Genomic DNA, 57332 nt, shown 5'->3' on the forward strand with positions numbered 1-57332 from the left:
ACGTGCACGGGTGCGATACCATTGGTGCAACGCGGTCTTTGCCAGGGTCGGCACTGTGTATCATCGTGCGCGAGATGGTCTACCGGCGAATTGCAGGATCTGCTGAAGAGCACGGCGTCGCCGTCACCCAGGTCCTGATCGACACATCGGGTTTCCAGGCAAGAGCCGGCGCGTGCGCCGACCGGTTTTCAGTTCCGGCCGCCCCCGCCGCCACTCCTGTTTCCTACCGGAAAGGGCCGGTTAGGCCTCCGTATCGAAGTCGGGTGTCCGTTACACGCCGCCAGCATAGCGGCCGAAAATGCGAGCGATCCAAGGGTGAACAACTGCAATAAACGGCGACGTTTGACGATGCGGCTACCCATCATGCACCTGTTGAAAAGCGACGGTCGCCTGTGCATGTGGGTGTTGAGAAGCGCGGCCGCAACCCAAAGTCCGTGCCACTCGCCGCGACGCGGTCTTTCGCGGACCGGAATGGACGGGCCTACATCCCCCACCCATAGCTCGCCATGCCGAGGCTGCCGAGGGTGAAGCTGCCGTGCAGCTTGGTCGCGCCGCCGTCTTTGTGGCTGGCGCCGAGCGCGACGTAGAGCGGCATCAAATGATCCTCGGTCGGCTGCGCCATCGCGGCGACGTCGAGGCTGCGATAGTTGGCAAGCGCGGCGAGATCGTTCGCGGCTAGGGACTTGTCGAGCCAGTCCTGGAACTCAGATGCCCAGCGTGGCGTGCGGCCGCCATCCCACGAGACCTGCCGCAGGTTATGGACCGAGCCGCCGGATCCCAGGATCAGCACGCCTTCATCACGCAGCGGCGCGATGGCTTCGCCGAGCGCGATATGCTCGCGCGTGGACTTGCCGCGCAGCAGCGACATCTGGATCAGCGGGATCTCGCCGGCTGGCCACGCCAGCATCGTCGGCACCCAAACGCCATGATCGCGGCCGCGCTCCGTATCAAGGCGTGGATCATAACCCGCGGCACGCAGGAGTTCGGCCGCACGCTGCGCCACGTCCGGCGCGCCTGGCGCGTCATAGCTCAGCTCATAGAGCGCCTTCGGGAAGCCGGAGAAGTCGTGGATCGTGCCGAGCTGCGGCGCTGCGGTCAGGCTCGGCACCGGTGCTTCCCAATGCGCGGACACGCAGAGGATCGCTTTCGGCCGCGGCACCTTGCGCGCAAGTTCGATCAGGAAACGCCGCGCCGGCACATCGTCGAACGGCAAAGTCGGCGCGCCGTGCGAGACGAACAAAACTGGCATGCGTTCGGACATGATCATTCCAGGTGGTTCAATCGAAGGCGGTCAGCATAGGAGATAGCGCCATCTTTCGCTATGGGCTTAGCCTCGGCTCTTGAAGGTCTTGGTCGGTCCGCAGGGATCAGAAGCTAAGCTCATCGAGAAATTGGCGGAGCCTAAAAATGACGGCCGCAGGGTTCTCAAAAGGCGCGACATGACCCGCGTCAGGAACTATCTCGAACCTTGCGCCGGGTATCTGGTCGGCCATCGCCTGCATCGAGGCGCGAGGCGTCCGCGCGTCACATTCCCCGATGAGAAGCAGTGTCGGCACACTCGCGAGCGTCCGCAGTACCGGCGCGCTGTCGGGCCGGTCGCGCATGGCCTCCAGCGCTCCAACGATCCCGTTTCGGGGCGTGCGCTCCATCATCTCTCGAAGCTGCTTCCTCACCTCATCCGGCGCGCTTTCGGCCAGGAACTTTGCCGCGAGTTCGTCCGCAAGCGCATTTGAACCGCCGTCCAGCGCGCGAGCGATCATGACGTTGCGCCTCGCCCGTCGCTCCGGAGAGTCCCGCCTCCGCACGCGCATCCATGATGACAAGTCCCGCCACGCGCTCACGATGCCGACGGAGGAACTCGAAGGCGATGTAGCCACCCATGCTCAGCGCACAGACTACCGTCCGCCCGACACCCAAAGCGTCGAGCAAGGCCGCGAGGTCGTCAGCGTAGGTCGCCATGCTGTAGCCGCGCTCAGGTGCTGTGCTCAGGCCTGCGCCGCGAAGGTCAGGCGCGATCCGTCGCCAGCCTTCGAGCGCCGCGACGTGGCTGCGCCACAGCGCGCGGTCGAGCATGAATCCATGGATGAACACTATCGCCGGGCCTTCGCCCACGTCGTCGTAGGCGAGGCGGACGCCGTTCACTTCGCGGTACCGGAGATCGGGCACGGCGGCGACGCTACGGTCGGAGCACATGACCGCTAGCGTGATCGGACGAATCCGCGGGGGAGACTCCCGTTTGTTCGCTTTCACGTTGGGTATGCCTGATGAAATCGAGCATGAGCGACACGGCCGCGCCCGCGTGCGTCTCGAGCAGGAGGTGGCCGGCGTCAAAAACGTGGGCTTCCATCCTGGGCAGAGCCCGCATCCACGACAGGATCTCGGCGAGATCGAAGAATGCATCGTGCCTTCCCCAGAGCATCAGGGAAGGCGGCTGCCAGCGCGCGAGATATTCGGCGATGGCATCGAACCGGGCAACGTAGTTCGCATAGTCCGCGATGAGCGTACGCTGCGTGTCGATCCGGCCCGGCAAGCACATCACCCGCCAGTCCTCCTCCCAGCTTTCGGCCGGGATCCGCGCGGCCACGTCCGGCGGGACACCGGCGAGATACTGGTCGCGCGTGCCCTCGAATGTCAGATGCGCAGTCGCCGCCGCCTCGTTTTCCGGGTTCGGCTGCCACCAGTAGGCCAGCGTCCCGGCCCATTGCGGCCCGAACCCCGTTGGATGAGCGTTGGCGTTCTGGACGATCAGGCCCAAAACGCGCTCTGGCGCCTGCATGGCGATATGGAAACCCACTGGAGCCCCGAAGTCATGAAGGTAGATATAGCGCGGGCCGATCGCGAGCTGGTCCAGCAGCTCCGAGATCGCCTGACCGAAGGCAGGGAACGAGACCTCCGGCAGGACGTCCGACTCGCCAAAGCCAGGCAGATCGGGCGCAATCACGTACGCGGCCTGCGACAGCTCGGGCACGACCTTCCGAAACGTTCGCGCGGAGCTCGGAAATCCATGCACGAGCAGCACGGCGGGTTTGGACGCCTCACCTGCCGTGATGAAGGACAACTCCGTGCCGCCAGACAGGCGAAGTCGTTGCCGGGTCGCCGGGCGCATGTCCGGACTCCTCTCCTCGATCGTCTGATCGCTCGCAAGCGGCGCGACGGGAGCCGCGCGTGCTACACCTCCCGGTCGTCGCGATGATCGGCGAGCTCGCTCGTCACGCGCCGGGTGACCTCGTTCATGTCCATGTCCACGCCGCTGCCGGCTTGGCGCTCCAGGCCGTAGACTTCTTCGGCGAAGTTCATCCTAGCGAGGATCACGTCGATGTCCTCGTGCTTGTCGGGCGGGAACAGCTGGGCGGGATCGCCGACCGCCACCCATTTGATCGGGACAAGCGAGTTCGGCGGCAGGACGCTGCGCACGTGGACCACGCCATCGATGCGGACCTCTGTGCGCCGCCCAATGACCGCGCCTTGATAGATCTTAACTCCCGTCGCCAGGAAGCACTCGTCCTCGACGATGCAGCCCTTGAGCGAAGATTGCGGCCCGATCAGGACATGGTCGCCGATCTCGACGGCGTTCCGGCTTGTGCTGCGGATGTTGAGGTTCTCGCGGACGACGCACTGGGCGCCGATCCGCACCGGCGCGCCGTGCGCCTCGATCACCGCTCCGAATGAGACGTGCGTGCGTGGCCCGATCGTCACATCGCCGCAGATCACCGCCGTCGAGGCCACATGGGCGGTGGGATCGATGTTCGGCCGCTTGCCCTGATGCTCGATAAGCATTGGTGGACATGAAGGATATTGACTGAACGGTTCAACAGGCGAGACCGGTGCGCGTTCCGCCGCGCTGAGGTGAATTGACCACGCGATTGGTCGGAACGGCGCAGTCAAGGCTAGCGCGAACGGGGCCTACTTCCAGCCATCGATCACGCGCAGCGAGCGCAGGGAGCAATGGCCTTTGCGCCCGATGATGATGTGGTCGTGCAGGGCGACGCCGACGGCATCGAGTGCCTTGCGCACCTCGCGGGTCAACGCGATGTCGTCGCGCGAGGGCGAAGGGTCGCCGGTCGGGTGGTTGTGCGGCAGACTACTCATGCTTCCATCTAATTGATAATATTGGAATTTTTGACCACTTGGTTCTGATGGGGCCGGAGATTGGAGGCGGTAAACCTTGACGCTTCGTGATCATTCCGCTGCTTCACGCTCGTTCCCATTCAGAGTTTTTACAGCACGACGGGTCATGAGATTTTCTTCGATCCAAGCATCCAACTCCGGCCGCACGTCCGACCTCAAGGATGATGGACCGATTTTCACCGTATGCCAAACGTACCCCTGGCGAAACAGTCCTCGATCGCGATCGTAAACCTCTTCGAGAGTAACGAAACACCTGACGGCAAGCATGCGGAATAGGACGCGACTTGAGAGATCGTCAAGCGCACGAGACAGCCATCTCGGTCGCATGCCAGGGTGCGCGCACGACAGGCGTATCGATCATCTGCACACTTCCGCGTCATGAGCGGCGGTCAGCGCAATCCATGAGGGCTGCCCGCCGCCAGCCGACGAGGCGGTTGTAGCAAGCCGTCGGATCCTGCGGCAGATCGCGCCAAGGTGCGCCTGACCGGAGGCTCCAGAAGATGCCGCTAAGGATGCGCCGATCCATATGGGGCACACCGCATGGTTTGCGGAGCGTCGGATTGTGTGCCGAGCTTGAATCACGGCCAGCCCTTTGGCGGTGGCAGATCTCGCGCAAGCCGACCTCTTAGCCGAACTCTTCAAACGGCAACGGCAATATCGTTCGACTATCCCGATATCACAGGTATGAGGAGGTGTGACGAATACTCGCCACCGCGGAAGATGGTTTGTGTTGGCTTGATCGATGGCCCAGGTGATCCCCCGCGATTTCGATTGCGCTGAAACTTGGGAAAGTCGGCGGAGGAAATATCCAGGCGGAGGCGGTGGCCGGCGGCAAACCGGTTGGCTGTCGCCCACATATCCACCTCAAAGCGATAGACGACGCCAGGGCGCAGCGCCGCCGGCTCGGCGCCACGATAGCGTGTCCGCAGCACGCCGCTCTGGAGCTGGATTGCCCGTCCATCCGGAAAGACATCGCTGATGCGCCCATAGAAGTCGGTTTCGACCGCGGATGAGCTCGCGTAGAGAATGAGTCTGATCGGACCCACGACGTCCAGATCATCGATCAGGACAGCGGTCGTGTAGCTCAGGACGTCCGAACGCCGCTGGACCGCGGCAATGTCGACGCTGCCGGCTCGGTGCACGTGAGACAGAATGCTCCCGCCCATCGTCGGGGTTGGATCGTCTGGGTCATAGATGTAGCTATCTGACGCCCTCGGCCCTGCGGCAGGGCTCCACGCAAGGGTTCCGGCCGACCCAAGATAGAGCTGTCGCACTTGGGATTGCTGTGGCGGCCAGGTCGAAGAGGTGCGCCATTCGTTCGCGCCCATCAGGTAATAGGTCACGGGCGGAATCTCACCGACAGTTCCTCCCTGCACGGCACTGTACCAGAAATGAAGCAAGTCGAGGTTCTCGGCCGTTCGGTGGGTCCGCTGAAGGGCAGGGACGTCTCTTTCCCCTTCATGGTACCCAGGCGCATTGTGGGCGCTCGGCGTGATTAGCAGCCGGCTTTGCGTGCGCACGCCAGCGGTACCGTTCTGACAAAGCTGCTCCCAGCTGAACAGTGTGTCGCCCAGGCACCAGTCGTACCATCCCGTGATAAACATGGCCGGCGCCCGGAGAGCACTGCAGAGTTGCTGCGCGCTGGATCTCGGATAGAGCAACGCATCCGGGTCGACGTCGTGGCCGAACAGGGCATTGAGCCTAGTCGTGCTATCGAACGTGATGCTGTCCTCGCCCAGGGCGGTCTTGAGCAGTTCGGCGCGTTTCTTCGGCTCGAGACTATTGTAGTACTTCCATAACCAGCTCTTTCGTTCCTGGGCGGGTACGTCGATCAGAGCGGGACAATACTCAAGCAGGACTGCAGGCAGCGGCACGTCCATTGGCTCATTGAAGTAGCCCGTCGCCAGCGTCTCCTCTTTCATCCGAGCTTCCATCTCGGCATAGGAGATCGGGACCTTGTCCTTGCCTTTCCCGATTGTGCGCGAATAGGCGTTGAGAAACATGTGGAACCGCACACCGTGGCTGGGCGCCAACCCGAGGCCGGCCACCTCTGGCGCAATGGCCGTCATCTTCGGATGGGCTGCCATGCAGAACTGGGTGCCACCGTCATATGAGCCGCCCATCGAACCGATGAACCCGTTGCACCAGGATTGATGGGTTATCCACTCAACGAAATCGAAGCTGTCCTCCCACTCGTAGACATAGAAGTCCCAGGTATCAGGTTCGCTGTCGCCGGTACCTCGCACATCCTGACAGATCACCACATAGCCGCGCTGACACAGCGCAGTCGAGATCGCCTCATACCGACTGCGGCCATAGGGGCTGCGAACGGCAACGCAGGGTGCAGGGGTGCTTGGCGGCAGATGCAAATACGTTGCAAGGCGGACGCCGTCGCGCATTGCCACCCATTGCGTTGCACGCTTGATCGCCGATTCCGGGTAGATGGGCGGTGTTTCCACCTCGCCGGCCAGCACCGCGGCAAAGCCAGGCGCGGCGATCTTCAGCTGGAGCTGCGGAGAGTCAGCCCTCTGCTCCGGAAGCTGCTGTTTGTGCATGGCGTCCTGTCCTGCTACCGATGCTAGGCACCCCAGATCTCTGCAAACACGCGCAAGAAATTTTCCCCCAGCACGTTCGTGACATCGCTTGCCGAGAAGCCGCGTGCCCTGAGAGCGGAGGCGACGTTTCCGGCCTCCGCGTGGCTGGAAATGCCGATCGGGAACTGCCAGGGCGGCATGGGGACATAGCGTTCGTCGTAGCCATAATAGATGTAGTCGTCGGCATCCTCCTCCGCGAAGTCGAAGCCAAGGCCGACATGAGCGATGCCGACAAGGTCGGCCACGTAGGCGGCATGATCGATAAGCATCTCGAGCGTCGGCTGACCCACCCTGGTGAGGAAGAACGGTACGGCGCAGATGCCGATGACCCCGCCTGAGGCGGCGACCGCCTTGATGAGATCGTCCGGGACGTTCCTCGGCGTGTCCATAAGGGCGCGTGCGTTGGCGTGTGTGACGACCACAGGTCTGGTCGCAACCTCGGTTGTTTCTAGCGCGGTGCGATTGCCTGCATGCGCGAGGTCGACCGCCACACGAAGCGCTTCCATGCGACGGATGACTTGCTTTCCGAACTTGCTTAGGCCGGCATCGGTCGGCTCGAAGCACCCGTCACCCAATCGGTTGCGAGCATTGTATGTCAGTTGCATAACCCGCAGACCTGCGGCGTGAAACACATTGATGAAATCCAGCTCGTCCTCGATCGGGTCAGCGCCCTGGAAGTGGAGCACCATTGCAGTCTCGCCCGCGCGCTTCGCGGCGCGTATGTCGGAGACTGACCGCGCAATCCGGATCTTCTGGCTGCCGCTTCTTTCGATCTCGAGCCACTTCCCGATCACTTCCATTGTGGTCCGAAAGTCCTCAATGGCGCCCGCGGACGTAAGGAGCGCATCGATGCCGCCGGCCTGGACTGCCGGCAGTCGTCGACTGAGCTCCCTGGGCTGCAGCAGTGGCGCGGTGGCATCGAGGTAGATCGCGTGACTTGGATGGGACTGGGAGGTGACTGACATGCTCCGTGACTCTCCTTTTACATTACCCTGCTGCGCCTTCAGCATGAGGGTTTGCCCTCGTCCGCGAGCCAGCAGCGCGCCGACCGGCCGGGTCCGACCGAGAAGGCCGGGGGGCGCTCCGTCCGGCAGGTCTCGATGCGATCCTGGCATCGATCGAAGAAGGCGCAGCCGGCAGGCAGGCGCGCAAGATCCGGCGGTCGGCCGCCGATCGTAGTCAGCCCCTGGGGCAGTTTCCTGTCGATGCGCGGCAGTGCGCTGAGCAGTGCGCGCGTGTAGGGATGCTTTGGCTGGTGGAAGAGTTCGGCTGTGGGACCTTCTTCCACGATGCGGCCGGCATACATGACGAGAACCCGCGAGCAAAACCGGGAGACGAGCGCAATATTGTGCGAAATCAGAAGAATGGCAGTACCGGTTTCGGCATTCATGCTGCGCAGCAGATCCATGATTTGTGCCTGAACCGTCACGTCGAGAGCAGTGGTGGGCTCATCTGCAATCAAGAGCTTCGGACGGTTTGCCATGCCGATTGCGATCATCACCCTTTGCCGCATCCCGCCTGAGTATTGGTGCGGGTAGTCGCGGACACGTCGTTGCGGATCGGGAATGCTGACGGAGCGCAACATGTCGACCGACTGCTGCCAGGAATCGGCGGCCGGGTGATGCGCCTCGATCGTCTCCGCCACTTGGCGGCCGACGCGTAAGACGGGATTCAGCGAAGTCGACGGATCCTGGAAGATCATGCCGACCTCGTTTCCCCGCACTTGGCGCATCTCCCGTTCCGACAGCTGAAGAAGATCGCGTCCAGCTAGGGAAATCCGGCCACTTGCGATGCGACCCGGCCGGGGAACGAGCTGCATGATCGAGAGCGCCAGCATCGATTTGCCGGAGCCAGACTCTCCCACAATCCCGACCGCTTCACCGGCACGAACGGAGAGTGTCACGCTATCCACCGCTTTGACCATGCCGCGCGCCGTTGGGATCTCAACGTGAAGATCCGCGATGTCGAGCAGTTGGGACTGGATCTTGGTCATTGTCGGTTCGCCCGCCATTGCGTCTTCATCCGCTGGTGACACTAGAATTGGCGCAGTGGTCGTTCGTGCCGCTGGCGCGAAGTTCCGCGGAAAAATGACAGGCGGCCCGTTGCTGTGGACCTCCAGCCAGCACGGGCTCCTCCGTCGTGCAGATTGCGGGGTCGCCGAGCTTCCGGCGCAACCAGCACCTGGTATGGAAGCGGCACCCGCTTGGCACATTGGCCGGGGAAGGCGGATCGCCTGCGAGCAACACTGGTTGTTCGACCGCGGCGCCAGCCTCGGCCAAGGTCGGGACAGCTGAAAGCAGTGCGACGGTGTAGGGGTGGCCTGGCGAGCGGAACAAGGTATCCGTTTCAGCCAATTCCACGATCCTGCCGAGATACATCACCGCGACACGCGTTGCGATCTGTCGCACCACCGCAAGGTCATGCGAAATGAAGACGTAGGTCAGCAGGAGCTCCGCCTGAAGGTTCAGTAGGAGATTCACGATCTGCGCCTGGATCGAGACGTCGAGCGAGCTCAAGGGCTCGTCACAGATCACCAGGCGAGGATCAGCCGCGAGGGCGCGGGCAATTCCGATACGCTGTCGCTGGCCGCCGCTGAATTCTCTTGGCAGCCTCGCGGCCATTTCGCCACTGAGCCCGACCATCTCCAGGAGTTCGGCGACTCGCCGTCTGCGAGCGGCGGCATTCACACCGGCTATGCGCATGGGCTCGCCTACGATCTCGCCGACACGCTGGCGTGGATCCAGGCTGGCATAGGGATCCTGGAAGATCATCTGCAGATGCCGCCGAGCGACGCGCAGCCTGCGTTGGCTAAGCCGCGTGAGATCGGTGCCGGCGAACACCACCCTTCCTTTGGTTGGTCGCTGCAGGAGAGTGATGGCGCGCCCAAGCGTCGTCTTGCCGCATCCGCTTTCTCCCACAACGGCAAGCGTCTCACCCGCGACCACGTCGAGATCGACCCCATCGACCGCCCGCACGCCATTGTCAAAGTGGACGTGCAGATCAAGGACCTGGAGCAATGGCCCGATTTGCGCCATGGTCGCTTGGCTTCCCTGCGCCAGCGGCGCGCGTTTCAGCACCATCGTCATGCCTTCTGTGCTCCGGCTAGTGCCGGATCGAATATGTCGCGAAGCGCGTCGCCTATGACATTGAGCGAAAGCAGGGTCAGCCCAATAGCGAGTGCGGGACAGATAAGGAGATGCGGGTAAGACTGGATGGACTGTGCTCCGGTGGCAATCATGGTTCCCCAGCTGGGCGTCGGGGGATCGACGCCGATGCCGATGAAGCTGAGACCGGCCTCCAGCAGAATTGCATTGGGCACCACGAGCGTGACCGCGACCAGGATGACTGGGATGGTGTTGGGCAGCAAGTGCGTGCGGATGATGAACCAGTCCGACGCACCGGAGAGCCGGCACGCCAATACGTACTCGGCGTGCTTGAGCGACAGGACTTGGGAACGGACAAGGCGCGAGGTCGTGAGCCAACCGGTGAGGCCCAAGGTCAGGAGAACGCCGAGCATGCCTCCGGACAGACGATATGCCTCGACCAGCGGTGCCAGAAATCCGTTTGCCTCGCCGCTCAGCTGCCCCTTCACCAGGGCCGCCATGAGAATGGCGAAGAGCGTTTCGGGAAAGGCGTACATGCTGTCCACAAAACGCATCACGATGCTGTCGGTCACCCCGCCGAGATAGGCGGAGATCGTCCCGACCATCACGCCGATTGCGATGGCAATGAGTGTCGTGGCGACAGCAACGACCAGCGACACGCGCGCCCCAACCGCGATGCGTGCGAGCACGTCGCGACCGAGCTCGTCCGTTCCGAGCCAGTGCTGCAGCGTGGGCAACTCATTCCGATGCAGCACGTCCTGCCGGTAGGCGTCGTAGGGGAGAAGCGGTGCAAGAATGGCCAGCCCGACTATAAGGACGAGGAAGGCGAGGCTGGCCGTCAAACCCGGGTTGTGAACGATCTGCCGTCCCAAGTGCCAGGCGTGCCGGGTGGCACCGCCGCCGTTCCGGTAGTCGGCATCGAGCGTGCTCATCGCGCATGCTCCGTGCGGACCCTCGGATCGAGCAGGTAATAGCTCAGGTCGACGATCAAGTTGATGACAATGACGAACAGCGCGTAGATGAGGGTCGTGCCGATGATGACGGGATAATCGCGGGCGGCGACGGCAAGCACGAAATACCGCCCGAAGCCCGGTATGCCGGCAATGGATTCCACGAAGAACGACCCCACCAGGATGTAAGAGGTATACGCGCCGACCACCGTGACGGCCGGGATCAGGGCGTTGCGTCCCATGTGGTGGACGATGATGGTCATCGGCCGCAGGCCTTTCGCACGTGCAGTCCTGATGAAGTCCAGGTTCATGACTTCGAGCATGCTGGTGCGGAAGCACCGGATCACTGCCGCGAGAGGGGCGAGCGCCAGCGAGAATACCGGGACCAGCGACGAGGCCGAGAACAGGCCCTTCCAACCGAAGGTCGGCACCCAGCCGAGGCCGACCCCAAACGCGACGATCAGGATCGAGGTGACGACATAGGTGGGCATCGAGATCCCGAGTGTACTGATGACCCGGATCGCTCCATCGACCGCGGGATGCCGGCTCAGCGCCGCCAGTGCCCCGAATGGCAGGCCAAGCAGCACGGCCAGCAACATCGCGGCGCCGCCGAGCTTCAGCGATACGGGAAGGAACTGTGCGACGATATCGGCGACACTCTTCGTCCGGTCCCGGAACGACGGGCCGAAGTCGCCGCGCAGCGCGCCAGCTAGGTAGTCGACGTACTGGACGTACAGCGGATCATCGAGATGGTACTTGGCGTCCAGTCTTGCCTTCACGGCGGGCTCGAGCGGCCGGTTTGAGCTCGAATCCCAGGGTGACCCTGGCGTCGCATGCGCGATGAAGAACACGAGCGTAAAGGAGATCAGCAGGGTCGGAATGCCAGCCAGCAGGCGCTTACAGAAGTATGAGAGCATGTGGCATTCCGTCCCGCTGTTCCCCCGGTGAGGTCCCCGTTACTGAAGGCTGGCCTCCTCGATATGATACATGTTGAGCACACCCTCGTGCTTCAGGCCAAGGACATGGGGCTTCACCATCCACAGATCGGTCGGATTCTGGATTGCGCTCATCGGTTGCTCTTCCTCGAGGATCTTGTTTGCGGCCCGGAAGAATTCGAGCCGCTTAGCCGGATCCGGCTCGGTATTGCCCTTCTCGACCAGCGCGGCGAACTCGGCATTCGAAAAGTGGTTCTGCCGATAGTCGGATAGCACCAGGTCGCCGTACCAGTTGGCCGGATCCGCGTAGTCCGACCACCAGCCCTGGATGGCAGTGTCATACTTCTCGGTTTTGCGGCTCTGCACCCAGGCGCGAAAGGCGTTCTCCTCGAGGACATTGATCGTGGATTGGATCCCGAGATTTTCCGACCACATCTGCTGAAGCAGCTGCGCTATCAGCGGTCTGCCACGATTGGCCGTGGTCGCGATCGTGAATTGCGGGAAGCCCTTGCCGTCCGGATAACCGGCATCTGCCAGCAGTTTTCGCGCGTCCTCGATGGATCCCTGGATTGCGTCGCCGGAACTTCCGCCTGGAATCGATTCTGGTACGACGGTCACTGCCGGACGCGCGGTGCCGTTGCTGACCGCCGTAACGATTGCATTGCGGTCAATCGCAAGGCCCAGCGCATGCCTAATCCGCTTGTCGGCCCAGAGGGGATTTGTCATGTCGTACTGGACCCATTCGCTCGCCGCGAGTGGAAATGGGTCGAGCTGCTTACTGAGCTCCGGATCCTTCTGTATGCGGGCGATGTCCTGCGAGGGCAGGCAGGTTACGAAGTCGATCTCGTCCGCTTCGTAGGCGCGCAGCTGCGCCGTGCACAAATCGCCGGACGCAATCGTCATCTCGATCCGAGAGATGGCCGGCTTCTTGCCGCCGTAGTGGGGGTTTGCCTCCATCACAATCGACTGGTCGTTGACCCTGCTGACCAGCTTGTAGGGCCCGTTGGTGAGCATGTGCTCCGGCGCGACCCAGCCATCGCCGAACTGCTCAACCACCGCCTTGGGCACCGGCGTAAGGTAGGGCAGCGCGAGCTTGGCGCGGAACTGCGGCGCGACCTTCCCCGTTACGACCTGGAGCGTGTAGTCACCGGTCGCCTTGATACCAACCTGGCTGGCATCAGTGATCGTGCCCTTGTTGTAGGCTTCGGCATTTTCGATATCACTCAGGAAGACCGCGACTTCGCTCGCGACCTTGGGATTGAGAATGCGCTTCCAGGAATACTCCCAGTCAGCGGCAGTGATCGGCTCGCCATTGGACCATTTGTAGTCCGGATTGAGCGTGATGGTCCAAGTTCGACCGTCCGCGCCAAGATCTATGCTCTTGGCCTGGAGCATTTCGAGCTGGCCGTCGCCGCCGATGCGGGCCAGCGGTTGGAACAGCTGCGCATTGACGTAGATCGAGAAGTCGGAAGCGAGGTTGGGATCCATGTATCGCGGCTCGCCGACGATCATCCGGAACACGCCCTGAAAGTCAGCGACGGCAGATTGCGTTGATCCAACCCATAGTGCGATGGCGGAAGCCATCAGTGCATGAGAGAGTCGCATTTGCCTTCCCCGTTGCTTTGTGCTTGCAGTCGACGAGACCAGCGCCGACGATGGGAACGATAGCGACAGGTTAATTGCCGGGCCAATACCGATTTGGGACGAATTGAGGCCTGTTGGGCATCAGTGGGGCCTATCGGACAGTCAGCCGGGCCCTGCTTGCCGTCTTTTCCGGCGCGACATTCGCAGCTCTGCGGTGTGGCCGTGAAGATGCGGCCACCACGGTGCGCGTTACACCGACGAAGTTTTCCACGATCTTGGATTTGAGATCTGGATGCCAGGCCGCCAGGCTGGCGATCAGCGGTGGCCGCTCGACGAAGGGGAGCATCACGACATCGCGGCGCGCTCGGACCCAGCGCGCATCGATGTAAATTGAAATGCCGACGCCGGCCGCAACTAGGTTCACGATACCATCGCTATGTGCGGCTTCCTGGACGATGCGCGGCCGGAAGCCGGCCGACATGCAATAGGCGTTGACGACGTCGTGGAAGATTCCCCATGTCGCTGCCGCTCCCATTACGAACGGCTCTTGTGCGAGCTGGGACAGGGAAACCGCTGAGCCGCTGGTCAGTGGATGATTGCGTGGTACCAGGCAAACCAGCCAGTCCCGTCGAAGGACGAGATTGGGCAGATCGCCGACCAGGTGCGCGCCGGTCAGGAACCCGATGTCGAGGCGCCGCTTTCGGATCGCCTCGGCCATCTCGGGGGACGTCATCGACCTGAGATCGATGTTGACATTGGGAAAGCGCGTGCGGAAGCGCATGACAATCGGCGGCAGGGCATCGTTGATCGCGAAGTCATTGAAGCCGACTGTGAGCGAGCCCATCTCGCCACTTTCAAATCGCTGGGCGTTGCGCACCGCGGCCGAAAGATGGTCCAGAATTTCTCGCGCTTCCGTCAGGAAGGACATGGCCGCCGGCGTCAGGCGCACCACCCGTGTCGACCGCTCGAACAATGTGACGCCCATGAGATCCTCGAGATCCCGAATGGTGCGGCTTAAGGCGGGCTGCGCGACATGGAGACGTTCCGAGGCGCGCCGAAAATTCAGCTCTTCAGCGACCGCCACGAAAGCCCGCAGATGGCGAAGCTCAATCGACATGATGACCCTCTGCCGCACAAATCTGGATCGATGCACATCAGGTATCAATAATACAGGATCGTGCGTCCGTATGCAGTAGTGAAGCGACGGGAAAGCGAGTTGACGGCCTGCCTGCTGTCATCAGATCAAGACGTAAAGCATTCGCGGCAGCGACGGCAATCCGCAACCGCGGGCATTTCGACTATTGATGGATGATCGAGCCCGAGGCCTAGGATCGGACCGGCCCCCATATGTACCAGGCCACGTCGGCATCTACTGACAATGTCCATAGTGGAATTCGCCCATCATTCTATTGACAGTTTCCATAGTAGAAACTTACCATCATTCTATCACCGGATGGCTCAGACAGTGGTGAGCCGCAGAGTTTCATCTGCCGGCACAAGCGCGCCGGCAGGCAAGAAGAATTGTCTCCGTTTGGAAGCAGAACTTCGGAACGCGCCGCGTGAAGATACAAGACGCACCGATCGAGCCATCTCTCTGGCATGCGACGGCGGCACCAGCGCCGGAGACCCGGCCGCTCGAAGGCCGCATCAGCGCGCATGTCTGCGTCATCGGCGGCGGTTATACCGGGCTCTCTTCGGCGCTGCATCTGGCGGAGAAAGGGATCGACGTCGTCCTGCTCGAAGCCAAGGAGATCGGCAACGGCGGGTCCGGGCGCAATGCCGGCCATTGCACGCCGACCTTCCATTTCTATGAGATCCCGGCGATCCGGAAGATGCCGGTCGCTGGCGGGTCGACACGCTGCGGGGTTCAGTCACCGCCGACAAGGTGATCTGCGGCACCGGCGCCTATACGACCGGCTTCTGGCCCGGGCTTGAAAAGACCTTCAGCACGCTGGGCGTTGCGGTGATGGCGACACAGCCGATTGGCGACAACCCGCGCAGGGTCATCGCGCCGAGCAACACGACGGTGGTCGACAGCCGCGCCGACGCGATGATCTACAAATACAACAAGGAAGGGCGGCTGGTGACCTCCGCCTTCATCGAGGGGCGGCGCGGCGGCGACATCGCATTCACCAAGGCGATGATGCGCGACAAGTTGACGTGGGTGTTGCCACAGCTCACCGAGGTGGACTGGCAATATTACTGGGTCGGTGCGCTCGACATGCAGCCCCGGACCATTCCTCGGCTGTTCGACCTGGCGCCCGGCGTAATCGCCTCGCTCGGCTATTCGGGCCGCGGCGTTCCGACCGGCACGATGATGGGCACCGTCCTCGCGGAATGGGCCATGGGCACCCGGCCGGAGGACCTCGCCGTGCCGCTGGAGCCGCTGCGCGCGGCGCCGCTCTACATGAGTTTCGCGCCCCGGCTCTTTCTGGCCTGGTCGCGCATCCGTGATCAACGGCTGGCGCGGGCCGGCGGAGCCAATCCGCCGCCTTTCTAGCCGGTATTGCCTAAGTGAAACGCAAGGGATTGCAGATTCGATGACCATCTGCCATCACGACTTGGGGAGATTAACGGCGAAAGGGGGGCACCGCGGCTATGAGTCCGAGCGATATGGCACGACGCGATATGGCGCGGCGACGCAGCGAGGCGCAGCGGCGCAATCCCGGCAAGACGCCGAGGACGATCGACTACCAAAACATCGATTTCGATATCTTCTCGGCGCTGCTCAGCTTCTATGTCAGGAGCGTCAATCTCCTGGTGAGCCAGGACCTCGATCATCACACCGAAAGCCTCGGTCTCGCCGGCGGAACCGGCAAGATATCAACCATCCTGCTCACCGATTCAAATCCCGGCCTTCGGCCCTCGGTGATCGCGCATTACATCCGCAAGGACCGGTCGGCCATGGCCAAGCTGCTCTGGCAGATGGAGCATGCCGGCTTTCTCGAACAGCGCATATCGCCGGCCGAGCGCCGCGCACGGGAGCTTTACCTGACGAAGAAAGGCGAGGCGGTGGCCAAGCGCTTGCGGCAGGTCGTCAAAGCCCAGGACGACGACTTCTTCGCCATGTTGACCAAATCGGAACGCGAGACGCTGCTCGGCCTTCTGCGCAAAGTCTACGAAAGCTACATCGAGACGGACTCCGTCAGCGAAGACTGACGCCTCCGTCCAGCTCTCATCCCGAGGCCTGCGATGGCTGAGCGGGTGGCGATGATCTCGGGGGCCAACCGCGGCATCGGCGCCGCCATCGCCGCGCATCTCGGCGGGCGCGGCTGGAGCCTGAGCCTTGGCGTGCGCCGACCTGAACTTTGTGCGCCATCTTGCGGCAGTTTCACCGTCGCCCACCGCTATGACGCAACGGACACCGCGAGCGAAAGTGCCTGGGTGCAGGCTACGGCCGAACGCTTCGGCCGGATCGACGCGGTCATCGCAAATGCCGGGATCATGATTCCCAAGACCGTCATCGAAGCGGACGACAAGGATCTCGATCTCCTGCTCCAGGTCAACGTTCGCTCGCCGCTGCGGCTGGTGCGCGCTGCCTGGCCGTGGCTAACGCAGTCGGGGCAGGGGCGGGTGGTAACCTTGGTCTCGCTATCAGGCAAGCGCGTGAAGTCCGCCAGGTCCGGCCTCTATGCCACCAGTAAATTCGCCGCGCTCGCCACGACCCATGCAATCCGCCAGGCCGGTTGGGAGCTCGGCGTGCGCGCGACCGCGATCTGTCCCGGCTTCGTCGCCACCGACATGGCGGTCGGGCTGACCGATCGCGCACCACAAGACATGACGCAGCCGGCCGATGTCGCGCGCCTGGTTAGTATGGTTCTGGACTTGCCGAACACCGCGAGCGTCGCGGAGATCCCGATCAACTCAACCCTGGAAGAGATGGTGTGATGACGACTGATTGCGCGACGGGAGCACATTGAGATGGGTCCTACCGTCGATCCGGTTCCCGCGGAAGATCGTGTGCCTGAACGCGCCGACGTCGTGATCGTAGGCGGCGGAATCGTCGGCACCAGCGCCGCGCTCTATCTCGCCCGCAAAGGCATCGCTGTGGCGCTTTGCGAGAAGGGGCATATCGCCGGCGAGCAATCGAGCCGCAACTGGGGCTGGGTGAGGAAGGCGCGCCGCGATCCGCGGGAGATTCCTCTTATCGTCGAAAGCCTCCGCCTCTGGGAAGGTATGAACGAGCAGGTACAGGGGGAGACCGGATTCCGCCGCGCCGGAATCGTCTTCGCTGCGGAGAGCGACGAGGATGTCAACCGCTATGAGACCTGGCTCAGCTATGCGCAGCCCTATCAGATCGATGCCCGCCTGATCTCCGGTTCCGAACTGGATCGCGTGATGCCGGGCGGCGGCAAGCGCTGGAAAGCGGCGCTCTATTGTGCCAGCGACGGTCGGGCGGAGCCGCAGAAGGCGGCGCCTGCGATCGCGGCGGCGGCGCGTCGCGCAGGCGCTGCAGTACTCACCAGCTGCGCCGTGCGCGGCGTTGAGCACGCCGGTGGCAGGATCTCGGCCGTCGTCACCGAGCATGGGCGCATTTCCTGCGGCACAGTGGTGGTGGCGGCGGGCGGGTGGTCACGGCGCTTCCTCAAAGATCTCGGCCTCACCCTGCCACAGTTGAAGGTGCGCGCCAGCGTGATGCGCACGGCGCCCATCCACGGACCACCGGAATCCGCGCTTTGGTGCAGCGATTTCGCGTTCCGGAAGAGACTCGATGGCGGCTACAACATTGCGAACGGACATGTGAACGTCGTACCGATCGTTCCCGACAGCTTCCGCTTCTTCGGCAAGTTCCTGCCGGCCTTCATGATGGACACTAAGAGCCTGAAGTTGCGTTTCGATGGGCGTTTCGCCCAGGAACTGCAAGAGGCAAAGCCCGTACCCCTCGACCACGTTTCACCCTACGAGAAGACCCGCGTGCTCGATCCCGTGCCGGACAGCCGGTATCTGCGCGAAGCTCTGGACGGGCTGGCGAAGATGTACCCGGCCTTCGGATCGGCCAAGGTCGTGCAGGAATGGGCCGGGCTGATCGACGTCACGCCCGATGCCATTCCAGTCATCTCAGCGGTGGACGATGTGCCTGGCCTCATCATTGCGACCGGATTCTCAGGCCACGGCTTCGGTATCGGCCCAGGCGCCGGTCGCCTGATCGCTGATCTCGTGATGGGCGTGGAGCCGATCGTCGACCCAAAGGAGTTCCGCTACTCGCGTTTCAGCGACGGCACGCGCGTGCGGCCGATCGCCGGTATTTGAAGGAGGTGCATAGCCCGATCCGTGGCGGGCCAGTTCTGAAGCCGCGGTCATCGAAGTTCGACAACAGGGAGAATGGACATGAACAAATATCGGAAGAATGAGATCACGTCGAACGCTCAGTCGCTGCTCACCACGAGCCGGCGTCGCCTGCTGGCGCTCGGCGCATCGGCTGGCGCCCTGGCCTGGGCCGGACCGAAGGCGGGCTGGATCGCGTCCGCCGAGGCTGCGACGCCGCCGTCCAAGCCAACCGGCCAGGCCGTCATCGGGTTGTCGCAGGAGCCGACCGTGTTCCTGCCGCTGCTCGCCCATATCGAGGTGGACGAGGGCGTCTATTTCAATCTCTTCAGCGCGCTCTGGCGGGTCGATGAGCAGGGCAACTTTCAGCCCGACCTGGTCGCCGAGGTGCCGACGGTGGAGAATGGCGGCATCTCCGCGGACGGATTGCAGTGGCATCTGAAGCTCAACCCGAAGGCCAAGTGGCATGACGGCACGCCGTTCAATGCCGACGACGTGAAGTTCAACATCGAGCTCATCCAGAACCCGAAATTCCTGGCCGGCCGCCGCGCCGGCATTGACCTCATCGAGGACGTCAAGGTCGTCAGTCCGACCGAGGTGACCTTCAAGCTGAAGAAGCCTTATGCGCCGCTGCCCTCGATCCTGTCGTGGACCTTCCTGGTGCCGAAGCATCTGCTGGAGAAGGCGAGCGACATCAACAAACCACAAGATTTCCTCGCGCATCCGGTAGGCACCGGAGCGTTCAAGTGGGTCGAGCGCGTGCCAGGAGATCACATCACGCTCACGGCCGCGGACTCCTATCACGGAACCGGCCCCTATCTCGAGAAGCTGATCTTCAAGTACGTGCCTGAGCTGACGGTGCTCTATACCCAATTCCAGACCGGCGACGTCGACTATGTCGGCATTCAGGGCATCACGCCGGATCACTACGAGGAAGCGAAGACGCTGCCGGATCGGCACGTGACGCCGGTGCCGCAGCCCTTCATCGAGAATATCGCCTTCAATCTCGGGAAGCCGGTGTTCCAGGATCCGGCCGTGCGCGAGGCGCTCTATCTCGCCATGGACAAGCAGAGCATCATCGAGCAAATCTATTACGGCCTGCCCAGCCAGACGGAATCCTTCCTGCCGAAGCAGTCCTGGGCTTTCAACGCCGATCTGCCGAAGCACGCCTATGATCCGGAGAAGGCGAAGAAACTGCTCGACGATGCCGGCTGGAAGCCGGGCGGCGACGGCATACGCGAAAAAAACGGCGTGCGGCTCGAGTTCATCAACTCGACGACCGCCGGCAACCACGTCCGCGAGCAGGCGCAGCAGCTGCTGCAGCAGAACTGGGCCGATATCGGTGCCAAGATGTCGATCCAGAACTTCCCGCCCGCGGTGATGTGGGGCGACAACTGGACCAACTCCAAGTTCGATTCGGCCATGGTCGGCATCGACTTCATGATCGGGCCGGATCCAGATTCGACCCAGTATTTTGCCAGCACGGGCATCCCGGCCAAGGGCGGCGGCGGCGACAACACCACGCAATATGCCAATGCGGAGGTGGACAAGTTACTGGCGGAGGGCGCTTCGACCGTGGACGTCGCCAAGCGCAAGGCCGCCTATCTGAAGATGCAGGAGCTGACACGGAAGGACTTGCCCTACCTGCCGATCTTCCAGTACGCGATGGTGCAGGGCGTGAAGGGCAAGCTGGAAGGCTTTACCCCGAACGTCAACGTCCAGGAGAATTGCTGGAACGCCTACACTTGGTACTGGGCGAGCTGACGGCATAGCGTTGCGAGGGCGTTCGACAGGTCTCCAGCGAGACGGTCGGGCGCCCATCGACCTCTTTTGGAGAACGCAATGGCGAATTTCCTGTTCGGCCGCCTGCTGCAGAGCCTCGTGCTCCTGCTCATCGTCTCGGTGATCGGCTTCGCCGTGTTGCATCTGGCACCCGGCGGACCGCTGGCGCAGTTCGCGCTCGTCCCCGGCCTCTCCAAGGAGGATCTCGCGCGTATGGCGCATGAGATGGGCCTCGATCGCCCGCTGCCAGTGCAGTATTGGGAATGGCTGACCCGCCTGCTCGGCGGCGACTGGGGCCATTCCTACCGCGACAACCGGCCGGTCCTCGATGTGATCGCCGGGCGCCTGCCGGCGACGTTGGAGCTGATGGGGGCGGCCATCCTGATCTCCGTCCTGGTCGGCGCCTGGATCGGCGTGATGGGCGCCATCCGGCGTTATTCGACCTTCGACATGCTGGCGACAATCGGGGCCATGGTTGCGCTCTCAATTCCGACGTTCTGGTTCGGCCTGATCGTCATCTACGTCTTCTCGGTCCACCTCGGCTGGCTGCCGCCCGGCAATCGCACGACGGTCGGCGGCGATGGATCCTTCCTCGACTACCTGCATCATCTGATCGCGCCGGCGGCCGTGCTGGCGCTGGTCGAAGTGGCGATCTGGAGCCGCTACATGCGGGCCTCCATGCTGGATGTGGTCAACCAGGACTTCATTCGCACCGCGCGTGCCAAGGGGTTGCCGGAACGGACCGTGCTTTGGCATCACGCCTTGCGCAACGCCTTGCTGCCGATGATCGCGCTCGCCGGCGTAGAGATCCCGACCTTGCTCGGCGGTGCGCTGGTCGCCGAGACGGTTTTCACCTGGCCCGGCATGGGCCGGCTGCTGCTCGACTCTCTCGGCTATCGCGACTATCCGGTGGTGATGGGTATTCTGATGTTCTCGGCGGTGCTGGCCCTGCTCGGCAATCTGCTGGCAGATATCTTCGCCGCGGTCGCCGATCCACGCATCCGAATGGCATGAGGCCGACGATGACAGCCTCACTCGCCCAATCCAGTCCCGCGGTTAAGACCGGGAGCCGTGCCTGGCGCCGCTTCTGCCGGCACCGTCTTGCGCTCTTCGGCATCGCAGCCATCGTGCTGCTGGTGCTAGCGAGCGTTGTCGGTCCGTCGCTGATTCCCTTCGACTCACTGAAGATCGATATCCGCCACCGCTTCGCCCCACCGCCATTTGAGGGGCATCTGTTCGGCACCGATCAGCTCGGCCGCGATCTGCTGGTCCGCCTGCTGATGGCGGGTCGCATCTCGCTCTCCATCGGATTTGCGGCGATGATCGTCAGCACGGCTTTCGGCACGCTGATCGGCGTCGCCGCCGGCTATTACGGCGGCGCGGTCCGCGTCGCGCTGATGCGTTTCGTCGATGCCATGCTGTGCTTTCCGCAGATTTTCCTGCTGCTGGTGCTGGCTGCCTTCATCCAGCCGAACGTCGTCACGCTCACGCTTGTCATCGCCGCCAGCAGCTGGATGGAAGTGGCACGGGTTGTCGAAGGCCAGGTCCGCTCGCTGCGCGAGCGCGATTTCATCCTGGCGGCCGAGATGCTCGGTGCCTCCGGCCGCTACGTCATGTTCCGGGAGCTGCTGCCGAATGCCATCGGCCCGATCATCGTGGCGGCGACCCTGACCGTGGCCCGTGCCATCCTGCTGGAAGCCTATGTGAGCTTCCTGGGCTATGGCATCCAGCCGCCGATGGCGAGCTGGGGCAACATGCTGAACAATGCGCAGCAATATCTCGGTTCGGCACCGTGGCTCGCAATATTCCCCGGCCTCATGATCACGCTGGCGGTTTCAAGCTTCAACTTCGTCGGCGATGGGCTGCGCGATGCGCTCGACGCCCGTTTCGATCTGAACTGAGGGGCGCGATGCAAGGCACGCTCAGCCCCGCCCGCGTTGCAATGCCCGCCGCCCGGACTGCGGCGGAGGCCGTGCTCAATGTGCGGGACCTATCGGTGACTTTTGCCACCGAGAAGGGACCGCTCGTCGCCGTGCGGGAGGTCTCCTTCGATCTCCGGGCCGGTGAGACGCTGGCACTGGTCGGCGAGTCCGGGTCCGGCAAGAGCGTCACCAGCCTCGCCATCATGCGCCTCACGCCGTCGGCACCGCGGGTGAAGCTCGGCGGCAGTGTGCAATTCACCGATGGCAAGGGGCGTACTCGCGACCTATTGACGCTCGAGGCCGATGCCATGCGGGGGATCCGCGGCAATGAGATCTCCATGATCTTTCAGGAGCCGATGACCTCGCTCAATCCGGTTCATAGGATCGGCGACCAGATCGCCGAGGCGATCACCTTCCATGAGAAAACAGGCACGCGCGCGGCGCTGGAGCGCGCCGCGCAATTGCTCGACCAGGTTGGAATCCCGGATGCGCGGCGGCGGCTCTCCGCCTATCCGCATCAGCTTTCCGGCGGCATGCGCCAGCGGGTGATGATCGCGATGGCGCTGGCCTGCAATCCGCGGGTACTGATCGCCGACGAGCCGACGACGGCGCTCGACGTGACGGTGCAGGCGCAGATTCTGGAACTCTTGAAGGAGCTTCAGTCGGCGACCGGCATGGCGGTGATCTTCGTGACACACAATCTCGGCGTCGTCGCGGAGGTCGCTGACCGGGTCATGGTGATGTATGCCGGGGCGATCGTCGAGCGCGGCGACGTGGTGCCGGTGATGACGCGGCCACTCATGCCCTATACCCAGGGCCTTCTGCATTCGGTGCCGCGGCTCGATCCCGAAGCGCTGGGCCGCGAACCCCTGGAGGCAATTCCGGGCAACGTGCCCGATCCGTTACGGCAGCCCCCGGGCTGCGCCTTTGCGCCGCGCTGCCGGCATGTGGAGCCGGCCTGCGAAGCGGCCATGCCGGCGCTCGAGGAGGCTGATGGCGGGCGTCAGGTGCGCTGCCGCCGTTGGCGCGCGATCGACGAGGCGCAGCGATGACCGAAGCGACCATGGCCATCGCCGGTGACGGAGTGTCGCTGGTCGAGGCCCGGGCGCTTCGGCAGTGGTTTCCGGTCGGCGGATCGCTGTTGCAGCGCCGGCGCGATGTGGTGCGCGCGGTTGACGACGTCTCCTTCACCATTACGCGCGGTGAGGTTCTGGGACTGGTGGGTGAATCCGGTTCGGGCAAGAGCACGCTTGGACGCGCGCTGCTGCGCATGACCGAACCGACCGAGGGACAGATTCTGTTCGAGGGGCGCGATATCACTCGACTCGGGCGAAGTGCGCTTCGACCGATCCGACCGCGCATGCAATTCGTCTTCCAGGATCCGTTCGCTTCGCTCAATCCGCGGATGACGGTGCGTCAGATCGTCGGCGCGCCGCTCGTCATCCAGCGGCCGGAGCTCGACACGGCGGCATGCAGCGCGCGGATCGCCGAAGCGCTGCAGACCGTCGGACTTTCGACGCAATACGCCGACCGCTATCCCCACGAATTCTCTGGCGGCCAGCGTCAACGCATCGGCATTGCTCGTGCCCTGATCCTGCATCCGAGCTTCCTGGTCGCTGATGAGCCTGTCTCCGCCCTCGATGTCTCAATCCAGGCGCAAATCGTCAATCTGCTGATTGAGGTGCGAAAGCGGCTCGGCGTGGCGATGCTGTTCATCAGCCACGACCTCGCCGTGGTGGGTCATCTCTGCGACCGGGTCGCCGTCATGTACCTCGGGCGCATCGTCGAGATCGCGCCGACTCGCACGCTGTTTCGGCAACCGCGCCATCCTTATACCGAGGCGTTGTTCTCCGCAGTGCCAGTGCCAGACCCGACCATGCGACGCGAACGAATTATCCTGCGCGGTGACATGCCGAGCCCGCTAGCACCGCCTTCCGGTTGCGCCTTCCGTGGCCGCTGCCGCTATGCGCTACCCGAATGCGCGAGCGCCGTGCCGCCCCTCCGAGCGGTTGATGGCGACCACTGGACACGATGCATCCGCGACGATCTGGCACTCGGCTGTGCGAAAACTTCGGGCCGAGTGCAGCCATCTTTCTGAGGTCGAACTGGGTCGGCGGGTGTGCTGGGCCCGCGTAGCCGCGCGATGTGCCAGTCGGGCTACCAACCGTCCTCGGGTTCAAATGACCGAGCACAGTCGAGCTGTTTGTGCGTATCCTCGTCGAACGGGACTCGGTTTACGCCCATGCCGCTCAGCGGTACAGGGGGATCGCGGAATCCGAGACACTCTTGGGCGAATGGGCCGTAATCCTTGGGATCGCACCGGCCAAAAAGGTCCGACCCTTGTGGCATGCAAGCCTAAGCCGGATTAGTCATTGGGTTGCCATGTCCGCTAGTGCCACCTTCAGGAGAAGCCGGCATCGGCAGGCGAGGTCAGCTATCGTATCTGAACTGGACTCATGGGAGCAGAGAGAATTCAGAACGAAGCGTGACACCTTGTGACCAAAAATGCCCGTGGGGTAACGAGCGGGATCCTTGTGCGGCAAGCTACTCAGGCCACTATCGTATTGACAATATTGACGTTAATTGAATCATTGATTCGGCTGGGGTCGGAGATTGGAGGCGGTAAATCGTGACACTTTGTGATCATTCCGCTGCTTCACGCTCGTTCCCATGCAGTATTCTTACAGCACGACAGATCATGCGATTTCTTTGTTCCCCACGCATCCAGCTCCGCAGCCGCACGTCCGGCGTTCAAGGATGATGGACTGATTTTCACCGTATGCCAATTGCGCAACGTGCCCTGGCTGATCCCTCCTCGATAGCGATCGTAAACCTCTTCGGGAGTGAAGAGCCGATAACGGGATGCATGTTGAAAAGGACGTGACTTGAGAGATCGTCAGGCGCACGGGACTACCGATGGAGTGGCTGCGCGGCCATTATCAGCTTAGTAGGAGCCGAAGAAGATGGGCACTTAGCAGACATCATGCATGTCGCTCCCACGGCCATTTTTTAAATGGCGCAGGAGATCGCAATTATAGGTTACCCCGGCTTGTCACAGCCGGCACTCAGTTTATTGCCCGTTGGATCGCGCACAAAGGCGGCATAATAGTTCGGGACAAAACCATCTTCGACACTGCGAATGCCTGGTTTGCCCTCATCGTAGCCGCCGTTGTCGAGTGCCGCAGCGTGGAACTCGTCGACTGCCTTTCGGCTCGGCGCATCGAAGCAAATCATCGTGCCGTTGCCGTAGGTAGCCGGCAGGCGGTTGACCGGACTCAAGACCCAGATGCGTGGTCTGTCCCCTTTGGGACCATACCCGATCTCGGTGGCAAGCTCCTTCAGCCGCACATAACCGAGTGGCTTCAGTACTGCGTCGTAAAATTTGTAGCTGGTTTTCAGATCATGCGCACCGACGGTAGTGTACAACAGCATGTGGCGCTCCTACGAAGATGTATTTACACTCGAGCTACCGGATACTCACCGGAACCTAGTTTCACCAGAACCTCGCCGCCCTTTTCAGCCGCTGCCGCATGACCGCGTCGCTAAGCCCGACATAGGACAGGTCGAAGTCATTCATGGTTGCGTGATTAATCAGCCACTTCCGCTGATATTCAGTCACATCCGTCGCCTCGGCGATGCTTCGCAACGTGGGCCTCATATTCGTGCAGGATCAGGTGGCGGCCGATGGTCTTGGCCGCGATCCCGGACGAACCATCGCGGCCCCACCGGTGACCAGATAGCACGGCTGGAAACACCTGGTCGACAGATCGTGCCTACCGGACCGCAAGTCCGCCAACAGCATAAGTCACTCTAGGCGTCGGCAAGAGGAACTCATTGCTGCTCTTGTTGCGCGGCCCTCTGTTCACCGCCGGCGCTCATCCCGCTACTCCCAAGCGCGATTTCAGCGTCGCCACCGGCCAAGAGCGGCGACCGCACGGTCGAATGGGTTGCTATTCGAAGTTGACGTTTCCAATGTCGATCGAGACCAAGAGAACATCCTCGATGGGTTGACGATCGGGGGCGCGCGCATAAGCGCGGCGCTTTGTCGGCAGCCGGATGCCGCCAGCCTCCGTGTAATCCGAGGTGAGTTGAGCCGCCGCGAAGCCACCAGCGATGGTTAAGGCGTAGTCGTGCCGGCGCAGCAGGAAGTCAGCCCCGAAGAAAAAATCCTGAACAAGACAGTGCGTCTCAATCGACCCGGGGAAATATGCGCGCAGCACACTCCAGGTCTCGGTCCCTTCACGCCAGGGCTCCATTTCCTCGACGCGCACGCCGTTGATGGCCAGAAGGAAGGGCGTCGTGAGATAGGTCCAGAGCGCCGCACCGTTGAAATATGCACGGTGGAGCGCATCCCAGGGGGTGTTCATCTGATGGCCCGCGAAGGAATCACGCGGAGCGTGTCGCTCCGCCACCAACGCACCATCAAGCTTCTCAATCGCGATTCGGTCTGGCGTGAACATCGTGCGCTGGTCCGGCGCGCCGAACGGCCGGACAGAGGCGCGTTGCTCGTGCAGCCAGACCGTCATGCGGCGCGGCTCCGAATCCTGGGGTAGACCTTTGAGCGCGAACAGGCCGCCGCCGCTCACGATGCTTGCCTCGACCTTAGTGTAGTGCTCCCAGCGTTCAATACCGCCGTGTGCGTCGATAACCTTGCTCAATAAGGCGTTCATGGAGTTCCTTGGACTAAGCGATGGTGAGGGCCCAGGGTGTGGAGCATGGGTCTATTGCCCAGTCATGATCACCATGCGGAAACGAGCCGCACCGCTCATCATCTTCTCATAGGCTTCGGACGCTCGCTCGAGGGGCATCGTTTCGATCATAGGCCTAATGCTGGCGAGAGCGCTGAAAGCCAACGTATCTTCAGAATCCTGCGAGGTCCCGGAAGGCCAGCCCTGGATCGCCCGTCGGCCGCCGATGAGCAGAAATGGCGAGACCTCGATGGGATCAGGCGAAGCTCCAACGACGATCATCTTGCCATCCACGGACAATCCGCCGAGCACCGTGCTCATCGCCTGCGAACTGGTGACGGTGGACAAGATGACACGCGCGCCACCCAGCTTGTTGAGTTCAGCGGCGACATCCTGGTTCGTGCTATCCAAATAATGATGAGCGCCAAGCTTGCGGGCCAGCGGCCCCTTGTCGGTGCCGCGCGCGATGGCGACGGTGCGGCACCCCATGTTTGCGGCGAACTGCACACCGAGATGACCGAGGCCGCCGATGCCAAGCACCGCCACTGTGTCGCCCGGGCGGAGCCCGCTGTTCCGCAATGCGTTGTAAGTTGTGATGCCGGCGCAAAGCAGTGGTGCAGCTTCGGCCGCCTGCAGTCCGTCCGGAATAGCAGCGAGGGCTTCGAACGGGGCGAGCATGTAATCGGCATAGCCGCCATCGTAGGTGATCCCAGGAATCTGCCCATTCGCACAGGTGATGAAGTCGCCGCGACGGCAGGAGGGGCAATGGCCACAATGGCCACCGTGCCAGCCGACGCCCACCCGCTGCCCAGGTTTCCAGCCGACCACACGCTTGCCGACCTGTTCGATGACACCAACAACTTCGTGCCCTGGCACACGCGGATAGCTGATGCCTGGGAATGCTCCCAACTTGGTGAATGCATCGCTGTGGCATACCCCACAGGCCTGGACCTTGATCAGGATCTGACCCGCCGCTGGGGTGGGTATTTCGCGCTCTACAAGCTCGAACGGTCCATTGGCGTTCCTTACTTGAACGGCACGCATGCGTGGCATGGAAGCCTCCCAGGGGTTAGGGTGGTTCGTGCAGAAGCAAGTATCGCATTTCGGTGCGTTAAGGCTCTCGTGCGCTGCTTAGAGTTCAGTGCTGGCCTTCACGTAGTTTGCCGTCATTCCTTCGAGGTCGCGCTAGTCGTCGAGATCGAACCGCGCAGGCATTGGGCTGTCCACGTCATTCTATCCCACAAAACCTGGACGTCCATTGCCGGGATTCATCCCGCATATACGCTGATTTCACACGATCTCGACCGTCCTCTCTGGGGCGCTCCCCGTCCGCCATACCTCCGCCTGTGGGTTCGCAGTGCGTTCGTGGACGTGCGCGGCAGGCGTTCGATCGATCAGCAGGCTGAGCAGTTCGGGACGGCTGTAGTGACCGCGCGAATCCATCAGCCTCTTGCGTGCGTCGATCTGGGCGAAGTCGAGATCAGCGATCACGTCGCCTTCACCCGCCTTGAGGGGCTCGGCCGATGATCCGGCCGTCTGGACCCACGATGGCGGTGAAGCATCCACCGGAAATCGGCCCGATCGCGCAACCGGTGTCCTTCATGATTTGGGCCTGCTGCTCGGGGTCGAGCCACGCCGTGGCGCAGACGACGAAGCAGGCGGATTCGAGGGCATGCTGGCGGACGTTGACCTCCGTCTGGTCGCTGAACGGCGGGCCGAAAATGGATCCAGGATACATAGCAGAGTGGATCTGCTCGCCATCCGCAATCAGGGCATAGCGCGCCAGAGGCATGTAGTGTTCCCAGCAAGCGAGCTGGCCAATGCGCCCGGCGCCGCTATCGACAGCATGCAGTCCGGATGCATCTCCTTGCCCCCAAACCATGCGCTCGTGATAGGTGGGGATAAGCTTGCGGCGCCGCTGGATGAGCGTGCCGTCCACATCGAAGAGAAGCTGCGTGTTGTAGAGCGTGCCGCCATCACGCTCATTGACACCGATGGAAACGACCATGTTCGCCCGCTTCGCGGCCTTACCGATCGCATGCGTCTCGGCAGAGGGCACGGTGACCGACTCCTCGAGCAGGCGCTGATGTTCCTTGGCCATCTGGAACGGCGGCTGCACGAACGAGAAGTAGGGGTAGTAGGGCACAACCGTCTCAGGGAAGGTTGCGAACCGGACACCCCGTTCACCTAGTTCACCGATCTTCTTTATCACTTTCTCGACAGTGCCCTGCCGGCTGTACAGCATGGGGCTAATCTGCACGGCGGCGGCTTTAATGATGGTGCTCACGACAATTTCCTTTCGCGTTGATGTTTGGAACGGTCACCTGCGGACCCGCGTTACTGCGCATTCCCATTGTGCTGACCAGAGAGGTTCGGCTCGCTGCTCCTGACCGGAGCAGGGAGGGCGAGCACGATCTGCTTGGATCGAGCTCCCGCACGCCGCAACCGGCCGAGCCGGGCACCGATAAAGCGGACCACGACGTAGAACGTCGGAGTGAACAAAAGCCCGAAGATCGTCACACCGAGCATGCCGGCGAACACCGCGGTGCCCAGCGACTGGCGCATCTCGGCGCCGGCACCCTCGGCGATCACCAGGGGGATGACGCCGAATATGAACGCGAAGGAGGTCATGAGGATAGGCCGTAACCGGGTCCGCGCCGCAGAGATGGCAGCTTGGACCGGCGTCTCCCCGGCATCCTCGGCCTGCTTGGCGAATTCCACGATCAGAATGGCGTTCTTCGCCGCCAACCCAACGAGAACGATGAGGCCGATATCCGCCAGGATGTTGCGGTCCAAGTCCCGATAGGAGACGCCGATCATCGCGGCCAGAATACACATCGGCACGATGAGGATGACAGCAACCGGCAGCAACCAGCTTTCATACAGCGCGGCCAGCAGCAGGAAGACAAACAGGACAGCAAGACCAAACGCGATGAGCGCTGTATTGCCGGCAAGCTTCTCCTGAAGCGCGATTTCGGTCCATTCGAAGCCGAAGCCGTGCGGCAGCTTTGCCTCTGTTGCCGCTTCGACCGCAGCGATGCCCTGGCCCGACGAGAAGCCACGGGCAAGACTGACCTGCAGCTCGGCGGCAGGGAAGAGATTAAAACGGGTCACGCGAGACGGGCCGGTCGAATCCTTGAGTGTGGCGACGGAGCCGATCGGCACCATTTCCCCGAACTTGTTTCGCGTCTTCAGGTTGGCAAGGTCGCGGGCGGACAGGCGGAATTCATTGTCCGCCTGGGCATTCACCTGATAGGTGCGCCCAAGGAAGTTGAAGTCGTTGATGTAAGCCGATCCCATGTAGACGGACAGTGCTTCGAACACCCCGGAAATCGGAACACCCAGCAACTCGGCCTTCGTGCGGTCGACATCGGCATAGATCTGCGGGGTCCGGGTATTGAACAGCGTGAACGCCTGGGTAAACCCAGGATTGCTCCCCACCTCGCCGACCACATCCCATGTGGCATTCTCGAGGGCCGGCAGGCCGCGGCCGGACCGATCCTGGACGTAGCCCTTGAGGCCGCCCCCGGTTCCGATGCCAGGCACCGACGGCGGCTCAAGCACGAAGACGAAGGCATCCCCGAGGACAGTGAGCTGCTCGCGCACGTCGGCCAATATCTTGGCAGCGGTTAGACCTTCCTTGACCCGCTCCTTGAAGGGTTTGAGAACGATGAAGATCACACCGGTGTTGGTCTGGTTGGTGAAGGTTGCTCCATCGAATCCAACGAACGGATCAACGGTCTGGACGCCCTTGCGCGGGAGAATGATGTCGGCCGCTTGGCGCAACACCTTGTCGGTGCGGTCGAGGGACGCGCCCGGCGGCAGCTGGAAGGCGGCGATCAGATACCCGCGGTCAAGCTGCGGAATGAGGCCGGTCGGTGTCTTGCCCAGTATATCAAAGGTAAAGTAAATCAAGCCGGCATAGACGATGAGCAGGACGGCCCCGATCTTGATCAGCCGCCCCGTGAGGCGACCGTACCCGGTGCTGAGCTTGTCGAACGCCCAGTTGAACCCAGTGAAGAACCAGCGCACGGGAGCCGTGATGCGGTGAATGAGCCCGCGCCGTGCTTGATGCGGCTGGTGGGGCTTCAAAAGGATCGCCGCCATCGCAGGAGACAGGGTCAATGAGACGAAGGCGGAGATCAGTGTCGCTCCGGCAATCGTGATTGCAAACTGCTTGTAGAAGGCACCCTGCAGCCCGCTGATATACGCCGCCGGGATGAAAACAGCGCACAGAACCAGGGCGATCGCTACCAAGGCTCCACCGACCTCGTCCATGGTCTTATGGGCAGCCTCCTTCGCGCTCATGCCCTGCGCCAGGTAACGCTCGACGTTCTCGACCACCACGATCGCATCATCGACCACGATGCCGATCGCCAGAACAATCCCGAACAACGACAGCGTGTTGAAGGTCAATCCCGTGCCGCTCATGATCAGGAAGCAGCCGATCAAGGAGACCGGAATGGCGATGACCGGGATGATGGCGGCACGCCAGGTCTGAAGAAAGATGACGACGACGAGGACCACCAGGACGACAGCCTCGAGCAGCGTCGCCACCACCGCATCGACGGACTCCTGTATGAACTCCGTCGGATTGTAGACGATCTTGTAGTCAAGCCCCGGAGGGAAGTCGGCCTCAACTTCCGCCATAACAGCTTTGACGCCCTCCGCCGTGGCAAGCGCATTGGAGCCCGGCCGCTGGTAGATCAGCAGAGCCGTGGCGGGATCCCGGTCGAGATAGGTGTTGATGGTATAGTCCTGAGCGCCGAGCTCGACGCGGGCCACGTCGCGGACGCGGACATAGCCGTCTTCATCGGCCCGGATCACGATCTCGCCGAATTGCTCCGGGGTCTTGAGGCGCCCCAACGTCTGAACCGACAGCTGGAACGCGCCCTCGGGTTCCGCAGGCGGCTGATTGATGGCGCCTGCGGCCACCTGGAGGTTAGCGGCCTGGAGCGCCGCTACGACTTCGCCGGCCGTGAGGCCTCGGGCGGCCACTTTGCCCGGATCGAGCCACACGCGCATGGAATAGTCCCGGGCGCCGAGAATCTGGACATTGCCGACGCCATCGACACGCGACAGCCGGTCCTTCACATACAGGGTCGCATAGTTCGAGATGTAGTTGTGATCGCGCGAGTTATCCGGCGAGATCATATGGACGACCATCATCAGGTCGGGGGACGCCTTCTCTACCGTGACGCCCTGTCGGATCACGTCCTGCGGCAGGCGCGGGGTCGCGACTGCGACCCGGTTCTGCACCAGAACCTGGGCTTTGTCGACATCAGTGCCCGGCTTGAAGACGACATCGATCGAGAGCTTGCCGTCGCCCGTGGACTGGGAGGTCATGTAGAGCATGTCGTCGACGCCATTGACCTTCTGCTCGAGAGGTGTGGCTACGGTTTCCGCGATGACCTCGGCGGATGCGCCCGGATAGTAGGTCGAGATGTTGACCGTCGGCGGCGCAATGTCCGGATACTCCGCCACCGGCAAGGACCGCTGCGCGATGGCGCCGGCGATGATCAGCAAGACCGAAAGCACCGCGGCAAAGACCGGCCGCTCGATGAAGAAGTGGGAGATGCGCATGGCTTTGCTCCTCGAGCCTGGGCTAGTTGGCAGCGGTATTCAAAGGAGAGGCGATCGTCACCTGCTCCATCTGGACCTTCACACCGGGACGGACGAACGGATTTGCGACGCCTTCGATCACGACCAGGTCGTTGCTGGTCAGGCCGTCGAGCACCACGCGCAAGTCCTGGTAAATTGGACCCAGCGTCACGGTTCTTTGCACGATCGTGTTGTTCTCATCGACGACGAAGACGATCTTCTTGTCCTGATCCGAGAGGATGGTTTTGTCGGGAATGAGCAACGCATCCATGTTGCCCCCGAAGAGGCGAAGACGTCCGAATGTGCCCGGAATCAGGAACAGATCCTTGTTCTGGATGAGTGCCCGGCCGCGGATGCTGCCGCCACGGGCATTGAGCTGGTTGTCGACGAAGTTCATGGTGCCGGAGCGTCCAAGGCTCCAGTCCGGCTCATCCGCGAGCCGGACCATGACCGGGTGGCCGACATCCCTCGACAGCTCGCGCTTTCCATCGGCTGACAAGCGGGCATACCGGATATAATCGGCCTCGGAAGCGTCGAACACGAAGTGGATCGGGTTGAGAGACACAACGGTGGTCAACAGCGTGGCGTCAGCCTGTCCGCCTTTCACGAGGTTGCCGATGTCGACGCGATGGTCGGAGACCCGGCCGGAGATCGGCGCCCGAACGTGCGACCATTCCAGATTCAGTTCGGCGTTGCGCAAGGCTGCCTCGGCCCTGAGCTGTTCCGCCTGGGCCACGCTGAGATCCGCATCGCGATGCTCGGCCTCACTCTGTGAAATGACCTTGCTCTTGACCAGTTGCTGGGCGCGCTTGACGTCGTAAGCGGCAACCTTCACCTGAGCCTTGGCCCTCGCCACATCCGCCTTCGCACTGTCGACCGCGATCTGAAAGGGCCTGGGATCGATCACGAACAGGAGGTCGCCCTGTTTCACGAGCTGGCCGTCGGCGAAGTGGATCGAATCGACAGCGCCAGAGACGCGTGGCCGGATCTCCACCTGCTGAATGGCTTCGAAACGGCCGGTGTATTCGTCCCAAGCCGGGACGGTCTGAGCAATCGGTTTGGCGGCGGTGACCTTTGGTCCCGATGACTCATCGGCCTTCACAGACGGCACACCTCCGATGAGCATTGCGCCGACTAAGGCGATGAAGACTAGGTTCGCATGCGATTGCTGAATGAGTGCGCCTGCCGTGCGGGCTGCAACCATTGTCATGACACGTTCCTTTCCTGCTGCCTGGTCGCCAGGCTCACTGGATGAGCGACATTCCAAATGCCAAAGCGGCGACTATGACGGCGGTGGCGATCCAGGTACGTCCGATATCCTCGACAGCCGACAGCCGTTCGGACAAGAATTCGGGGTAGTGCGATATCCTGTACATCATGATCTCAATTCCTCATGTCGGATGCGGATGCGTTCGCAACGAATAGAGGCGCCTGGATGACGGCGTGCTCTTCAGCGGTCTCGATCGGCGATATCAGGAACAACGCGATCGAGAACAACAGCAGACCGTGGGGTTCCGACGTTGTGTGTGCTCGCTGAACGTGCTTCATCGGGCGCCTCTTATTGTGCAGGAGAAGTGATGTAGTCGGCGTCGCCAAAGGACAAGCGATCGTGCTGCGCGCGCTTTTCGAAGTGCTCGGCGACTGCAGTGCCGAGGGTCATGGCTGCAACAACGAGAATGGACAGAACGGTGATCGGCTTTCTCATCTTCGTCGGCTCCGTGTTGGCAGGTGAAGTCTCCGCCAACGCCACGCCGCAGTCGCGTTAAGGGTTGCGAATATCCGCAGGACCGCTGATGCGAAATGTTGCGTCTGCGCCGGCAGGGAGGTTCGTGCTGGAGAACGAGAAGGGCAGTTGAGCGCCAGAATGGGAGTGATTCTTCGCCCCTCCATCACGCTCGTATAACGGAATTTAACGGCCCTGAACGCACAGAAACTGCTGCAGAATCGGCCAAAATTACGAGCGCAATCCGCGATGCAAATCCCGGAGCGGACAATTCGTTAATCAAGGCCGCCGCCCTCTGCCGCCGATCCCTCCCCAGGGGCCGAACAGGGTTTCACAAGCCTTAACGGGCGCTTCGCCCCGTGCCTCGCTTACATGATGGGCACCAACCGGCCACGACCGAGCCCACGCCTAACGCAGCGGCTCAAGCAAGGACAGGAAGAGCATCATGACCGCAAAAGAATCCTCGCACGCGATTATCTGGTCGCTCCCCGCGACGATGCTGGCGCTGTCCGTCGCACTTGCCGGGACGGCCGTTCTCGCAGAGTCCGAGCCAACATCTGCCGTGTCGTCCTCGGATGCCCTCCTGCAGGTGCCGGATGCCGACTACCGCCGGGACTGGGCTTTTCTGGGCTCCTTCTCGGTGCTGGCCGACGATCCGGAGGCGGGCGCCAAGGAATTCCACGTCGTCTATACGAAACGGGAAGACCTGGACGCATATCGTAAGACGGGCAAGTTCCCGGACGGCGCCGTCCTGGTCAAAGACGTCTTTGCCACCAAGACCGAAGCCTTCACGACCGGCACCGCAAGCTATGCCGACACGCTGGTCGGGCGCTTTGTCATGGTGAAGGACGCGGCGAACAAATTCGCCGGCAGCTCGCCACTCTGGGGTGATGGCTGGGGCTGGGCCTTCTATGAAGGAACAGAAACCCGCAAGACCGTCACGACTGACTATCGACAGGACTGCCTGTCGTGCCACGAGCCGGCCCGCGACCAAGACTTCACCTACGTCCAGGGCTATCCGATCTTGAAGAACTAGGTGAGGCACTCATGCTCAAGATCTTCTGCGCGGTCGGCTCGGGCTCGGTGCCAATCGAAGCCACACTGACGCTACTCGGAATTCCCTACGAGATGATCGAGGCCGTCACTTGGGAGGATGAAGCGGCGCGTAAGCTGGTCGAGATGGTCAATCCACTGCGCCAGGTCCCGGCGGTGGTGCTGTCGAGCGGCGAGGTCCTGACCGAGAGCGCCGCGATCCTGATCCACCTCGCCGATCTACATCCGCAGGCGCGCCTTGCGCCTGCTCTCGGCGACCCCCGGCGCGCGCAATATCTGCGCTGGATGGTGTACGTATCCGCGGCGATCTACGCGCTCGTCTGGATCATCGACGAGCCGGCACGAATCGTGGCCAGCAAAGATCAAGCGCCGGACGTGCTCGATCGCCTCGAGAACCGGCGAGCCGAGTGCTGGCGCATGATGGACGAACAGATCACTCCCGGCCGGTACATCCTGGGCGACGAGCTCTCGGTGCTCGACCTCTACGTCGCGGTCATCTCACGCTTCGCGCCCGGGCGCACACGTTTCTACAAGAGCGCGCCGAGGATGGCCGAGATCGTCCGCCGGGTCGATGCTGACCTGCGACTGAAGACATTCTGGTCGAAGCGCTTTCCATTTAACGATGGGTGGGAGCGGTAAGCGCCACTCAACCACCTCTGCTTAGGAGATGCCAAGATGGCTCAACGCATGGATTACAATGCTGCAACGCCCGCCGGTGTGAAGGCGCTCGGCGCCGTCTACGGTCACGTCAGGCAAAGCCTGCCGAAGACGTTGGTTGACCTCGTCTACCTCAGGGTCTCGCAGATCAATGGCTGCGCCTACTGCATCGACATGCATTCGCGCGACCTGCTGAAGGACGGTGTGTCGGTCGAGAAGCTGGTGCTGGTGCCGGCCTGGCGCGAGGGCGGCACGCTGTTCGACGAAACCGAACGCGCGGCGCTCGCCTGGGCTGAGACGGTGACGCGCGTCGCCGAAACGGGCGTGCCGGATGCCGACTATGAGGCGGCAGCCGCCGTCTTCGACCAGAAGCAGCTCGCCGACCTCACGATCGCGATCGGGCTGATGAATTCCTACAACCGGCTCGCGATCAGTTTTCGTAACCCCCCGGCTGCCGCCAAACATTAGTCATCCCGAGAAAGGAGAGACTATCGTGAAAAACCTGATACTGGGACCTGTCGTCGTCGTTGCCAGTCTGACCATAATTTCCATCCTGGCGTACGCCGATAAGACCACAAACCATGAGACAGCGACTCCGATCTTCAAGCATGAACTGCCGAACGTCGCCGGCAAATCGCTGATCGCCGTTGAGGTGGAGTATCCGCCTGGTGCCGCCAGCCCGTCGCACACGCATGCGAAGTCCGCGTTCATCTATGCGTACGTGCTGTCTGGCGAGATCATCAGCGCCGTCGACGACGAGGAGCCCCGCGTGTACCGGGCAGGTGAGAGTTGGTACGAGACGCCCGGCGCACATCACCGCGTCTCACGCAATGCCAGCGACACGGAACCCGCCAAGCTGCTTGCGATCTTCGTCCTGGATCCTGGCGAACAGAAGGTGACTTTCCCAGATCCGAAGTGAGTTGCTGAAACATTACGGATCGCTGATCTCCCTCAAGCGCACGGAAAGTTGACTGTCAAAACGGAAAACGGCTTTCCACGTCACGCGCATACGATCGGATCGCATCCGGTATAAAGAGGTAACCAGATGACCACGAACATCATCGAACTCGCACCGGCCCTACTGCGACGACGAGAGGGTCGCCAGCAAGCGGCGCAGGCTGTTCGCCAAACCCCTTGGCGCAGCCGCTATCGCGACGGAATCGACGGACTGGTGATCAGACGACCTACGGCCGAGATTGTTCGACTTGTCCCGTCGGCCAAGCCGCGGACCGGCGAGACGAATCATGGCTAAGACAACGCACGGTGTTTCAGCGGCAAGGTCGCTGAAGGTCCGGTTGCTTGCCATCGGTATCGCGGTTGCTGCCGTCATCGTTGGTCTGAAGCTTACCGGGACGCTCGACTATCTCAGCTTTGCGGAGCTGGCCCGCAACCGCGATTGGCTGGCCGATCGCGTGAAAGAGCTCGGCGTTGCCGCTCCGATCGTGTTTGTACTGGTCTACGCTCTTTGCACCGCATTCTCGCTGCCATCGGCCCTTCTGCTCTCGACGCTGAGCGGTTTCCTCTTCGGAACCTGGTTGGGCGGGCTCGTCAACGTGGTCGGAGCGACGCTGGGTGCCACGGTCGTTTTCCTTGCGGCGAGGACGGCGCTCGGCGATCTGCTGCGCTCCCGCGCCGGGCCGTTTCTCCGGAAGCTGGAGGCAGGCTTCCGTGAGGACGAGCTCAGCTACATGCTGGTGCTTCGGCTGGTCCCGCTGTTTCCGTTCTGGCTGGTCAACCTGGCGCTGGCGTTTCTCGGCGTCCGTCTCTCGACCTTCGTCATCGGCACTCTGGTCGGCATCATTCCGGGGGCTTGGGTCTTCGCCAGCGTCGGAACGGGCCTGGGTGCCATCCTGGACAGCGGCGGTACGCCGGACGGCTCTGCGCTGCTCAAGCCACAGGTCCTGCTGTCCATCATTGGCCTCGTCGTTCTGGCGCTGATCCCGGTCATCTACAAACGGCTCCGGCGCACCTTCTCTCATGCCACGGAGAAGGTGTCATGAGCGGCATGTATCTGGATGTTGATCTCTGCGTCATCGGCGCAGGGTCAGGTGGGCTATCGGTGGCTGCCGGGGCGGCACAGCTCGGCGCCTCGACGGTGCTGATCGAGCGCCACAAGATGGGTGGCGACTGCCTCAATACCGGCTGCGTGCCGTCCAAGGCCCTGCTTGCAGCAGGGAAGGTCGTCCGTGGCTGGCGGCGCGCGCAGGCGTTCAGTGTCGGATATGCGCCGCCGCATGTTGATTTTGCGGCAGTCAACCGGCACGTCCACGACGTGATCGCCGCCATCGCGCCCAACGACTCGGTCGGGCGGTTCGAAAGCCTCGGCGTCAAGGTGATCAAGGGCTCCGGTCGCTTTGTCGGGCTGCGGGAGGTCATGGTCGATGGAACGCGGATCCGGGCCCGCCGCTTCGTGATCGCCACCGGGTCAAGTGCGGCGGTGCCGCCAATTCCGGGTCTCGAGAACGTCCCCTATTTTACGAACGAGACGGTTTTCGAAAATACCGAGCTGCCGCGCCACCTCATCATCATCGGCGCCGGCCCAATCGGCCTCGAGATGGCGCAGGCCCATCAATCGCTCGGCTCCGTAGTGACCGTGCTTGAGGCGGCGCGCGTTCTCCCCAAGGACGATCCCGAGCTTGCCCAACTACTGGGGCAGCATCTCGTCGCCCAAGGCGTCGCCATCCGAGAACGGGTGAAGATCGCCCGCGTCGAGCCGGAGGGAAGCGGAGTTGTGGCGGTGCTCGAAACCAAAGACGGCCGCGAGGAGCAGGTTGCCGGCTCGCATCTTCTGATCGCGGCCGGGCGGCGGCCAAACACCGCCGCATGACCGAGGAACAGGCGCGCGCCACGCATGGCGATGGTCTGGTCAAGGCGGTGACGACGAAATCCGGCAAGATTCTCGGCGCATCGATTCTCGGCGCCCATGCCGGCGAGCTGATCCAGGTGTGGGCACTGGCGATCGGCCAAGGACTCAACATCAAGGCGCTGGCCGGGATGATCGCGCCATATCCGACGCTCGGAGAGATCAACAAGCGCGCCGCTGGCGCCTTCTTCACTCCGAAGCTCTTCGGCGACCGCACCAAGCGGCTGGTGCGCTTCTTGGCCCACTTCGGCTGACACGAACCCTGTCACAGAAAGGACTTTCTCATGTCTAGCTCTTCGCGCCTCCTGCTCGGATTTTTCGCCGGCTTCCTGTCGCATCTGATCTTCCAAGGCGCTTTCGGCAGCATTCTCTATGCAGCGCACGTGTTGCCGGCATTACCCTTCAGCCTCGATCCGGTGCCGCCTCTCGGCGTGCCGAAGACACTGAATCTAGGATTCTGGGCGGGGCTTTGGGGAATTGGATATGCCTTGCTCGAGCGTCAGCTCACCGCCCGTTTCGGGTGGTGGCTAGGCGGGCTCGTCTTCGGCCTCGCTCCTTTGGCGATATTCTGGTTTGCCGTTCTGCCGCTCAAAGGTCTTGGAGCTGGCGGCGGCTTCGATCCCACGGTGGTGCCGATCCACGTCGGCTTTCACGAGGCGTTTGGCATCGGCGTCGCGATCATCTTTCAGGCCGCTCTCACCCTCGCTCGTTGCAGGGTCCAGGCGTAACCCGAAGCGCACCCATTCTCACGAAAGGACATCCATATGAAAACGGGTCTGAGTGTTGCGGCTGCGGCATTGATCTGCACAAGTGTGTGGGCGCCGCACGTCGCGCTGGCGCAGCAGGCGGATATAAAACGTAGCAATCTCCAGCGGCACGATCTCAGCGTACCGGGACGCGAGGTGGTCCAGGTGCTCGTTGAGTTCGCTCCCGGAGTTGAATTTCCGAGGCACTCCCATCCCGGCGAAGAGATCGTCTATGTCGTCGAAGGCGTGCTGGAATATAGGCTAGATGGTAAGCCGCCGGTGACGCTCAAGGCCGGCGAGGTGTTGTTCATCCCGGCTGGAGGCGTCCACGCCGTCAAGAACGTCGGCAGCGTCAGTGCCGCGGAACTAGCCACTTACATTGTGGAGAAGGAGAAGCCGCTCCTCGAAATTGCCGAGTGATCACCTCTGAAGTCTCCATTCAAGCACAAGGACGTAAACATGGAACCCAAGCATAACGGCCCGATCCTCGTCACCGGAGCGGCCGGCGACCTCGGTGGTATCGGCCGGAACCTTACCGCAATGCTGCTCGACAAGGGACATAAGGTACGCGCGTTGGTTCGGCGGGAGGATGAGCGTTCTGAAGCTTTGCGGCGGCTCGGCGCCGAGGTCGTGCAGGGCGACCTGACGGACCTCGGCTCGATGCACCGTGCGACCGAAGGCTGCGCGCGCATCTATTTCGGAATGTCCGTGTCGCCGGCATATCTCGAAGCCACGGTCAACACCGCGGCAGTGGCCCGCCATCACGGCGTCCAAGCCTTCGTGAACATGTCGCAGATGACGGTCACCTCCATGAGCATCACCAAGACCACCGACAGCCCGCAGCACAAGCTGCACTGGCTGGCGGAGCAGGCGTTGGCCTGGTCCGGTCTGCCCGTCGTCACGGTACGGCCAACGGTCTTCCTCGAAGGTTTCTTTCTGCGTCTCGCCGCCGCCGGCGTCAGGGAAAGGAACGAACTGGCTTTGCCGCTCGGCAACGGCAAGACCTCGCCGATCTCGGCTGTTGACGTGGCACGAGCCGTATCCGTGATCCTCGATGATCCCGCGCCGCACATCGGCCAAATTTACAACCTGACTGGGTTCGAGTCGGCCGATCTGGACCACTATGCACGGGTTTTTTCCGAGGTACTTGGGCGTACGATCCGCTATCGCAGCGTGCCGCTCGCAGAGTGGACCGATGGGCTTCGGGTTGCTGGGGTGCCCACGCACGTCATCAACCACCTCTCGGTGATGGGCGATCTTCACGCCCAGGGCCGGTATGACCGCATGACGGACGACCTTTTAAGGCTTACCGGCAGAACGGCGACGACCGCGCGTGACTTCGTGAAATTACATGCCGCCGAATTCGGGCGGGGCGTCAATGCTTGAATGCGAGGCCACGAGAAACCGATTGCAGTTCTTCACAGATCATAACGTGCATCACGACTGGCGCAGCACGATGTTCTGGCGACGACGCTAACCGAAGGGATACTGACGTGACCAGCCTAATTGCCAATGAACCGATTCACATCAGCGACAATGACTTCGACGCTCTTGTCCACAAAAGCGACCTGGTTTTAGTCGACTTCTGGGCGCCCTGGTGCGGCCCTTGCCGCGCCATCGCTCCGGTCTTGGAAGAACTCGCAAGAGAGTACGGCAAAACTCTTACCGTCGCGAAGATCAACATCGACGACAATCCACGAACCAGCGCGCGCTTCGGCGTCCGAACTATTCCGACCCTGGTGCTGTTCAAGGGCGGAAACCAGGTCGAAACGTTGGTTGGCCTCCAATCCCGGTCCGCGCTGATCGCCGCGATCGAGCGCGCGCGAGCAAAATACGCGAAGACCGACGAAGGCCTCAGCCGGTTGACGCCGGAACAGTACCGGGTGACACAGCAGTGCGGCACCGAAATGCCGTTCTCCGGCGAGTATGTCGACAACAAGGCGCCCGGCATCTACGTCGACGTGGTCTCGGGAGAACCACTGTTCGCTTCGATCCACAAATATGACTCCGGGTCTGGCTGGCCGAGCTTTACCCGCCCAATAACCAAGGAGAATGTGATCGAGCGAACCGACGACAGCCATGGCATGCGCCGAGTCGAAGTGCGCTCAAAGCACGGCGACAGCCATCTTGGTCACGTCTTCACCGACGGACCCTCGGATTCAACTGGCCTGCGCTACTGCATCAATTCCGCGTCGCTTCGCTTCATCGCGCGGGAGAATATGGAAGCCGAAGGCTATGGCGACCTGCTTTCAATTTTCAATGTCGAGAAACGGAGGACTTAACATGACACGCGAGCTTGAACGGGCCGTCTTCGCCGGCGGTTGCTTCTGGGGCATGCAGGACCTGATCCGGAATCTGCCCGGCGTCGTCAGCACACGTGTCGGATACACCGGTGGCGATGGGCCGAACCCGACCTATCGCAACCACGGAACTCACGCCGAGTCCATCGAGATCGACTTCGATCCAGACCGCATCAGCTATCGCAATCTGTTGGAGTTTTTCTTCCAGATCCACGATCCGACCACCCGCAATCGCCAAGGCAACGATGTCGGCGTTTCGTACCGATCGGAGATTTTCTATGTCACCGAGGAGCAGCGTGAGGAGGCGCTCGGGACGATCGGCGATGTTGACGCCTCTGGCCTATGGCCAGGCCGCGTCGTGACAAAGGTGTCCCCCGCCGGCGACTTCTGGGAAGCCGAGCCGGAGCACCAGGATTACCTGGAGCGCTACCCCAACGGCTATACCTGCCACTTCCCGCGTCACGGTTGGAAGCTGCCCCGGCGCGCCGGCGCCGCCGCCTGATGCCGAAAGCCCTCTCCATCGGCTACGCTGGGGAGGGCTGGCCCCTTGAGGAAGGGGCGTTCAGCTTCCGCAATCCAAACGCATCAAGAGATGCTGGAGGGTGCAATGAGCGTTTCAATAGAGTGGCTCGGTTTTGCGGCGATCGCATTATCCGTGGTGGCCTACATGCCCCAGATCGCCCATTTGATCAAAGAGCATTGTTCCGCTGGCCTTAGCCCCAGGGCCTATGTCATGTGGATGGTATCGGCAGTGCTCCTGCTTGCCTATTCGATTGCACAGGATGATCTGGTTTTCGTAGCCCTCCAGAGTTACCAGACCGCAGCAGGAGCGCTGGTCTTGTTCTTCTGTCTGAGGTACAAGGGCCAGCGTTGCGAGGCCCACGGCGGCGAGCCTTTGTCGCATCGACTTAAGCAATCGCAGGGGCCTGTCCTGACGCAACCGGCCAATCCGTCTTAGACAAGCAGATAACCATGCACGTGGAGATCAATTTTCGCCGCGATATCACTCTGGATCTCTATCGCCGCGTGGCCTGGCAAGGGCAAGGATTGCGGCTCGGGGGCGTCGCCATCGAATGCATGAAGAAGCGACGAGAGGAATTCCTTCGTCTGCTCGATGGCGATCCGAATGTGACAATCTACGGGGTCACGACAGGTTATGGCCATCAGGCCAGCTTTCGACTGGACGGTGAAGCGCGGCGCGTCCACGCTCGAAGAGCGCCCAAGGATACAGTTGCAGCCTTCGGCCGAGCGGCGCCCGAGCGGGTAACACGTGGAATCGTTCTCGCGCGCCTCGCAAACTTCATCGAGGGCCACGCGGCGATTACACCCGAGCTCGCGATCGCGGTTGCTGCGCTGCTTGACGGAGCGACATTGCCGAAGGTCTCGGTTTCGGGACAGGGCGGTGCCGGTGAGATTCTGTGGGCCGGGCCTCTTTTCGCTGAATTGGCCGAGCGGTTTCCCCTTGGGGAGAAGGACGCACTCTCTCTCGTCAACGGCTCCCCCGCGGCGAGCGCGTTGATCGCCGATGCGGCGATCGCCATGCGTCGCCGGCTGTCGCTGGTCGAGAAGGTGTTCGCTCTCTCGGCCGAAGCGATTATGGCGCCGCTCGAGGCATACGATCCTGTCTTCGAAGCATTGTGGGGTGACCGTTACGAAGCGGAGGCGCTGCGGCAGCTGCGGTCCCTGCTGCCGGATGGAGGTAAGGAACGGCGCCGGTACCAAGCTCCAGTGAGCTATCGCATTCTCCCACGCGTCTTGGGGCAGCTCCGCCGCGCCATTGCCCAAGCCGAAGAGATCGCCGAAAGCTCGCTGCAGTCGGTCACTGACAATCCGGTTTTCCTGCCGCCCGAGGCTGGTTATCCGCTTGGCCGGGTCTGCAGCAATGGCGGTTTCCACAACGCCCGAGCCTATCCGGCCTTGGATAACCTTGCAGCTGCCTGTGCCGATCTGTGCGCCCTGGCGGAGCGCCACACGACGAAGCTGCTGGATGGCCGCTATTCGCTGCTGCCCGACCAGTTGCAGGCCGGCGATGGATATATCGGGATCCTGGGGTTTGTCCAAGTTGGCTATGCGGAGGAAGCCCGTCGCCACGCGCAGCGTACCTTTCTACCTGGAAGCGAAGCGGGTGGCTTCGGGCAGAACGATGTCGCGCCGCTGACCGGCCTCGCGTGGCTGGCACAGGAGGAGGCCGGGCGATGCCTGGATGCCGCGGTTACGATGCTGGCAACGGTTGCTTCGCAGGCCTTGCACGTCAGCAACCGGCCGGCCCCTCTCCAGCTGAGTGAGCTCCTCACTTTGATCCGCAGCGAGTTCCCGCCTGTGTCGGAGGCCAGAACGTTTTCCGGCGAGTTGGCGGCCTTGATGTCCCAGTTCCGCCGTAAAATCTACCACGTTGCGGTGGACGACAGTTGATGTCGAAGACAGCTGCCAGCTCACGCAGCGGGGGTCGATCCGTTACTCCATTGAAAACACAGCATTGACGTTCTAGGATGTAGCCCCCTCAAGGGCATGGAAGCGAGTGCGCGCATGGTAGACCCAAGCCAGGCTGCTCGAGCGCACGATGTGATCTCTTTCGGCCCATTCACTCTTCTTGCAACCGAACGGCTGGTGAAGAAAGGAGACAAGCCGCTTCAGGTCGGCGGTCGTGCGCTGGACATCCTGATTGCGCTGATCGATCGCGCCGGAGAGGTCGTGTCGCAGCGCGATCTGGTCGGGCGTGTCTGGCCGAACATCAACGTCGAGGAAGGCACCCTCCGCGTCCATATCGCCGGCCTCCGCAAAGCCCTCGGCGACGGCAGCGACGGCGCCCGCTACATCGCCAACATTCCCGGGCGCGGCTACTCATTTGTCGCGCCCGTGACACGCTCGACGGGTCATCTATCGCCACCTCTCAATGGCCCTACCGAAGCCGACCATCGACGCACGCTGCCGCCGCGGCCGACACACATGGTGGGACGAGACGAGGCCGTGGCCGCGCTTGGCGAACAGATCGTCAAACGCCGCCTCGTCAGCATTGTTGGCGCGGGCGGGATCGGCAAGACCACTGTCGCGGTCGCGGTTGGACACCATCTCTCGCAACACTTCGATGGTGCGGTGTTCTTTGTCAACTTGAGCGCGATTACCGATCCGGAGTTGGTGCTAACGACAATCGGCTCGACACTCGGGATTATGCTGCGCACGCAGGAACCGCTGTCGAGTCTCGTGGCCTTCCTTGAGAACAAGAAGCTGCTTCTCATTTTGGATAACTGCGAGCACGTCATCGAGCGCACGGCAGCCATGGCCGAGCGCGTCATTGAGGCTACGCCAGAGACGCGAATCCTCACGACCAGCCGGGAAGCTCTGCAGGTGAACGGGGAATATGTTCACCTGCTCTTTCCGCTCGAATGCCCGCCCGAAGATGCCAATCTCAACTTGGCTGAAGCGCTACGGTATCCAGCCGCCAAGTTGTTCATTGAGCGAGCAATCGCAAGCGGCTACAGCGCCGAGATCCCAGATGCTGACGTTCCAACCGTTGCCAGGATCTGCCGGAGGCTCGACGGCCTGGCATTCGCAATAGAGCTGGTCGCCAGCCGCGCCGGAGCCTACGGCATTCGGGGAATTGCGGAGCTGCTCGACCATCGATTCAAGCTGCTCTGGCAAAGTCGCCGCACAGCGCTTCCACGGCACCAGACCCTGAATGCGCTGATCGACTGGAGCTACAATCTGCTGTCCGATTTTGAGAAAGAGGTGCTGGCAAAGCTTTCGGTGTTCGTTGGCGAGTTCACGCTCGACGCCGCCTGCGCAATAATCTCGGACGCGGAATCAGAGTGGTCAAACATCGCCGATTCGATTGTTGGTTTGGTTTCCAAGTCCTTCATATCCACATCCCTCGTCTCAGGACGGACCTATTACCGGCTGCTTGAAACGACCCGCGAGTACGCAGCGGCAAGATTGGACGAGCGCGGCGAGACAGACCGCATGGGCCGTCGTCATGCACTCACGTACTCGGAACTGGTTCGCCGCGACGAGAGGATTCGATCGACCTTCGGCCGGTCTGACCTGTCTGAATATGCTCAACATATCAGCAATGTGAGGGCCGCCCTCGAATGGTCTCTTGGCAACCGCAGAGATATCGAGGTCGGTGTTCAGCTGGCTGTCTGGTCGGCGCCTCTATTCATTGAACTATCGCTTCTGGAGGAGTGCAGCCGATGGAGCGAAAGAGCCCTTTCGATGCTGCACGAGGTGAAGGAGGGTGCGAGCCACGAGCTGCTCCTGCAGTCTGCCTTTGCGCTCTCCTCTATGTTCGCAAAGGGAAGCACCGATCAGGTGCGGTCCGCCATCGAACGTGGCCTCGTCCTTGCGGAGGCCTCTAACGAGAAACAGCAGGAACTGCAGCTGCTCACGGGCCTTCATATATTTTTGATCCGGACTGGCAGGATTCAGGAATCGCTGGCCGTAGCCGAGCGAGGTCGCGAAGTCGCAAAGGCCGCTCAAGTCCCCGCCGGTCTCGTCATGATGGAAACGGTGCTCGGCATCTCGAATCACCTGCTGGGTAATCAAGCCGCGGCGCAGAGCCATCTCGAGAGCAGCCTGATGCAGGCCATGGAGGTCGGCGCGTTCAACGCCAGCTTCTTTGGATTTGTACCACCGAGCTTGGCGATTGTCCCACTCGCCCGTACCTTGTGGCTGCGCGGATTGGCCGATGAGGCCATGAGGACCGCGCAAAAGGCCATCGATGAAGCCGATAGCCGGCATCACCCGGTCGCACTCAGCTACGCACTCGCCTACGGTTGCTCGGTCTTCATCTGGACAGGTGAATGGCAGAGGGCTGGCGCTCTCGTCGAGCGGCTGATCGCCTATTCGAGGCAACATTCGCTGGATCCGCATCAGGCAGTCGGAATGGCGCTGAAGGGGGAGCTTGCGCTCCTTGGCGACGATTTGAAAGCAGGCGTAAGCCTCTTGCGCACGGCCCTTGAAGCTCTCGCCGCCATAAGACACAACGTGTATTCGACGGGCTATATGGCCGCTCTTGCGGAAGGCTTGCGAAAGTCCGGGGACGTCGAGGGAGCGTTATCCGTCATCAATGGTGCCATCGCTCGTGCGGATAGCAGCGGCGAGGGTATCTATCTTCCGGAACTCCTGAGAACGAAGGCGCGAATCCTCGTATCGCTACCCAGGCCTGACCGCGAGAAAGCGATGGATTGTCTGAACCAAGCGCTCCTCGTGGCGCGCGAACAGTCTGCCCTGGCATGGGAACTTCGGTCGGCAACGACATTGGCTCGACTGCTCGCTGAAACAGGCGAGCGCAGCGATGGGCGCCAAGTGGTCGCCGGCGTCTACGATCGCTTCGTCGAGGGGTTCGAAACGATCGACCTGCGCACCGCGCGTCAGGTCATTCGAGACTTGCTGTAGCTCAAACATCCGCGCCGCTGGGCAGGATCATCAGCTGAACAATCCTGTTCTCTTTCACGGTGAAGTACAACGCCAAAACGAAGGGATTCGGCAGGCCTCGCTTATCGAAGTTTCCATCAACCTTGGCCGTCACGACGAAGTTGCCGTAGTGCTCGATGACATCGGTCACATCCAGCGTTAGCTTCTTGCCGAAGATGTCGCGCTCTGCCCACTCCCGGATCTCGGCCTTTCCCCAATGATCTCGAAGCTGATCATTGACCAGCGCGTCATCGGCAAAGGTGGCGAGTAGGCCGTCGAGATCGAAGCTGTTTGTCGCTTCCACATAGGTAGCTAATAGCGGCGGAAGTATAATCGGTCCCGGCGGGCTGGTGGTCATTTGTTGTCAACTTCAATTCACAGAGCTCAACCATGTACCAGACTGCAGTCGCCGCGGTGTTGTTTCGTGTTAAGAAGTGCAAAGGTCTTTCATTCTATCCCCCCCGCGGGGCTGGGCCGCGAGGGCTACACACGATGGCTATTTGTATCAGCATCACCTGCCTATTCGGTTCCGCGTCGGCCGACGCTATGGCTATGAGATTCTCCCAAACACAACCGGGTGCCGATCGTGCGGTGGTGTCGACCGCTTCCACAACTGGATTTGCCAACTACATGTCCTCGGTAGGGGCTGCTGCGACTTAACACCCCGGTCGAAGTGGATGGATGTCGCGAAATCCGGACGTCTAAATTGCCTGGTGCCTCCTAATGGCACAACGCGGAAGTACTTGCCAATGAAGGGCACGACCGCAATCGATGGTAAAGCCGACATACATCTGACATGGCAGCTCGGCGGCCCACGACCCACAGCGGCTGTGATCGCATCGATCAGCCGACGGGTCGCCCAAATGCTATATTCGAATTGCAGGTTATCTTTCGATCCACTCCGGCAACTCGAAGCGGGTATCGGCATAGGGCTCCGGCGCGATCAACGCATGGCGCTGATCGGCCTTGCGCAGCTGGTAAAAGAGATGGGGAATGCCCAGCGAGGAATCGTGCACGACGTCGGGATAGGGGATCGCGGCCTGCCACTGCGGATGATATCGAATGGTGCCCGATACGCTGCGATAGATGGTCTTCTGCAGGTTGGCGGCAACGCGCCGGTTGATCGAAAAGGCCCCGGGCCCGCCGGATCCCCCTGCCATCGCCACGGCATAGGCATAGTGGTGCAGGGATGTATAGGGTTGGCAGCCCACCTCAGGCGTTGAATCGGGACCAAAGCGGTCGAAGTACCGCTTCGCGAACTCCTCGCCCATCTCATCGCGCGGGAGACCGATCACAGTCCCGACGATGGCGCCTTTGCCCTTGTCACCGACCAGGTCGAGAAACGTTCGATGCAGGGCGCCGTATTGCAGATAGAGCAGCACGGGAAGCGGTGCCTGCATGAACTGCAGGTGGAAATGCGCAAGATCGCCAGCATAGAACTGGGTATTGGCAAGCACAGCGGGGTCATGGCCGCGGATCTCGTCCAGGATCGCATTCCAATCGGTCTGCATCGACTTAACGACCTTGGGGCCATAGACGATGTTCCAGCCGAACTGTGCTGCCGCGCTCACCATGGCGTTGGCGATGACGATGCTGTAGGGCTTGGCGCCGGAGACGACGGCGATGCGGTTGTTCCGCGGCCGCCATTGGTGGCTGTCGCGCAGCCAGGACAGGAACTTGATGAAGCCCTGACCGTACCAGTACTCGGCTGGGTCGCCCATGAAGCATCCAAAGTAGCGCTCCGGGTTGCTCATCACTGTGTCATGGTGCTGCAGCAGGGTGTTGTGGTGGATGTAGAGGATGCCCGCATCAGCGATTGGCTCATATTCCGAGTTCTGCGGGCCAATATTGTAGCCGTTGATGATGGCGTGGACCCGGTGTTTCTCGATCAGAGTGCGCGCGGCACGCACCACCTCGTCGGCTGTCTGACGACCGGTATCGACGAAGACCGGATTGATCATCTTGCCGAGCAGGCCACCCGCCTGGTTGAGTTCCTCTGCGGCCAGGATCACGCCGTTGCGGAATTCCCTGCCGTCAGCCGCCGAGGGGCCGCTCAAGGGCACCATGCTGCCGACGGGCAGCACGTTGTCGGCGGTGTCCGGGGATTCATCGCTCAACGGCATAACACCTCTGACATGGCTCTAGTCGCGCGCCTCCGGCGGGCGGAGTTCCTGTACCAGTTCCGGCTCGTAGAGGATGTTGTGCATCATGACCCGGAGGCTGGGCGGGCTGACCGGCTTGATCAGCACAGGGAAGCCATTGTTGCGGATCTGCTTGATTAGACTGGGGTTGGTATCAGCGGTCACAACCACGGCGGGACACGCGGTGCCGAGGCAATTGCGTACTTGCTGGACCACGTCGGTGCCGGCCACGCCGCCTCGCAGCCGGTAGTCGGTGATGATGAAGTCGGGCTTGATCTCGAGCGCACGGAAGCTGGTGGCGACATCGTTGAAGGTGTTGAAGCTGTGGACCTCGATGCCCCAGCGCTGAAGCAACGTGGTCAGTGCCTCTCGCAGGTTCTCGTCGTCTTCCAGAACCAGTACGGTGAGGCCGGTGAACTCGCCACCGATCCGCTCGTTGATCTCCGGCTCACCGATATCGCTGTGCCAGATGTTGCCGACCGGCACCTTGACCGAGAACACCGAGCCCCGACCAGGCACGGAGCGCACCCTGATCTCATGATGGAGCATATCAGCAAGTCGCTTCGCGATGTTCAGGCCAAGGCCCAGGCTATGCTTGTGCTTCGTCTGCTCGTCGGCGATGCGGAAGAATTCCTCGAAGATTGCTTGCGAGTACTTCGGGTCGAAGCCACTGCCTGTGTCCCAAACCTCCAGGCGAGCGTCCTTTCCATCGCGCCGGCAGCCAACGACAACGCCTCCTGTCTCCGTATAGCGAATCGCGTTAGAGACGAAGTTGCTGATGATCCGCTCGAGAAGAACCCGGTCGCTAACCACAGTTAGGGTCGTCGGCACCAAGCGGAAGGAGAGGCCCTTTTCGCGGGCCTGATGGGCAAACTGCACCTCGAGTCGCTCGAACAGGGTGGTGAGCTGGAAATTGGCGATCTTCGGGACGATCTTGCCGGCATCGAGTTGGCCGATATTCAGCAGCGCGCCGAGGATGTCCTCCATGATGGATACGGAGACGTCCATCGCGTGCAGGATCTCATTGCGCTGAGCCTCATCCTCGCAGGTCATACAGTTGTAGATCTGGATCTTCAGCGAGGCCAGCGGCTGCCGGAGGTCGTGGTTGGCGGCCCGCAGGAAACGCAGTTTGTTCTGCACTGCGTCATCGGCATCGTGGCGGGCCTTCATCAGTGCCAGCTTGTTCTTCTTCGCCGTGGTGATTTCGCGCGAGAGCATGAGCGTGCCACCGCTTTGCAGGCGCCAACGCTCGATCCTGTGGATCGTCCCGTCGCTGAACGTGTACTCGCTGCTGCGGCGCGCCTCCGTACTGGCGAGTTCGTCGGCGATCCAGGTCTCCGCAGCGTAGGGCAGCATCAACAGGCCAGATCGCGCAACCTGCTCCAGGAAGTTACGGATCGAGATTCCGCGCTTCAGCCTTCCCCCGGAGACCGGGAACTGGTTCTGGAAGGCCTCATTGCAAAACGCCAACACCCCCTCCGCAGACCACATCGCAAACCCATGCCCGAGAGCCTCCACACTTTCGCGCAGCAGCGCGTCGCTTCGAGGCGCGGTCGCGACCTCATCCGGCACGAAGGGGGCGCGTTCGCTCATGTTCCGATCTTGCGTTCGTGCGTGACAGCGAAGTGGATGGTCTCTTCGCGGTTCTTCAGATCGAGCTTCTTCATGGCATTGCCTAAATGCACCCGCACGGTCTGTGGACTGATCGAGAGCTTGATGGCGATCTTGGAAACAGGCATGCCTTTGCCGATCAGCGCCAGAACATTGCGCTCTCGGCTAGTCAAAACATCTAGGCGCGGGTCGCCTCTCGCGGCATCCGGTGATGGGGCGGGCTCAGGCTGCGCCGCGGGACTCGGGCGCTCGATGATATGCCGCGGAAACGCCACCTCGCCCGACAGCACGCGGGTGAGCGAACGGATGATCTCTTCGGGGCCGGCGGACTTCGGGATGTAGCCGATCACGCCGTGCTTGATCGCCTCCAGCACATGCTCCTGGTCGTCGTGCACGGAGATCACCACGATCGGAACATCAGGGTGTTTGTGGCGCAGCTGCCTTAACCCCTCGAAGCCGTGTAGCCCGGGCATGATGAGGTCGAGCAACATGAGGCCGACATCCGGATTGCGCTCCAGAACCGCCATCGCCTCGTCCAGGTTGATCGCTTCAATCGGCTCATAGCCGCCGCTGAGCTGTATCGTCACCTGCTTCAGCGCCTCGCGGACTACCCAGTGATCGTCGGCGATCAAGATTTTCATTAACGCAAACTCCGGTCGATCTCAGGTCGCTTGCGGCTGGCCTTCCTCGCGCCGCTCCTAAGCCTTTTCGCTGCTATGGGCCAAACAGCGCGCAATGGCAATCGGGGATTTTCCGCAGTGCAGGTATTACGCTTCATCTAGCTTCATACTAGACAAAAGTATATATCATGATTAGACATTGCATCTATATCTATTTGGTGTATCATCTAGCTTCGATCAAGTAGGCGCTAAGCGCTTGGATGGCGCTTTAACGGGCAGGCTCAGTGGGGACCGCGAGGCAACCGCCCCGGGTCGAGAACAGGGAGATGACGATGACAAGCTCGCCTATCAGCCGCCGTCGGGCGGTCAAGATCATTTCAGCTGGTGGCGCGGCGGCCACTGCACTGATCGCAGCGCCTTGGGTCCGCCGGGCGAGCGCCTCGGACGTGATCCTGCTCGGCGTCCCCTCCTCGCTGTCAACACCGTATGGCGTCGCCGACGACACCGATCATCTGAACGGCACGAAGCTCGCGCAGGAGGAGATCAACGCTGCCGGCGGAATTCTTGGCCGCAAGCTCGAACTTTTCGTGCCCGATGTTGACAAGCTTTCTCCGGAGAGCGCGCGGCAGGCGATCGCCGCCTGCATTGACAAGAAGGTGTACGCGATTTCCAACTCGTTCCTGTTCGCGCCGATCCCCGCGATGGATGAATCGGCCAAATACAAGTGTCCCTATCTGCAGGGCAACACGCAGCGGAACGCGACTGAGGCCTTCAAGGCTGATCCGGAGAAATACAGCCACGTGCTGCAGACCGATCCTTCCGAGGTCAACTACGGATGGACCTATCCGCTCTGGCTCACCAAGATGGAGGAGGAGCAGGGCTGGAAGCCCAAGAACCGCAAGATCCACATCGTCGCCGAGCAGGTCGGCTACTGTCAGACCATCCTGAAGGCTGCGAAGGAAGCGATCCCGAAGTACAGCTTCGAACTCGCCGAGGTCACCGATATCCAATACCCCGTCAACGACTGGTCCCCCGTGATCCAGCGCCTGAAAGAAGTCGATGCCGGCGCAATCATGATCGACCACTGGGTGGCGGCGGAATATGCCGCTTTCTGCAAGCAATTCCAGGCTGACCCGGTACCCGGTGCTCTCGTGTACCTGCAGTACGGCCCGTCGCAACCGGAATTCCTTGAGCTTGGCGGCAGGGCCACCGAGGGCTTCTGCTGGAGTACCGTGCTCGGCGTCTATGGCGACCAGATCGGACAGGACTTCCGCAAGAAGTATCTCGCTAAATATCCGGAGTACGAGGGCAACATGGGTCTCGTCTACACCGGAAACGGCTACGACATCGTGAAGTACCTGGAACTCGCCTGGAAGGCAACCGAGGATCCGGAGGACTTTGCTGCCAGCGTCAAGTGGATCCGCGAGAATCCTTATCGCGGGGTCTGCGGCATGATGGACATGCGCAACGAGTACCAGGAGGCGTTGCACTATCCGGATAACGGCTTTGGCAACCAGGCCGCCGAACTGGAGAAAGGCATGAGCCAACTTTACGTGCAGGTGCAGGACACCCAGCACAAGATCATCTGGCCGGGTCCCATTGCCGAATCCAAGCTCCGCCCCGCGCCCTGGTGGTGATGAATCGATGAGGGAGGGCCGCTTCATCGAAGCGGTCCTCCCTGGAGAACTGCCCAAGAGGATTAGTCGGTACATGCATCGCGCCTCTGCGCGATGTCAGCACCATGCACTCTGACGTGAGGCTCCACGAGAGATGGGTGACAAGGGTTCCGCCCCAATCTTCGCCTGCAAGGGACTGTCGCTCGACCTCGGCGGCAGGGAAGTGCTGACCGATATCAGCTGCGAGCTGCGGACCGGCGAGGTGCTCGGCATCATCGGGCCGAACGGTGCAGGCAAGACCAGTCTGCTCGAGATTCTCTCCGGCCGATACGTGCCGAAGTCTGGCTCCGTCCATTTTCAGGGCAGACGCATCAATGAGCTAAGCCTGTTCCAACGGGCGCGGATTGGCATCGGACGAACCTATCAAACACCAGTCGTGCCGGAGGAGTTGACGATCGGCGAAACCTTCAAGGCGGCGCGCCAGGCCTACAAGCCCTATCTCACGCGGTTTGACGCGGAATACGGCGCTTCGCTCGTGAACTTCATCTACGACGAGGACAAGCGGACATCCCAGTTGAAGACCTTCGAACGACGCAAGCTGCTGCTGGCCTGCCTGCTGATGCGCAGACCCAAGATCTTGCTCATGGACGAGCCGGCGGCTGGCCTCATCAATTCCGAGATCGACGAGATCGACCGCATCCTGCGCGTGCTGTCGAAGGAGATGAACATCGCGGTGCTGATCGTAGAGCATCGCATCGAGCTCCTGGATTCGATCGCCGATCGCGTGATGGTCATGGATGCCGGCGAGGTGATCGCCCAGGGCGAACTCTCCGAGGTGGTCAACTCGCCGGCCGTGCGGGCTGCGTATTTCGAGCACGTCGCGGGTTAGAGACGATGTCTGAGATCCTCAACATATCTGGTCTCTCCGCTGGCTACGGGCCGCTTCGGGTCATTCACGATCTGGACCTGGTCATCCGGAAGGGTGAACGGGTTGGCCTGGTCGGGCTCAACGGTCACGGCAAAACGACGCTGTTCTACGCAATTGCCGGCCTCACTGGCTGGCAGCGTGGCTCGATCATGTTCGACGGCCGACAGATAGGGCGCACGCGCAGCCAGGGGCCTGGCCGCTACACCCACAAGATCGTGCGGCTCGGCCTCGCAATCATGCCGCAAGGTGACGAGATCTTCACCGGACTGACGGTGGAGGAGCATCTCGACAGCGGTGCGTTCACCAGGGAGTCCTGGAGAAATCGTGCCCGGCGCAAAGAAGAGGTCCTCGACCTCTTTCATCCGCTGCGGAAGCACCTGAAGACTCCAGTCGGTCGGCTCTCCGGGGGTGAGCGCCGCATGGTGTCGATCGGCCGCGGCCTGATGGCTGAGGCGAAGCTCTATCTCGCCGACGAGCCGTCCCTCGGACTGGCACCCAAGATCGGCATCGCGGTCATGCAAGCCCTCCTGAAGATCGATCTCAGGGAATCGGCGATGATGATCGCCGAGCAGAACGTAGCGCTGCTCGAGGGCCGCGTCGATCGTGTCATCGGGATGCACGCCGGCAAGCTCAAGGGAGAGGCTTCCGTCGCGCTTAACATCGGGCGAGCGGAGTAGGACGGATGGACATCACCTTTATCCTCACCAATGCCCTCGTTGTGGCCTGCATCTACGGCTTGGTCGCGGTCGCCATCTCTATCACCTGGTCCAGTCTCGGCCTGATAAATCTTGCCTACGGCTTCGTCTTCTCCTTCGCGGGGTACGGCGCTTGGCTGGTTTCAGGTCTGACCGGCGGCAATCCTCTTATGGTCGCGGCCGCGGGCATCCTGGTAGGCGCGTTGGGCGGCATCATCATCTGCCTCGTGGTTTTCATACCGTTGCATGACAAACCCAACTTCACTATTCGCGGCATGACCGGTACGCTTGCGATCAGCCTAGTTGGATCGCAGGTCCTGCTCTGGCAGTTCGGACCGCGTGCCAAACCCCTGCCCGAGTTGTTCGGCTTTTGGAAGGTGTCGCTCGGCGACATCGTGCTGACATCCGACAAGATCGGCATCGTGGCTTGCTCGATCCTGATGCTGGCTGTGGTCTTGGTCTGGATGAAATCCAGCCGCCGGGGCCTGGAGATCCGAGCCATGATGATGAACCCGCATGCTGCCTCGATCGTGGGCATCGGAATCCGCAGCACGGGACTGTACGTCATGGCGATCACGGGCGCCATGGCCGGTTTGGCTTCGATTCTGCTGTCCCAGACCTACTACATCGCACCCTTCAGCGGCCTGACGCCACTCATCAAGGGAGTCAGCATCGCGCTCTGCGGCGGACTCGGCAGTGTGCAAGGCGCGGTCATCGCCGCCGTCATCCTCGGCTTTGTCGAGGCGCTCACCTCACGCTTTCTCGGTGGACAGTACGTCCTGATCACCCAGTTCCTGGTCATCATCACGATTCTAATCATTCGGCCACGAGGGATCTCGGGCTTGTTGGACAAGGCGCGCGAACAATGATGGATACAATCCAAGGTCAGATCACTGGAGAGCCATACGTCTGGCGCAATCCACTCGCCGTCTGGGACAGCAAGGGCGGGAACCATGAAGTTCTGACCGTACGCGTTCCCAATCCGAACAGCATCTGGCGTGAGAACACGGCGTACAAGGCCAAGACCTACAAGGTTGGCCGGCTGAAGCACTACGTCATCTGGCCAGCGAACGGCGAGCGTCTATGGCAGCGCTGGCGTTGGTGGCCGACGCGCCGCAACCTCCTCCACATCAAAGGCCAGTACAACCGCAAGACCTTGAAGGCGGAGAAAGAGATTATCGACCGCCGGCCCATCTATTGGGCGATCTGCTTGCTCGCTTTGGTGCTGGCCCCGATGTTCTTCCCAGTCGGATTGGAGAACACACTGCTGACCGCCGGCGTCATCTTCGGCGTGTTCGCCGCGATCAACGTCTGTTGGACACTCATCGTTGGAACGGCGAGCATCTTTTCGCTCGCTACCTATGCTGTGGTGGGTGTCGCGGCGTTCATCACATCCTACATGTCGATCAAGCTCGGGCTGCCATGGTGGTGTCTGCCGCCAATCGGTGCTGCGATTGGCCTCGCATTCGGTGCAATCATCGCCCTCCCGGCGCTACGGCTCGATGGCTTCTATTACGCGCTACTGACCCTCGGACTGAACGAGCTCTGCCGGGTCTACTTTACGACCTCGAAAGAGTTCGGCGCAGCGTCCGGCGGGCTCTACGGTGCGGATTCCTTCATCAGCAACGCCTGGTCGCCCTACGCCCAGTCGTTGGTCTCTTACTACAGCGCATTCGGTCTGCTGGTCGCCGCCTTGTTCCTCTTCCGCTTCACCAGCGGCAAGCGCATCGGTCGCATCCTGAAGATGGCGCCAGAAAAACGGGAGGCCTTTGCTCAGGCGACTGGCGTTGACTACCGCCGGGCGCGCGTTACCATCTTCCTCTTGACCTCGGTCGCGCTCGGCCTGATTGGCGGGTTCTATACCGCGCTTTACCGCGGCGTTGCCTTCTCCATATTCGGCTTCGACACCGTGCTCCTGGGACTGGCGATGCTGACGATCGGTGGCATTGGCAAGGCTGAAGGAGCGGTCGCCGGTACCCTCATCGTCGTAGTCCTCGACAAGGTGCTGATCGAGCTTGGCCCGATCCGCCACATCATCATTGGCGGCATCATGATGACGGTGGTGCTGTTCCTGAACAACGGTCTCTATGGCATGAAGCGGCAGTTCTGGGCCTGGCGCGACAAGAAGCGCGGTGAGTGGCGCTCAACCCGCACGGAAAAGGGCGGCGAGGCGCTGCCGGAAGAGGCGACCGAAACTGATAACAAGGACCTGCTCTACTTCCGGCGCTTCGATAAGAACCAGCGCGACTACCTGAGGGGGTTCATCTGCAACGAGATCATTGAAGAGCACAAGGCGAAGCCATTGGGCCAGCACAGCGAAGCGCTGGAGCGCGTGCTGCTCTACTTCCGGCGCGCACCCATGGACGACAAATACGCAATTCACCGCCTCGGTCCGAACGGGCTGTACCGAATCATTG

56 protein-coding genes and 2 pseudogenes (1 of these 58 running past the window's edge) are annotated in these 57332 nt (G+C 61.8%); 30 read left to right on the forward strand and 28 right to left on the reverse strand.

What is annotated here, in order from left to right; translation table 11 throughout:
* Positions 1-481 precede the first annotated feature (481 nt).
* The 14 genes and pseudogenes from DTX69_RS14715 to DTX69_RS14785 all read right to left on the reverse strand — a co-directional run bounded on the left by DTX69_RS14715 (position 482) and on the right by DTX69_RS14785 (position 14412).
* Complete coding sequence (locus tag DTX69_RS14715) at positions 482-1261, reverse strand: DODA-type extradiol aromatic ring-opening family dioxygenase (protein WP_119302359.1); 780 nt, start codon at positions 1259-1261, stop codon at positions 482-484.
* Positions 1262-1383: 122 nt separating this feature from the next.
* A pseudogene (locus DTX69_RS30990) lies at positions 1384-2193 on the reverse strand (alpha/beta fold hydrolase); the annotation flags it as partial.
* Positions 2177-3106 (reverse strand): alpha/beta fold hydrolase, encoded by a 930-nt coding sequence (locus tag DTX69_RS14730; RefSeq protein WP_119302290.1) that lies wholly within the window; start codon positions 3104-3106, stop codon positions 2177-2179. The gene DTX69_RS14730 and the pseudogene DTX69_RS30990, both read right to left, overlap by 17 nt.
* A gap of 62 nt (positions 3107-3168) precedes the next feature.
* Positions 3169-3777, reverse strand: coding sequence for a gamma carbonic anhydrase family protein (locus DTX69_RS14735; protein ID WP_119302291.1), 609 nt, complete (start codon positions 3775-3777; stop codon positions 3169-3171).
* A gap of 126 nt (positions 3778-3903) precedes the next feature.
* Positions 3904-4089, reverse strand: coding sequence for a JAB domain-containing protein (locus DTX69_RS14740; protein WP_119302292.1), 186 nt, complete (start codon positions 4087-4089; stop codon positions 3904-3906).
* 373 nt (positions 4090-4462) lie between these two features.
* Positions 4463-4735 (reverse strand): annotated as a pseudogene (locus DTX69_RS30995) (transposase); the annotation flags it as partial.
* A 58-nt stretch (positions 4736-4793) separates the two neighbouring features.
* On the reverse strand, positions 4794-6683 hold the full coding sequence (locus tag DTX69_RS14750) for a CocE/NonD family hydrolase (RefSeq protein WP_119302294.1): 1890 nt from the start codon (positions 6681-6683) through the stop codon (positions 4794-4796).
* A gap of 23 nt (positions 6684-6706) precedes the next feature.
* A complete protein-coding gene (locus DTX69_RS14755; RefSeq protein WP_119302295.1) occupies positions 6707-7687 on the reverse strand; it encodes a dipeptidase in 981 nt (326 codons plus the stop codon).
* Positions 7688-7725: 38 nt separating this feature from the next.
* Entirely contained in the window at positions 7726-8715 is a 990-nt protein-coding gene (locus DTX69_RS14760; RefSeq protein WP_284735777.1) for an ABC transporter ATP-binding protein, read from the reverse strand.
* A gap of 25 nt (positions 8716-8740) precedes the next feature.
* Complete coding sequence (locus DTX69_RS14765) at positions 8741-9808, reverse strand: oligopeptide/dipeptide ABC transporter ATP-binding protein (RefSeq protein ID WP_322090891.1); 1068 nt, start codon at positions 9806-9808, stop codon at positions 8741-8743.
* Complete coding sequence (locus DTX69_RS14770; RefSeq protein ID WP_119302297.1) at positions 9805-10758, reverse strand: ABC transporter permease; 954 nt, start codon at positions 10756-10758, stop codon at positions 9805-9807. Before DTX69_RS14770 ends, DTX69_RS14765 begins: the two co-directional genes overlap by 4 nt.
* Positions 10755-11693, reverse strand: a complete 939-nt coding sequence (locus DTX69_RS14775) for an ABC transporter permease (protein WP_119302298.1) — start codon at positions 11691-11693, stop codon at positions 10755-10757. Before DTX69_RS14775 ends, DTX69_RS14770 begins: the two co-directional genes overlap by 4 nt.
* A gap of 39 nt (positions 11694-11732) precedes the next feature.
* Entirely contained in the window at positions 11733-13316 is a 1584-nt protein-coding gene (locus tag DTX69_RS14780; RefSeq protein WP_119302299.1) for a peptide ABC transporter substrate-binding protein, read from the reverse strand.
* Between the two features lie 130 nt (positions 13317-13446).
* Positions 13447-14412, reverse strand: coding sequence for a LysR family transcriptional regulator (locus tag DTX69_RS14785; RefSeq protein ID WP_119302300.1), 966 nt, complete (start codon positions 14410-14412; stop codon positions 13447-13449).
* A 442-nt stretch (positions 14413-14854) separates the two neighbouring features.
* Between DTX69_RS14785 and DTX69_RS30660 the strand changes: the two genes are divergently transcribed.
* The 10 genes from DTX69_RS30660 (at position 14855) to DTX69_RS14830 (ending at position 24362) form a co-directional block, all read left to right on the forward strand.
* Positions 14855-15184, forward strand: coding sequence for an NAD(P)/FAD-dependent oxidoreductase (locus tag DTX69_RS30660; RefSeq protein ID WP_284735778.1), 330 nt, complete (start codon positions 14855-14857; stop codon positions 15182-15184).
* Positions 15181-15795 (forward strand): FAD-dependent oxidoreductase, encoded by a 615-nt coding sequence (locus DTX69_RS14790; RefSeq protein WP_284735779.1) that lies wholly within the window; start codon positions 15181-15183, stop codon positions 15793-15795. The genes DTX69_RS30660 and DTX69_RS14790 overlap by 4 nt, the downstream gene beginning before the upstream one ends.
* 113 nt (positions 15796-15908) lie before the next feature.
* On the forward strand, positions 15909-16454 hold the full coding sequence (locus tag DTX69_RS14795; RefSeq protein ID WP_162917186.1) for a MarR family winged helix-turn-helix transcriptional regulator: 546 nt from the start codon (positions 15909-15911) through the stop codon (positions 16452-16454).
* A 33-nt stretch (positions 16455-16487) separates the two neighbouring features.
* Entirely contained in the window at positions 16488-17183 is a 696-nt protein-coding gene (locus DTX69_RS14800; RefSeq protein ID WP_119302302.1) for an SDR family NAD(P)-dependent oxidoreductase, read from the forward strand.
* 33 nt (positions 17184-17216) lie between these two features.
* Positions 17217-18545 carry an NAD(P)/FAD-dependent oxidoreductase gene (locus tag DTX69_RS14805; protein WP_119302303.1) on the forward strand — a complete coding sequence of 443 codons (1329 nt, stop codon included), beginning with the start codon at positions 17217-17219 and terminating at the stop codon, positions 18543-18545.
* Positions 18546-18623: 78 nt separating this feature from the next.
* Complete coding sequence (locus tag DTX69_RS14810; protein WP_119302361.1) at positions 18624-20324, forward strand: peptide ABC transporter substrate-binding protein; 1701 nt, start codon at positions 18624-18626, stop codon at positions 20322-20324.
* A gap of 78 nt (positions 20325-20402) precedes the next feature.
* Positions 20403-21356 carry an ABC transporter permease gene (locus DTX69_RS14815; protein ID WP_119302304.1) on the forward strand — a complete coding sequence of 318 codons (954 nt, stop codon included), beginning with the start codon at positions 20403-20405 and terminating at the stop codon, positions 21354-21356.
* An 8-nt stretch (positions 21357-21364) separates the two neighbouring features.
* Positions 21365-22243 carry an ABC transporter permease gene (locus DTX69_RS14820; protein WP_119302362.1) on the forward strand — a complete coding sequence of 293 codons (879 nt, stop codon included), beginning with the start codon at positions 21365-21367 and terminating at the stop codon, positions 22241-22243.
* Between the two features lie 8 nt (positions 22244-22251).
* On the forward strand, positions 22252-23316 hold the full coding sequence (locus tag DTX69_RS14825; protein ID WP_284735780.1) for an ABC transporter ATP-binding protein: 1065 nt from the start codon (positions 22252-22254) through the stop codon (positions 23314-23316).
* Positions 23313-24362: an ABC transporter ATP-binding protein gene (locus DTX69_RS14830; protein ID WP_119302306.1), complete on the forward strand. Its 1050-nt coding sequence runs from the start codon at positions 23313-23315 to the stop codon at positions 24360-24362. Before DTX69_RS14825 ends, DTX69_RS14830 begins: the two co-directional genes overlap by 4 nt.
* Positions 24363-25303: 941 nt before the next feature.
* Here the strand turns inward: DTX69_RS14830 and DTX69_RS14835 are convergent.
* From DTX69_RS14835 to DTX69_RS14865, 10 genes are all read right to left on the reverse strand, one after another.
* Entirely contained in the window at positions 25304-25696 is a 393-nt protein-coding gene (locus DTX69_RS14835) for a VOC family protein (RefSeq protein ID WP_119302307.1), read from the reverse strand.
* 61 nt (positions 25697-25757) lie between these two features.
* Positions 25758-25910, reverse strand: coding sequence for a hypothetical protein (locus DTX69_RS30150; RefSeq protein ID WP_162917187.1), 153 nt, complete (start codon positions 25908-25910; stop codon positions 25758-25760).
* Between the two features lie 304 nt (positions 25911-26214).
* Positions 26215-26934, reverse strand: coding sequence for a hypothetical protein (locus DTX69_RS14840; RefSeq protein WP_119302308.1), 720 nt, complete (start codon positions 26932-26934; stop codon positions 26215-26217).
* Between the two features lie 51 nt (positions 26935-26985).
* Positions 26986-28005 (reverse strand): alcohol dehydrogenase, encoded by a 1020-nt coding sequence (locus DTX69_RS14845; RefSeq protein WP_119302309.1) that lies wholly within the window; start codon positions 28003-28005, stop codon positions 26986-26988.
* A 237-nt stretch (positions 28006-28242) separates the two neighbouring features.
* Positions 28243-28443: a hypothetical protein gene (locus DTX69_RS31195; protein ID WP_284735781.1), complete on the reverse strand. Its 201-nt coding sequence runs from the start codon at positions 28441-28443 to the stop codon at positions 28243-28245.
* Positions 28444-28450: 7 nt separating this feature from the next.
* Positions 28451-29239, reverse strand: a complete 789-nt coding sequence (locus DTX69_RS14850; RefSeq protein ID WP_284735782.1) for a nitrilase-related carbon-nitrogen hydrolase — start codon at positions 29237-29239, stop codon at positions 28451-28453.
* A 50-nt stretch (positions 29240-29289) separates the two neighbouring features.
* Positions 29290-32535 carry an efflux RND transporter permease subunit gene (locus DTX69_RS14855; RefSeq protein ID WP_119302310.1) on the reverse strand — a complete coding sequence of 1082 codons (3246 nt, stop codon included), beginning with the start codon at positions 32533-32535 and terminating at the stop codon, positions 29290-29292.
* Between the two features lie 22 nt (positions 32536-32557).
* Entirely contained in the window at positions 32558-33763 is a 1206-nt protein-coding gene (locus tag DTX69_RS14860) for an efflux RND transporter periplasmic adaptor subunit (protein WP_284735783.1), read from the reverse strand.
* A 34-nt stretch (positions 33764-33797) separates the two neighbouring features.
* Complete coding sequence (locus DTX69_RS30670) at positions 33798-33932, reverse strand: hypothetical protein (RefSeq protein WP_284735784.1); 135 nt, start codon at positions 33930-33932, stop codon at positions 33798-33800.
* A 179-nt stretch (positions 33933-34111) separates the two neighbouring features.
* Positions 34112-34258: a hypothetical protein gene (locus tag DTX69_RS14865; protein ID WP_162917188.1), complete on the reverse strand. Its 147-nt coding sequence runs from the start codon at positions 34256-34258 to the stop codon at positions 34112-34114.
* Positions 34259-34721: 463 nt separating this feature from the next.
* On the opposite strand from DTX69_RS14865, the gene DTX69_RS14870 reads away from it, so the two are divergent.
* From DTX69_RS14870 to DTX69_RS14935, 15 genes are all read left to right on the forward strand, one after another.
* Complete coding sequence (locus DTX69_RS14870) at positions 34722-35312, forward strand: cytochrome P460 family protein (RefSeq protein WP_284735785.1); 591 nt, start codon at positions 34722-34724, stop codon at positions 35310-35312.
* An 11-nt stretch (positions 35313-35323) separates the two neighbouring features.
* Positions 35324-35968, forward strand: a complete 645-nt coding sequence (locus tag DTX69_RS14875) for a glutathione S-transferase family protein (protein ID WP_119302312.1) — start codon at positions 35324-35326, stop codon at positions 35966-35968.
* A gap of 36 nt (positions 35969-36004) precedes the next feature.
* On the forward strand, positions 36005-36454 hold the full coding sequence (locus tag DTX69_RS14880) for a carboxymuconolactone decarboxylase family protein (protein WP_119302313.1): 450 nt from the start codon (positions 36005-36007) through the stop codon (positions 36452-36454).
* Positions 36455-36479: 25 nt separating this feature from the next.
* Complete coding sequence (locus tag DTX69_RS14885; protein WP_284735786.1) at positions 36480-36905, forward strand: cupin domain-containing protein; 426 nt, start codon at positions 36480-36482, stop codon at positions 36903-36905.
* A 325-nt stretch (positions 36906-37230) separates the two neighbouring features.
* Positions 37231-37986 (forward strand): TVP38/TMEM64 family protein, encoded by a 756-nt coding sequence (locus tag DTX69_RS14890; protein WP_119302314.1) that lies wholly within the window; start codon positions 37231-37233, stop codon positions 37984-37986.
* 59 nt (positions 37987-38045) lie between these two features.
* A complete protein-coding gene (locus DTX69_RS14895; RefSeq protein WP_322090892.1) occupies positions 38046-38813 on the forward strand; it encodes an FAD-dependent oxidoreductase in 768 nt (255 codons plus the stop codon).
* Positions 38810-39103: a hypothetical protein gene (locus DTX69_RS30905; RefSeq protein WP_322090893.1), complete on the forward strand. Its 294-nt coding sequence runs from the start codon at positions 38810-38812 to the stop codon at positions 39101-39103. Before DTX69_RS14895 ends, DTX69_RS30905 begins: the two co-directional genes overlap by 4 nt.
* 30 nt (positions 39104-39133) lie before the next feature.
* The gene (locus DTX69_RS14900) at positions 39134-39577 is read left to right on the forward strand and encodes a hypothetical protein (protein ID WP_119302315.1); all 444 of its coding nucleotides are present in this window, start codon (positions 39134-39136) and stop codon (positions 39575-39577) included.
* A gap of 36 nt (positions 39578-39613) precedes the next feature.
* A complete protein-coding gene (locus tag DTX69_RS14905) occupies positions 39614-40015 on the forward strand; it encodes a cupin domain-containing protein (RefSeq protein WP_119302316.1) in 402 nt (133 codons plus the stop codon).
* A gap of 39 nt (positions 40016-40054) precedes the next feature.
* A complete protein-coding gene (locus DTX69_RS14910) occupies positions 40055-40981 on the forward strand; it encodes an NmrA family NAD(P)-binding protein (RefSeq protein WP_119302317.1) in 927 nt (308 codons plus the stop codon).
* The gene (gene msrB / locus DTX69_RS31200) at positions 40978-41877 is read left to right on the forward strand and encodes a peptide-methionine (R)-S-oxide reductase MsrB (RefSeq protein ID WP_119302318.1); all 900 of its coding nucleotides are present in this window, start codon (positions 40978-40980) and stop codon (positions 41875-41877) included. Before DTX69_RS14910 ends, msrB begins: the two co-directional genes overlap by 4 nt.
* Position 41878: 1 nt before the next feature.
* Positions 41879-42397: a peptide-methionine (S)-S-oxide reductase MsrA gene (gene msrA, locus DTX69_RS14920; RefSeq protein ID WP_119302319.1), complete on the forward strand. Its 519-nt coding sequence runs from the start codon at positions 41879-41881 to the stop codon at positions 42395-42397.
* 105 nt (positions 42398-42502) lie between these two features.
* Complete coding sequence (locus DTX69_RS14925; RefSeq protein ID WP_162917189.1) at positions 42503-42853, forward strand: PQ-loop repeat-containing protein; 351 nt, start codon at positions 42503-42505, stop codon at positions 42851-42853.
* A 14-nt stretch (positions 42854-42867) separates the two neighbouring features.
* Positions 42868-44307, forward strand: coding sequence for an aromatic amino acid lyase (locus DTX69_RS14930; RefSeq protein ID WP_119302321.1), 1440 nt, complete (start codon positions 42868-42870; stop codon positions 44305-44307).
* 114 nt (positions 44308-44421) lie between these two features.
* On the forward strand, positions 44422-47286 hold the full coding sequence (locus DTX69_RS14935) for an ATP-binding protein (RefSeq protein WP_162917190.1): 2865 nt from the start codon (positions 44422-44424) through the stop codon (positions 47284-47286).
* 1 nt (position 47287) lies between these two features.
* On the opposite strand, the gene DTX69_RS14940 is transcribed toward DTX69_RS14935, so the two are convergent.
* From DTX69_RS14940 to DTX69_RS14955, 4 genes are all read right to left on the reverse strand, one after another.
* Positions 47288-47662, reverse strand: a complete 375-nt coding sequence (locus tag DTX69_RS14940) for a nuclear transport factor 2 family protein (protein ID WP_119302323.1) — start codon at positions 47660-47662, stop codon at positions 47288-47290.
* 526 nt (positions 47663-48188) lie between these two features.
* Positions 48189-49421, reverse strand: coding sequence for an ABC transporter substrate-binding protein (locus DTX69_RS14945; protein ID WP_284735787.1), 1233 nt, complete (start codon positions 49419-49421; stop codon positions 48189-48191).
* A 24-nt stretch (positions 49422-49445) separates the two neighbouring features.
* Positions 49446-51038, reverse strand: coding sequence for an ATP-binding response regulator (locus DTX69_RS14950; protein ID WP_119302324.1), 1593 nt, complete (start codon positions 51036-51038; stop codon positions 49446-49448).
* Positions 51035-51688 carry a response regulator gene (locus DTX69_RS14955; RefSeq protein ID WP_284735788.1) on the reverse strand — a complete coding sequence of 218 codons (654 nt, stop codon included), beginning with the start codon at positions 51686-51688 and terminating at the stop codon, positions 51035-51037. The genes DTX69_RS14950 and DTX69_RS14955 overlap by 4 nt, the downstream gene beginning before the upstream one ends.
* A 320-nt stretch (positions 51689-52008) precedes the next feature.
* Between DTX69_RS14955 and DTX69_RS14960 the strand changes: the two genes are divergently transcribed.
* The 5 genes from DTX69_RS14960 to DTX69_RS14980 form a co-directional block, all read left to right on the forward strand.
* Entirely contained in the window at positions 52009-53313 is a 1305-nt protein-coding gene (locus DTX69_RS14960) for an ABC transporter substrate-binding protein (protein ID WP_119302326.1), read from the forward strand.
* Between the two features lie 133 nt (positions 53314-53446).
* Positions 53447-54181, forward strand: a complete 735-nt coding sequence (locus DTX69_RS14965) for an ABC transporter ATP-binding protein (RefSeq protein ID WP_119302327.1) — start codon at positions 53447-53449, stop codon at positions 54179-54181.
* 5 nt (positions 54182-54186) lie between these two features.
* Positions 54187-54897, forward strand: a complete 711-nt coding sequence (locus tag DTX69_RS14970) for an ABC transporter ATP-binding protein (protein WP_119302328.1) — start codon at positions 54187-54189, stop codon at positions 54895-54897.
* A gap of 5 nt (positions 54898-54902) precedes the next feature.
* Positions 54903-55784: a branched-chain amino acid ABC transporter permease gene (locus DTX69_RS14975; protein ID WP_119302329.1), complete on the forward strand. Its 882-nt coding sequence runs from the start codon at positions 54903-54905 to the stop codon at positions 55782-55784.
* Positions 55781-57332, forward strand: partial view of a branched-chain amino acid ABC transporter permease gene (locus DTX69_RS14980; RefSeq protein WP_284735789.1) — the 5' portion only. 119 nt of this gene lie beyond the right edge of the window; the window shows 1552 of its 1671 coding nt (coding positions 1-1552); it begins with the start codon at positions 55781-55783; the stop codon falls past the right edge of the window. The genes DTX69_RS14975 and DTX69_RS14980 overlap by 4 nt, the downstream gene beginning before the upstream one ends.

Source organism: Dongia deserti (genome assembly GCF_003574735.1).
Classification (GTDB): domain Bacteria; phylum Pseudomonadota; class Alphaproteobacteria; order Dongiales; family Dongiaceae; genus Dongia_A; species Dongia_A deserti.

Bases quoted from the DNA above. Each gene is read 5' to 3' on its own strand.
- DTX69_RS14840 (WP_119302308.1), bottom strand. From the start codon at position 26,934: ATGAACGCCTTATTGAGCAAGGTTATCGACGCACACGGCGGTATTGAA.
- DTX69_RS14845 (WP_119302309.1), bottom strand. From the start codon at position 28,005: ATGCCACGCATGCGTGCCGTTCAAGTAAGGAACGCCAATGGACCGTTC.
- DTX69_RS14910 (WP_119302317.1), top strand. From the start codon at position 40,055: ATGGAACCCAAGCATAACGGCCCGATCCTCGTCACCGGAGCGGCCGGC.
- DTX69_RS14880 (WP_119302313.1), top strand. From the start codon at position 36,005: ATGGCTCAACGCATGGATTACAATGCTGCAACGCCCGCCGGTGTGAAG.
- DTX69_RS14855 (WP_119302310.1), bottom strand. From the start codon at position 32,535: ATGCGCATCTCCCACTTCTTCATCGAGCGGCCGGTCTTTGCCGCGGTG.
- DTX69_RS14785 (WP_119302300.1), bottom strand. From the start codon at position 14,412: ATGTCGATTGAGCTTCGCCATCTGCGGGCTTTCGTGGCGGTCGCTGAA.
- DTX69_RS14800 (WP_119302302.1), top strand. From the start codon at position 16,488: ATGGCTGAGCGGGTGGCGATGATCTCGGGGGCCAACCGCGGCATCGGC.
- DTX69_RS30670 (WP_284735784.1), bottom strand. From the start codon at position 33,932: ATGATGTACAGGATATCGCACTACCCCGAATTCTTGTCCGAACGGCTG.
- DTX69_RS14940 (WP_119302323.1), bottom strand. From the start codon at position 47,662: ATGACCACCAGCCCGCCGGGACCGATTATACTTCCGCCGCTATTAGCT.
- DTX69_RS14935 (WP_162917190.1), top strand. From the start codon at position 44,422: ATGGTAGACCCAAGCCAGGCTGCTCGAGCGCACGATGTGATCTCTTTC.
- msrA (WP_119302319.1), top strand. From the start codon at position 41,879: ATGACACGCGAGCTTGAACGGGCCGTCTTCGCCGGCGGTTGCTTCTGG.
- DTX69_RS14965 (WP_119302327.1), top strand. From the start codon at position 53,447: ATGGGTGACAAGGGTTCCGCCCCAATCTTCGCCTGCAAGGGACTGTCG.
- DTX69_RS14765 (WP_322090891.1), bottom strand. From the start codon at position 9,808: ATGACGATGGTGCTGAAACGCGCGCCGCTGGCGCAGGGAAGCCAAGCG.
- DTX69_RS14930 (WP_119302321.1), top strand. From the start codon at position 42,868: ATGCACGTGGAGATCAATTTTCGCCGCGATATCACTCTGGATCTCTAT.
- DTX69_RS14795 (WP_162917186.1), top strand. From the start codon at position 15,909: ATGGCACGACGCGATATGGCGCGGCGACGCAGCGAGGCGCAGCGGCGC.
- DTX69_RS14875 (WP_119302312.1), top strand. From the start codon at position 35,324: ATGCTCAAGATCTTCTGCGCGGTCGGCTCGGGCTCGGTGCCAATCGAA.
- DTX69_RS14975 (WP_119302329.1), top strand. From the start codon at position 54,903: ATGGACATCACCTTTATCCTCACCAATGCCCTCGTTGTGGCCTGCATC.
- DTX69_RS14810 (WP_119302361.1), top strand. From the start codon at position 18,624: ATGAACAAATATCGGAAGAATGAGATCACGTCGAACGCTCAGTCGCTG.
- DTX69_RS14820 (WP_119302362.1), top strand. From the start codon at position 21,365: ATGACAGCCTCACTCGCCCAATCCAGTCCCGCGGTTAAGACCGGGAGC.
- DTX69_RS14730 (WP_119302290.1), bottom strand. From the start codon at position 3,106: ATGCGCCCGGCGACCCGGCAACGACTTCGCCTGTCTGGCGGCACGGAG.
- DTX69_RS30905 (WP_322090893.1), top strand. From the start codon at position 38,810: ATGACCGAGGAACAGGCGCGCGCCACGCATGGCGATGGTCTGGTCAAG.
- DTX69_RS14780 (WP_119302299.1), bottom strand. From the start codon at position 13,316: ATGCGACTCTCTCATGCACTGATGGCTTCCGCCATCGCACTATGGGTT.
- DTX69_RS14890 (WP_119302314.1), top strand. From the start codon at position 37,231: ATGGCTAAGACAACGCACGGTGTTTCAGCGGCAAGGTCGCTGAAGGTC.
- DTX69_RS14835 (WP_119302307.1), bottom strand. From the start codon at position 25,696: ATGCTGTTGTACACTACCGTCGGTGCGCATGATCTGAAAACCAGCTAC.
- DTX69_RS14900 (WP_119302315.1), top strand. From the start codon at position 39,134: ATGTCTAGCTCTTCGCGCCTCCTGCTCGGATTTTTCGCCGGCTTCCTG.
- DTX69_RS14860 (WP_284735783.1), bottom strand. From the start codon at position 33,763: ATGACAATGGTTGCAGCCCGCACGGCAGGCGCACTCATTCAGCAATCG.
- DTX69_RS14735 (WP_119302291.1), bottom strand. From the start codon at position 3,777: ATGCTTATCGAGCATCAGGGCAAGCGGCCGAACATCGATCCCACCGCC.
- DTX69_RS14775 (WP_119302298.1), bottom strand. From the start codon at position 11,693: ATGCTCTCATACTTCTGTAAGCGCCTGCTGGCTGGCATTCCGACCCTG.
- DTX69_RS14805 (WP_119302303.1), top strand. From the start codon at position 17,217: ATGGGTCCTACCGTCGATCCGGTTCCCGCGGAAGATCGTGTGCCTGAA.
- DTX69_RS14815 (WP_119302304.1), top strand. From the start codon at position 20,403: ATGGCGAATTTCCTGTTCGGCCGCCTGCTGCAGAGCCTCGTGCTCCTG.
- DTX69_RS14760 (WP_284735777.1), bottom strand. From the start codon at position 8,715: ATGACCAAGATCCAGTCCCAACTGCTCGACATCGCGGATCTTCACGTT.
- DTX69_RS14830 (WP_119302306.1), top strand. From the start codon at position 23,313: ATGACCGAAGCGACCATGGCCATCGCCGGTGACGGAGTGTCGCTGGTC.
- DTX69_RS14905 (WP_119302316.1), top strand. From the start codon at position 39,614: ATGAAAACGGGTCTGAGTGTTGCGGCTGCGGCATTGATCTGCACAAGT.
- DTX69_RS14825 (WP_284735780.1), top strand. From the start codon at position 22,252: ATGCAAGGCACGCTCAGCCCCGCCCGCGTTGCAATGCCCGCCGCCCGG.
- DTX69_RS14750 (WP_119302294.1), bottom strand. From the start codon at position 6,683: ATGCACAAACAGCAGCTTCCGGAGCAGAGGGCTGACTCTCCGCAGCTC.
- DTX69_RS14715 (WP_119302359.1), bottom strand. From the start codon at position 1,261: ATGTCCGAACGCATGCCAGTTTTGTTCGTCTCGCACGGCGCGCCGACT.
- DTX69_RS14770 (WP_119302297.1), bottom strand. From the start codon at position 10,758: ATGAGCACGCTCGATGCCGACTACCGGAACGGCGGCGGTGCCACCCGG.
- DTX69_RS14925 (WP_162917189.1), top strand. From the start codon at position 42,503: ATGAGCGTTTCAATAGAGTGGCTCGGTTTTGCGGCGATCGCATTATCC.
- DTX69_RS14970 (WP_119302328.1), top strand. From the start codon at position 54,187: ATGTCTGAGATCCTCAACATATCTGGTCTCTCCGCTGGCTACGGGCCG.
- DTX69_RS14960 (WP_119302326.1), top strand. From the start codon at position 52,009: ATGACAAGCTCGCCTATCAGCCGCCGTCGGGCGGTCAAGATCATTTCA.
- DTX69_RS14870 (WP_284735785.1), top strand. From the start codon at position 34,722: ATGACCGCAAAAGAATCCTCGCACGCGATTATCTGGTCGCTCCCCGCG.
- DTX69_RS14755 (WP_119302295.1), bottom strand. From the start codon at position 7,687: ATGTCAGTCACCTCCCAGTCCCATCCAAGTCACGCGATCTACCTCGAT.
- DTX69_RS14740 (WP_119302292.1), bottom strand. From the start codon at position 4,089: ATGAGTAGTCTGCCGCACAACCACCCGACCGGCGACCCTTCGCCCTCG.
- DTX69_RS14950 (WP_119302324.1), bottom strand. From the start codon at position 51,038: ATGAGCGAACGCGCCCCCTTCGTGCCGGATGAGGTCGCGACCGCGCCT.
- DTX69_RS14865 (WP_162917188.1), bottom strand. From the start codon at position 34,258: ATGAGAAAGCCGATCACCGTTCTGTCCATTCTCGTTGTTGCAGCCATG.